Below are 56,934 nucleotides of genomic sequence, written 5' to 3'. Positions count from 1 at the left end.
GCATACAACTCGCGATAGTGAAAATAAAACCCACACTGAAACTCGTCGGGGTTCAGAAACCGTGTCAAGTAATAGTCAAGCGATTCCATTTACTTTGCGAGATAATTCTGGCGAACTTGTGGTTAATCCTGATGGTGGCAATATTGATACTGTGCAAGTATTAAATGAGTTTCGACAAGAGAATTCAAGCGGTTCTTCAATATCTTTTGGCGGGTTTAATTTATCACTCGGTGCGGGTATGGGTGGTAGACGCACGATAGGTTATCGTTATACGGAGTCGATCTTGCCCTGCGATCGCGAAGTGTTAGTCATTGGGACAGCGGCAGATGAGGGTGGTCAAGTCACTCTCCGCAAGCCGATCCAATCTGACAAAAAGTTTATTATTTCTCTCAAAAGTGAAGAGGAACTTGCCAAGTCTACGGCAAATGCTGCCAAATGGTATTTGTATGGCATGGTTGCTTGCTTAGTGATCGGGGCAATTTTATTGATTTTGGGATTAATTTTAAAAAAATAAACATTACAGAACTTTACATCCCTTGCCAAGAGATGAATGCGGAGTAAAGCCCTGAATTCATCTCTTGGTAAGGGACTTGTTAGATTTCTACAAAATATTTAGACTCATTGCTGACAACAGTAACTTCAGGGGGTAGGCTGTTTTAACAAAAATCATGTTATGGGCGTAGAAATGAAGAAAATTCGATTTTGGATAGTAATTTGCCTTAGTTTTTTTCTTGTTCTAATTTCTCATCCACTTGTCGAGAGACTTTCTCCCATTTATGCGCAAACTCCTTTTATTCAAAATATTCCCCTGCCACCTTTCAACATGCAAGGGCAAACCGAACTACAACCATTTGACGATTTAATCAAAGATCATCAAAAACTAGCGGGTTTATTTACGCTTTATCGTCATCAAGAGACAGGTAAGGTTTTTGCCGAAATTAAACCCGAACAAATTAATCGCAACTTTTTGGCGGTGATGACCCTCGAATCTGGTTTAGGTGAGCGAGGCCTCTATCGTGGCGTTCCTCTCCGTGACTTAATGTTCACCCTTCGCCGCTTAAACAATAATTTGCAATTTGTGGTTCCCAACACCAACTTTCGCGCTCAGCTAGGCGATCCCCAAGAGCGATCGCTTAGTCAGTCCTTTAGTGACTCGGTTTTGATATCACTACCAATTCGGAGCATTCATCCTAAGAACAAATCTTTTTTAGTTGATTTAGATCCTTTAATCTTGAGTGATGTTTTACCAAATTTGAGTAAAACCTTAGCCGCACAGCTTGGCGCTCCCTTCACCGCCGACCCCAGCAAATCTTATATCAGTAATGCGGAAGCATTTCCTCAAAATGTTGAATTGGAATCGGTATTTAGCTTCATGGGAGCAGGAATACCAAACTCACAGTTTAGTCCTGACCTCAGTACCTTGTCTGATAGCAGCGCTTTTACGCTCAAAGTCCGTTATAGCCTATCTCAACTCCCGACCCAAAATGGCTATCGCCCTCGATTTGCTGATGAGCGAGTTGGCTATTTTGTCACAGCCTATCAAGACTTTTCTAAAAATTCTGGCAAAACTCCATTTGTCCGCTATATCAACCGTTGGCATTTAGAAAAGCAAAATCCCCATGATTTATTTTCTCCACCCAAACAACCGATCACCTTTTGGATTGAGAATACAGTCCCTTTAGAATATCGCAGTGCTGTGCGTGAAGGCGCGTTAATGTGGAATCGTGCCTTTGAGAAGATTGGGTTTAAAGATGCGATCGCAGTGAAACAAATGCCCGATCGAGCTGATTGGAACCCAGCCGATGTTCGCTATAACACGATTCGTTGGTTTAACTCGATTGATGGTTTCTTTGCGATGGGCCCATCTCGAACTAATCCCTTAACAGGGCAGATTCTTGATGCTGATATCATCATCGATAGTAATTTGATTCGGTCGATCAAGCAGAATTATGGAAGTGTTGCTCAACAAAATAGTTGGCAAAATTTGTCTTTTTTATCGCGGTTGACAGGTAATCCGAATCTATGCAGCTATGGCATGGATGCAAGGCGGATGCGCTATGACAAACAGGCGATCGCATTGCTCAGAAAACAACCGATTAGCAATAATTTCAATAGAAACTTGTTTATGTCTAGTGCTAATGATTTGTGCTATGGCATGGAAGCAGTGGAACAATTTCAGTTAGGTGCAATGTCTCTCTCTCTCTCTGAGAATGTGTTGCCCAGTAGTGATCGCATGAAGGACTATGTTAATCAATTCGTGCGTGAAGTCACAGCCCATGAAGTTGGACATACCTTGGGTTTGCGGCATAACTTTCATGGTAGTGCGATGCTCTCACCTACGGAGTTGAATAATACAGCAATTACCAGTAAACGAGGTTTAGTATCTTCCGTAATGGATTATAACGGCGTAAATCTTGCGCCACAGGGGACAAAGCAAGGTGATTTCTTCACAAGTAAAGTTGGTGCATATGATGAATGGGCGATCGCCTATGGATATACCCCAATAAATGCGATTATTCCTGCGGGAGAACTCAAAGAGCTAGAAAAAATTGCTAAACTTGCACCGCAGCCAGATCTAGCCTATGCCCCCGATGAAGATGCATCGTCTGGACTTGATCCCATGACTCAAACCCATGACTTGAGCAATGATTCCGTTACTTATGCGCAGTGGCAGTTTGATAATTCTCGTGTCATGTGGAATCGCATTGAGAAGCGCTATCCAGGCAAAGGAGAAAGTTTTAATGACACCAAAATTGCCTTCAATCAAGTCTTTGGCCATTATGCTTCTAATTTGTTTACCCTAGTTTCCTACGTTGGTGGACAATCTTTTAATCGTTATCGTTCTGGTGATGCGATCGGCCGATTACCGTTTGAGCCAATCCCTGTCGCGAAGCAACGTGAAGCGATCGCTATGATTCAAAAAAATCTATTTGCGGCTGATGCTCTAAATTTTTCTCCAGATCTGCTGAATAAACTAGCTCCATCCCGTTGGTATCACTGGGGTGCTTCACCTGATTTCTCTTCTCTGGACTATCCAATTCACGAGCGCATTTTATCATTACAAACCTTTGTCCTGAGTGATTTACTATCTTCAGAGCGCTTGCAAAGGCTGCGGGATACCGAATTGAAAACTACTGTTGGTCAAGCCCTGACATTACCAGAACTGTTTGATACTTTACTGCAAGGTATTTGGACAGAAGTTCTGCAACCAACTAATGACTTAACTCAAGTTTCTAGTCTGCGCCGTTCACTTCAGCGTCAACATATGAATCTATTAGTTAATTTGGCTCTCCGCAATCGTCTCTCCTTAGACAAAATCGATAACTTCCTTGATTTTGTAGTTGGAATCCAAACCAGCAATCCGCCCGAAGATGCCAGAACCCTTGCATGGTATCAACTGCGCCAACTGCGCGATCGCCTTGCGAGTGTATTGCGCGATCGAGGCGACAAGCTTGATATCTATACTAAAGCCCATCTTGAAGAGGCAAGCGATCGCATTGCCAAAGCGATCGATGCTAAGTTGCAGTCTCAGTAGTTCAAATCCAGATTTTCCAGAATCGGTGGGGCGGCGAAGCCGCCCCACCGATTCTGGTTTTATATTTGGTACTTTATTAAGTCACAAGTGCCTTACAGTGCATTACGCTCAAAACATGAGTTCGATGGAATCGACAAAAGCAAAAGAAAAGCTGAAACGTCTTACACATATTTATTTATAGCAAACCAAGGTTTGCTTAGGACATAAAACCAGAAGATGAGTGGCTGCGCGAAGCGCAGCCACTCATCTTCTGGTTTTGGTTTGTACTAGATAACTCTTTTTTTGCTATATGTGCGAATTACTAAATTTACAGATATAATTTTGAAAACGATTATCATTTCTTGAGCAACTTATGCTTGAAGTGCAAAACCTGTCAGTGCGATATCGAGATGTTGAGGCTTTGTCGAATGTTTCTTTTTGTCTCAACTTTGGATCGCTAGTGGGACTCATTGGAGCCAATGGTGCAGGCAAAAGCACGTTGCTGAAAGCAATGCTCGATCTGATTCCTGCTCAAAAAGGTCAAGTTTTTTATAAAGAAAGACCACTGAAGCAGCAACGTCAAAAAATTGCTTATCTTCCTCAGCGATCGCAGATTGATTGGGACTACCCTGTGACCGTCTGGAATGTGGTGATGATGTCGCGCACTTTGCATAGTGGCTGGTTCGGGAAAATCAGCCGTCAATCAAAGGAAATTGCGCGTGAAGTATTGGAGCGTGTTGAACTTTATGACTTACGCGATCGCCCTATTAAGCAGCTTTCAGGTGGACAACAGCAGCGTGTGTTTTTAGCGAGAGCTTTAGCGCAACAGGCAGATATTTTGTTGTTGGATGAGCCAATGAACGCAGTGGATAAAAAGACTGAGGCGTTAATGTGGAATATCTTTAATGAGCTAAAGCAGGAGGGTAAGACCCTACTGATTAGTTGCCATGAATGGGGTGATAGTCTTGATCGTTATGATCAGTTATTGCTACTTAATCGTCATTTAGTGGCAAGTGGTACACCTCGCCAAGTACTGACTCCTGCAAATATCCAAGCTGCTTATGGAGCATCGGTTGAGCAAATCGATCATAGCGATCGCGCTGGAGAAGAATTATTATTTTGTTGATGTCCTCTATAACTAAAAAAACTTAAAAAAGGGCAGTCAGCACTTTGATCGCAATCACATTTTGTTCTTTCACTATAAAATAGACACAATAGACAGCTCGATTCGCTTTAGATAATTTCATGCTCCAAATCTCAAAACACAAGTCTATTGCGATCGACGAAATTAGTATTACTGCCATCCGATCTCAAGGTGCAGGCGGTCAAAACGTTAATAAAGTTTCGACAGCGATTCATCTGCGTTTTGATATTAATGCATCTTCCTTATCACCTATCTACAAAGAACGCCTACTCAGCCTAAACGATCGACGTATCACCAAAGATGGCATTCTGATCATTAAGGCACAACAACATCGTACTCAAGAGCAAAATAAAGAAGATGCTCTAAAACGTCTTCAGTTGTTAATCCAAAGCGTTGCGATCGTCCCAACTAAACGTAAACCAACAAAACCATCACGAAGTGCTCAAAATCGACGGATTGATAATAAAACTAAGCGCGGTGAAATTAAGGCTTTAAGAGGTAACATTACCGAGTAGTGATGAAGCAGATGCTTAATCCATCAGAACGGAAGGCTAAACTAGCACAAAAATTAGCTGAATTTCGACAGCGATCGCAGTTAAAAGAAGCTCAGCAATTGCTGATTGAGTTAGGCATTCCCTTAGAGCTTTGCAAAATATTTTTACCAAATACTGACGTATTCAATCACCTTGTGCAGTGGCTGAGTCAATCATTTCCTTGGCAGTATGGACAGATTGATTGGCAAAAAGTGTCTGGGTGTATTTGCGAGAGTCGGCAGAATCAAGCTACTTCTGCTTTTCATGAACTTTGCCAAAAACAGCAACTTGGAGACCCTATTGTAAATCTAGTCTGGTTCTCGGCTGCTCATCCAATTCTAGAAATGCCGTTGGAGTTGGTCAAGCTTTCTCTAGAAGAAATTGTGGCTGAAGATTGGGATACATGGATTTTTGATCCAGTCGCTGGATGGTGTATTGAGTTTCATCACGAAGGGACTATGTGTTACGGCAGAGTGTGAAAAACCGATTTTAGTGTTTCCAGCGCCGAAGGCGCTGGAAACACTAAAATCGGCTCTATAAAATGAGAATTGTTAATTACCAAGTTAATATTGCAAAATATTTACATCAGTTATGCTATATTAAGAAACGCACGGCAGCTTGGCTCAGGTGGTTAGAGCGACGGTCTCATAATCCGTAGGTCCCGGGTTCAAATCCCGGAGCTGCTATATAGACTAAAAAGTATAGGTGAGGCTCTGCTTCACCTATACTTTTGTGGTGTTCGTGATAGTATGTAAACAATTTACTCCCTAACGCAAAGGACAGGATTATGGGATTACTCGATCGCATTGGTATGGTGGTCAAGTCCAATGTAAATGCAATGGTTACGGCTGCTGAAGATCCAGAAAAAATTCTGGAGCAATCAATCATTGATATGCAAGAAGATTTGGTGCAATTGCGCCAAGCTGTCGCTCAATCAATGGCTGCCCTGAAGCGCCAAGAGCAACAATATAATCAAAGTGCTTCTCAGGCACAAGAATGGGAAAAACGGGCAATGCTAGCTCTCCAAAAAGGAGATGAAAACCTAGCAAGGGAAGCGCTTAGCCGCAAGAAAACCCACGGCGATTCGGCTGCAACCTTAAAAACTGGCTTAGATCAGCAGTCAGGTCAAGTAGATCTGCTCAAGAAAAATCTAATTGCGATCGAAGGCAAGATCTCTGAGGCAAAGACCAAGAAAGAGATGCTCAAAGCCCGTATGCAGTCTGCTAAGGCTCAAGAGAACCTTAACAATATGCTTGGTAAAGTTAATACCAACTCCGCTGCTGCTACTTTTGAGCGGATGGAAGAGCGAGTTCTTATGGCTGAGGCAAGGGCTGGTGCTAGCGCCGAACTTGGCATGGACAATCTCGAATCTCAGTTTGCTCAGTTAGAAGCTGGTAGTGGGGTTGATGATGAATTAGCCGCACTCAAAGCGAAAATGATGACTGGTAGCCCCGCATCTCAGGGCGCTTTGCCTCCATCGGATGCAGCTAAGCCAACCGTCGGTGCTGCGATCGATGCTGAGCTAGAAGCCTTGCGTCGTCAAATGGGTTAATTGCTCGAAATTAATTTACAAGATGTTTTTTAATTAACATCAACGAGAGTCACAACTAAAAAATAAGAGTCAGCGCTAAGCGCTGACTCTTATTTTTTAGTTGTGTTTTGGTATTATTGCTATAAAAAGAGAAAAAGCTAAAAACTTGCTCATGATATTATGTAGGCAATTCACTTTTTAGGACAAAGGACAGGATTATGGGATTACCTGAACGCATTATTATGGTGCTCAAGTCCAATCTAAATGCAATTGTCTCTGCTGCCGAAGACCCTGAAAAGATTCTGGAGCAATTGATCTTTGACATGCAAGAAGATTTGGTGCAATTGCGTCAGGCTGTTGCGCAGGCGATCGCATCATTAAAAATCCAAGAGCAGCAATACAACCAGAGTACAACACAAGCTCAAGAATGGGAAAAACGAGCAATGTTGGCTATCCAAAAAGGGGATGATGCCCTAGCTAAGGAAGCGCTCAGCCGTAAAAAGACTCACACTGAAGCAGCGAATGCTCTAAAAGCAGGATTACAACTACAAACAGGGCAAGTGGAGTTGCTTAAGAAAAATCTAACTGCGATCGCAGGTAAGATTGCTGAAGCTAAATCTAAGAAAGAATTGCTTAAAGTCCGTTTACAAACAAGTAAGTCTCAAGAAAAGCTCAACAATATATTGGGCAGTGTAAATACTAATTCGGCAGAAGCTACTTTTGCCCGTATGGAAGAGAAGATTTTAAAAGCGGAAGCTTTGGCAAGTGCTACTGCTGAGCTTAATGCTGATGAACTAGGCTCTAAGTTTGCACAGCTAGAATCAGGTAGTGATATTGATGACGAATTAGCGGCGCTCAAAGCCAGAATAATGATCGTCAGTTCTGCTTCTCAGAGTGCTTTGCCACCATCTGATGCTACTTAGTTGTTAATACAGAACTAGAAGCGCTCCTCACCATTATTTTTGAAAAAAGCAAAAATGATATTGCCAGATCTTAATTTTTTGTTTTTAGTAATTGGACTCTCTCTAAGTCTCGCTTCACTTCAAAACTAAGTTCACGATTTTTAGGATCAGTATTTAGTGCTTTATTGAGATAGATTTCTGCTTCGCGTAATTTGCCAACCAAAATTAATTCACTACTCCATCGATGGTAAGTTACAGCCTTCCAATGGATTACTTCTGGGGAATTGGGAAATCTTTCGCTCATACCTTCTACAACAGCGATCGCAACGACATATTTTTTTTGCTTCAGCAAATCCTGTACACGCCGTAACATATCCAATTTGAGCTTCAGTTCTGGATCGCTATTGATTGGATCAACTTGATTATTGACTTGTTTCACCTCTATCTTGATTTTTGGGTGAGGCTGAGGTGGTTTGTTGGGAGTTTTGGGTGGTGGTGGTGCAGGTTGCGATCGCGTTGCATTAGCAGCTTCTTTTTTAGCAAATAGCTCCTTACTCAAATCCTCTTTGTCTGAATCTTTGAGCATTTTGTAAGCTTCCTGCACTAGCCGAAACTTATCCGTTGTCGTGGGATCATTCTGATTAACATCAGGGTGATACTTCCGTGCCAGACGACGATAGGCAACCTTAATGTCATCTAAGGTGGCATTGCGGGGAACTCCTAAGAGTCGATAGCATTCGGATAAGTGCATGAAGTGAAGTGTGAATATAGGAAGCCGCTCAGAATTTGTAACTATTCTGGCTTTTTGCGAATCGAGTATTTTCCTTTAGGCGTAATCGGAGAACCTTTGTTGCCCTCAACTAGCTTAATGTACTTATCCAAAGCCTCCTCTTTTGTCGCATGTTCGGAAATAACATGCACTTTGCGACTGCCAGCTAGCTCGAGGACAACTTGATGCATAAGTAAATATCTAGGAAATATCTAGGAAATGGCCTTAAAACTTTAAAAAACAGTTTAGCAAATATAAACCCATAAAGTAAAAGAGGGCGCAAAGCGCCCCCTTTTACTTTATGGGAATTGTTAATGTTTAGCGCTTTGCAAATTTCTTGGTGAGCTTGCGTAAACGAATTGACTCTGGTGTGACCTCAAGGATTTCATCGGGACCAATGTATTCCAAGGCGCGTTCCAGACTCATCTCGATTGGTGCTTGCAACTGAACGATGTCATCAGCACCAGCTGCACGCATGTTAGTAAGTTGCTTACTCTTACATACGTTCAACTCCATGTCTTGAGGACGATTGTTCTCACCGATGATCATGCCCTTGTAAACTTTCGTTCCAGGTTTAATAAAGAACACGCCGCGATCTTCAGCGTTCTTTAAGGAGAACTCAGTGGCTACGCCTTCTTCAAAGGAGATTAGTACACCATTACGACGGGCGCTGATTTCTCCAGCCGAAGGACGGTAATCGAGGAAGCTGTGGTTCATGATGCCTGCGCCACGAGTAGCGCGCATGAAGTCACCACGAAAGCCGATCAGTCCACGGGCAGGAACAACAAACTCTAGCTGAGAGCGACCACTGCTGGACATTTGCATATCGACCATTTCAGCGCGACGTTGACCAAGGCGCTCGATACAACCGCCGACAGCATCTTCTGGAACGTCAAGTACCAGACATTCGTATGGTTCGCATTGCTTGCCGTTGAGTTCACGGTAAATAACTTGAGGTTGGGTAACTTGGAACTCGTAACCTTCGCGGCGCATGGTTTCGATCAAAATGCCGAGGTGCAATTCGCCACGTCCTGCTACGGCAAAGCGATCGGGGAATTCAGGATTTTCTTGAACGCGCAAGGCTACGTTAGTTTCGAGTTCGCGCATCAGGCGATCGCGTACTTGACGAGTAGTAACTAGCTTGCCTTCTTGACCAACAAATGGCGAGTCATTAACGCAGAAGGTCATCTGCAAAGTGGGTTCGTCCACCTTGATCATAGGTAAAGCTGAAGGCTCATTGGGGCAGGTAATGGTTTCGCCAATGTTAGCGGTCGCAAACCCTGAAACCGCAACAATGTTGCCTGCGGAAGAGCTTTGCATTTCAACCCGTTTGAGACCATCAAATCCCAACAGCTTGGTGATTTTACCTTTGACGATTGAGCCATCTTCAGAGATTAGCGCGGCTTGTTGACCAGAGGTAATTGTCCCGTTGTGAATCTTGCCGATCACAATCCGACCGAGATACTCGGAATAGTCAAGAGTGGTAACTTGCAACTGTAAAGGCTTTTCGGGATCGCCAACTGGTGGTGAGAAATGATGTAGAATCGCCTCAAACAGAGGCTTCATATCCACGCCTTCATCTTCTAGTTTTTCTTTGGCAAATCCACCCATGCCTGAAGCGAATAGGTAGGGGAAGTCACACTGGTCATCATCTGCGCCAAGTTCGAGGAAAAGATCGAGTACTTTACTGACAGCAACATGGGGATCTGCAAATTCGCGATCGATCTTGTTGATTACGACCATTGGACGCAAGCCCTTTTCTAGCGCTTTTTTTAGTACAAAGCGAGTTTGGGGCATGGGCCCTTCGTTAGCATCAACGATCAGTAGGCAGCCTTCGACCATGCCAAGTACACGCTCAACTTCGCCACCAAAGTCGGCGTGTCCAGGGGTATCAACGATGTTGATTAGAGTGTCTTTGTATTTAACGGCAGTATTTTTTGAAAGGATAGTAATGCCGCGCTCACGCTCTAAGTCGTTGGAGTCCATCACACATTCGACAAGGGCTTCACCTTCACGAAAAGCGCCTGACTGTCTGAGGAGTGCGTCTACTAGAGTGGTTTTGCCGTGATCGACGTGGGCGATGATGGCGACATTGCGTATAGGGAGAGACATGGGTGATGTATCGAGTTGATCGAAAAACTTATTATTTCTTTATCTATTATGCTTGAGTTTGTCAAAAAACTTTGTATTTATGACCACTTGTAGTAATCATCAATACAAAAACAAAGGCAGCTCTTAGAGCTGCCTTTGTTTTTGTATTGATGATGAAAATTATAAAGCCTTTGCTATAGAGGACTTAACCCACTTTGTTGAAGTAAGTTAAATGAGTCTTTGAAAATCATCACTACGCCTAAACCTAGCAGAATTACTAATCCGCCTTGCATGACATTATTTTGTAATTCTTCAGGTAATGGCTTGCCGCCGCGTAAAGCTTCAATTAGCAAAAATACTAATTGACCACCATCAAGAGCTGGCAAAGGCAAGATATTAATAATTGCGAGGTTAATACTAATAATTGCAGTGAAATCAAATAATGCTGAGGCATCAGACTTAACTAGCTCAGAACCCATCGCCACGATCGCAACGGGGCCAGATAACTGAGAAGCCGTATTCTGAAAATTGGTAGCCAGTTGTTTTAGCCCTTGGACAGTCATCACTACTAAACGCTCAAAACTTTGAGTAGCATTGTCAAAGGCTTCGGCAAGGTTATTCACAGCTCGACGGTGAGGCTTGCCAGTGAAGTCAAGCCTTACGCCGATGCGTCCTTTGCCTGATTCGCCATCTGGCAAGATTGGCACTTGCAACAATTTGCCATCGCGCATTACTTGCAAATCAACATTTTGATTGGCATTTTTAGAAATCAAAGTTTGAAAGCGATCGAGCGTGGTGAGGCTAGTATCAAAGTTTGTCCCATTTGCTGAGAGGACGATATCGCCAGCTTGCAAACCAGAAATTGCTGCGGGTGCGTTTGGCTCAAGGATTTTTGTAATTCTTACCCCTGGTTGATCGACAGTGCCGATGCCAACACTTAAGGTCATTACTAATAAGACTAAGTAAGAAAAGACAAAATTGGCAATTACGCCTGCGCTGATGACGATCGCTCGATCCATAATCGGACGATTTTTCATCAAATTGGGATCGTCAGTAGGAATGTCGCTCTCTTCATCGTCATCAGGAAAACCAACATAGCCGCCAAGGGGAATTGCTCGGAGCGCATATTCTGTTTGTTTGCCTTGATATTTCCATAGCACAGGCCCAAACCCAATCGAAAATCGATTGACGTGAATGCCCTGTAAACGAGCCGCCATAAAGTGACCGAGTTCGTGTACCAAAATCAGAATCGCAAGAACGGCAATTGCAGGCAAGGCGGACATAGGCTTCGCTTTAATAGTTGAGAATTTCTTAGATTTTTAATGTTGTAAGTAATACTGACTCAGGAGTTGGACTACTCGCTGCGCGAGCAGCCCAACTTCTGGATGAGCATATTTTAGGCAATATAGTAAAGATTGCTTAGTTTGCGATCGTAGCACAACCAAAAAGTCAAATGTTTGACAAGGATTTTCTCTCGACATTTAACCCAAAGAGTGGCAAGACCCTATACGCCTCAATACTTTTTTAATTATTGGATGAGACGCATTATAAAAACTTATGTTAAGATTGATGTATAAAAGTCATGAATTATTGCAATCTTTTAAGTTTTATTAACTAAATTCTTACCTAATGCGCTGAAATGAACAACACAACTCGCATCGCCGCTTCAATTATTCGTTTAATCCTCGGTTCAGATTCTGCGCCAATCTCGTTAACTCAAGCTTCTCTTCTTTTGCTAAGGGTTGTTCTTGGGACGATGATGATCCACAACGGTTTAGATAAACTATCTGATATTTCTGGTTTTGCTGAAGCCTATGTCGAGGTGATCGGTTTGCCATTCCCGATTTTCTTTGCCTATTGTGCTGCTCTTACTGAAGTAGTTGCCTCGCCTCTACTAATCCTTGGTTTTTTAACTAGACCAGCGGCTTTGGGTTTGTTTGCAACTATGTTGGTAGCTAATTATCATCACATCTTAGTTGGTGGTTTCTCGATTCCATCTATTGAGTTATCTTCGATTTATGCTGTATCTTTTGCATTTTTCGCAGTTTATGGCGCAGGAAACTATGCGATCGATACTCTGATTGTGAAATCATTAGATAAACTTTTGTCAGTTTCTTCAAACGGCGATGCGATCGCTCAATCAGTAAGAGTGACTGTTAATAAGTAGATCCTCTCTAAAACAGAAAAAGGGGCGCTTTGCGCCCCTTTTTCTGTTTTAGAGTTCTCTATAATACAAATTCACAAAAGTGTGACAACATTTTTGTGAATTAAGAATCAAACTCAGTAAAGGTTTTAAAAACACAAAATGGCTACGCCATTTTGTGTTTTGAGATGAAGGCAAAATATGTGATGTAAAACACTTTTCTACTTGTTATTTCATTATGTCAATGTACTTAGGAATGAAAATTAATTAACCTGTGCAATTAAAACCAAAATTTGTTGGGGCGGGCGAAGCCCGCCCCAACAAATTTTGGTTTTAATTAATTTTCATTCCTTAGTAGAAATCATCCAATAGAGAGTGTGGGGCAAATCTCCACACTCTCTATTGGATGAGGTGAATGGAGTAAAGTTGTTTTCGTAAAAGCGATCGCTTTTCGGATTTGAAGGTGATTCTTGAAATTCAGGCTAAACGGTATCACTCATTACGTTTTTATGTAAAAAAAGTAGGCAAAAATATTCTTACATAGGAATTCTGAACAAACTTAAAATCAAAAAACGTAGGTATTACTTCCTACTGTTTCTCATTTGCCATGAGATTGCGTAAATATTTTCAAGATAAGCAACTAATTTAAGATGACTACGCTAGAATATGTGCGGATGAGTATTTCTAGATCGCATGTTTGTTTTCAGTATTGACAGTCGTCTTCTGTTTCATCGTGGCAGGCTTCTTTCCGAAATCTCTATCTCTACACATATCTGATTGTTGAAGCAAGTATTATGTCTATTTATGTTGGTAATCTCTCTTACGAGGTTACAGAAGATGATTTGAAAGCCGTATTTGCAGAATATGGCAAAATCACCCGCGTTCATCTACCGATTGATCGCGAGTCAGGTCGTCCACGCGGTTTCGCTTTCGTTGAAATGACCGATGAAAAGGAAGAAGATGCTGCGATCGAAGCATTAGACGAGGCCGAATGGATGGGTCGTGCCCTCAAGGTGAATAAGGCTAAGCCCCGCGAAAGCTCTGACTCCTTTGGTGGTGGAAGAGGCGGCTTTAAAGGCGGCGGTGGTCGTCCATCTGGCGGCGGCGGCGGTCGTCGTTACTAAATAAAAAGAAGGGGCGCTTAGCACCCCTTCTTTTTTTACCTAAAAGGGGACGCTTTGCGTCCCCTTTTAGGTTTTTAAATTGATAGCACGCCGTAAGGCGGAGCCATCGCCAATAATTCCTAAATTTTGAATAATTTGATGCTTTCGGGCTTCTTCAAGTTTGTTGAGGTCGTTGTAATTGACCCATGCAATACAGTCTACTGGACAGGTATCGATCGCCTCTTGTACTAGATCTTCTTCATCCCCATCTTGGGCGATTACCCTAGCACGTCCATAGTTTTCTTCTAAAAAAAAAGTACTGCTTGCCGTATGAGCACAGTGACCACAACCAATACATACCGTTTCGTCAACAAACACAGCGTTTTGGCGCAATTCTCCACCAAGTTCAGGTTCAAAGCCTGAGCGATCGCTCATCTCAGGCTCTGAACTTGGTGGTGTTGTATGTACCGACAAGTTATCCATTCCAACGCTGTAAAACTAGGCGGACTGAGCCATCTTCACGCACTTGCTTTTCGGATAGTGCAAATCCCTGTTCGCTAGATTCACCCATGACTGTGGCGATCGCATAGCCTTGAGTGACCTTTCTTAAGAAACTCTCTACAGTCCAAGGCTGTTGCCAAAATTGCATGTCAGCAACTAGAGCATATTCGGAGCCATTCCACTGAAAGCCGACATCATAACCATTGTCTTGCTCAATTACTACTTCAGCCGATGTCGTCGTGCCTTCATGTCCGCGCATGGGCGAAGCACCAGATTTCCAGTTGACTCCTAAGTCAGTTAGAGCCTTTTGTAAAGGCTCTAGGCTGCGGATTTGGGTTTTTACTTGGCTAAAATGTGACATAGGTTTATCCTGACTTCGATCTAAATGGCTAATGGGCGAAAACTATAACTTTTTTATTTTATATATCTGCGGAAACTAAGGATTTTATATGTGTTACTACCATTGGCTGAAGCTAGAAGCATCAGGGTCTGTCAGGCGATCAAGTTGCTGAGCCGACTGAGAGTTTAGCTGCTGTTGGGCAAAATTTTCGGAAGTTAACTCTCGATGAGCAACTATGCCTAGCTTTGCTTCGATCGCAGCGGTTACCTCAGCACAACTAGAACCGATGATGCCTGTTACACGCTCTTCGACTCGTCCATCTGGGTAAATAATGAATTCCAGAGTTTCCATGCTGGCTCTAGCTATTAAGTTAATAGACAGTTTGACGCAAAGTTCCTATAAACGTCAAGAAGTTAGATGGCAGAATCAAAATGTTTTTCTTATATTAATTATATAGCGATCGCAATGACTAGTAGGCGATCGCAGGATTTGATGATTTCATTAAATTTATTTTGATTTTTGGGGCTGTACCTTGATTTGCGGTGTTCCTAAAAAGGAAATGATTTATATAGTAAGCATAGGTGCGGCTTCGCGCCGTCTATGTTACCTCTTTAGCACTAATACCAATTCACAAAAGTGTGACAACCCTGCTGTGAATTAAAAACCAAACCCTGTCAGGGTTTTAAAAACACAAATGGCTGCGCCACTTTGTGTTTTGGTATAACCTCTTTGGGGGTTTGCCTAGCTACGATTAAACTACCACCATAAGCCGATTAGGGCGAGATTAACTTCGGTGTAACTTGTGCCTTCAATTGGTTGGACTTGGTGCTGACTAGCGAGAATCTCCCGTAGAGCTTCCAATTCGATATTATTTTGCGCGATCGCCTTATTTAGCTTGTCCTTAATTGGCTTCAGAACTAACCGAATCTGCATGGCGCGAATCGAGTCAGGAGCGCGATCTTCGACGAGGACATGACTTTGTAGCAAATTAATCGATTTGAGATTTTGTTGCATAGCGATCGCGGTGATTTCTTTGCTCACTTCATCCACAAATTGACGATTCACATATTTCAATACCACAGGCTCTAGCAAAAACATCACCTCATCCTGTTCTGAGACTTTCTCAATTAGCGATCGCCAGCGCAATGACTCCAGAGCATTGATTAATTCTGAGCCAGAGGTTTGCAAGTTCATCTCCGATCTCAAGGTTGAGAGTGATATTGGACGATGCTTGATTGCCAGCCAATACAGCACATCTTTTTCTAGTTTTGAGAGCCGCTCAAACTGTTGATAGAGAAGAGTGCGTAACACATCTCCAAGCGCAAGGGCAGTCTGTTTGAGAAACTCCGAAACATTGCCATTAAATAATTCCTGAATCGTCCCTGCCACAATCCTTAAAGCTGAAGGATTGCCACGATATTGTTGTACTAAAGCCTCTAAACCATTCTCAGTTCCTTTAAAACCTCGCGCTCTTAATAATTCAAAAGCATCTTGCCTCTGTAATCCATTCACTTTGAAATAGCGAATCGGCTGATCTTCACCTTGATGCATCGATATTTCTTTCGGCTGTTCCCGCCCAATCAAAATCACCGAGCTTTGATGTCGTTCTGACCCAATACGCTGCAATAATTCCGCATGGGCTTCGCAACCTTGGCGATAGACTCCGACTAATTCTCCATCTTGGAGCGTCGCCTCAAAATCATCTAGCACAACTAAACAACGCTTTTGGCGCAAAATTTCTAACAGATCAGAAATGCCACAACCAGTTTGCTGTGAACTATTGAGAAATTGCAACAGATCGGCGATTAACTGCGTAGTAGGTTGTGCGCCCCGTAGCGATCGCCAAATAAAGCAATCAAACTGCGATTGCACATTTTCAACTAGTTTTACTGCCAGTGCCGTCTTACCGATGCCGCCCATACCGCAAATTGCCAAGAGATGACAGCGATCGCGTACAACACATTGCTCCAGCTTGGCTAACTCCTCTGTGCGCCCATAAAAAGTTTGGATATTTGGAGCCTCGCCCCAATCTGCCAAATTTGCCCCAGCATTATCTGAAGAGTTAGTAGCTGGATTATGCAAGCTTTGGCGTTGTACCTTATAGCCTTTAGCCTCTAACCATTCAGGCACTTTTTCCCAGCGCAGAGTATTGATCGGCTGATCCGCGATCGCCTCAAGCGATCGATACAACCCTTTATTTAACTCAACCCGCAAAGCCCCTGAAGTCCAAGTCAGCTTAAACGCAAGCTGTCCTGGGCGATAACGACATAGCAAACCACGCAAGCAAGCCTTTTCAAATGGCTTAATTTCTTTGCCACTAGAAGCTTGTAAATCCGCATAAAGCCGATTTAAATCCCAGTTTTGGGCGGCTTCGGGGAACAGCCCTTCAATGTGATCATTGTCAGATAACATGACAGGATATGGCGGCGAGCGATCGCATAGATGGTTGTCGAAAATATCGATTATTTATTTATCGATTAATCTGAATCGTAACAAAAAAAGGGCGATCGCTAGAGATAATGCTTGAAGTGGCGGATTGTTTCAGTCGCAGATCCATATAAAATCATGCATATGCAAATGTCGGGTAAAGCCAGTAATGTTAAGTAAGCTACAACAACTAGGAATAAACATAGATGGCCGTTATGCCAGCGATACAGAATTGCAGTTTATGGATACCTATATCAGCTCTTTTGACTCACGGGTTGAGGCTTATCAACGCATCAAAGAAGTAGAGAAAGAGATCGTCGAAACTGTTTTACAAAAACTGCGCACATCCTATCCCAAATTGCTTTTACCGAAGGGTGAGGACTTGCAAGGTAAATGGAAGCAAGACACCTTAAGGGTTTTACGTCATTCAGCAATGACCGTTTTGTTGGATGATCCAGAGCTTTTACGCCAGCAGTTCTTGTATTGGTTCCAGACGATCATGCAAGCCTTTGGAGCGCAGGAAGTTTGTAATATCACTTATTTGATAATGCAAGATGTGGTCAAAGAGATGTTGCCCAAAAATGTTGCCGATTTATTATGTCCAATTTTGGAGATAAATCGTGATTTACTGGGAGTTCAGCCCAAAAATTCATAAAAAAGATGGAGATAAGAATTATCTCCATCTTTTGTGGTTTTTTACATTGCTATACAATAAATTTACAAAAAATTGCAGCCTAAGTGTGAGGAGTTAGAGCTTACCTAGCTCATTAGTAATTATGGGGAAATTTAATTCTGTCTCTTGGCGAGCGCGCCTCCGTTTTCTAGTTTTAATGTTCTTAGGAATAACGATCTCAATGATGATCAATTTTCCTTTTTGGGCTATAGCTCAGACTCCTAACAGTGATACTGCTAGCAACACCATTAATCAATCCCCCGCTCCTGATCAAATTGATAAATCAGCGCCACCGAATCTACCAATAATCAGACCATCTAATGGTCATGAATTACGTGGCATCTGGCTTACTAATGTCGATAGTGATGTTTTATTTTCAGCCCAGAGCCTTGAAAAGGCGATTAAAAGATTAAAGCGTTTAAAATTTAATACCCTATATCCAACGGTTTGGAATCGGGGATATACTCTCTACCCTAGTAAAGTTGCCGAAGCTAGTTTTGGTGTGCCTGTTTATCCAATCCCTGAACTTCAAGAGCGAGATATGCTTGCCGAAGCAATCAAGTTTGGACATGAGCAAGATTTTGCGGTAATTCCTTGGTTTGAATATGGCTTAATGACTGAGGAAGACTCAGAGTTAATGCGCCAACATCCTGACTGGATCACCCAGCGTAAAGATGGTTCCCATCTTTTCTTGCATGGCGAAAGAGATCAACATCGCCTTGCTTGGCTCAACCCCGCACGCCCTGAAGTCCAGAAATTACTTACAGATTTAATCTTGGAAGTTGTTGCCAAATATGATATTGACGGTATTCAGCTTGATGATCATTTTGGGATGCCCATAGAACTTGGCTATGACGATTACACGATCGCTTTGTATAAAAAAGATCACTTCGGGAGATTACCCCCAGAGGATATTAATGATCCTTCATGGATGCAATGGCGGGCTAAATTCGTCAGCAATTTAATGAAAAAGATCTCTAAAGCTGTTAGGGCGATTAAACCTAACTGCTTAATTTCTCTTTCCCCTAATCCTAAAGATTTTTCCTACAAGAAATATTTGCAAGATTGGTATAGCTGGGTTTATCTCAAATATATTGATGAATTAATTGTGCAGGTATATCGTGATGATATTGACAACTTTAAACGGGAATTAGAACGTCCAGAGTTGCAGGAGATTCGCCTAAAAATCCCTGTAGCGGTGGGTATTTTGACGGGTTTAAGAGTCCAAAATATTGATATGAGGCAAATTAAAGGTCAAGTCAAAATCGTGCGTGAACTTACCCTTGATGGCTTCTCATTCTTCTTTTACGAAACATTAGGTAATCGTGATGCTTCCTTTGAGACGCTCCTTTTTTCACCTGCGCCTCGTCCAGATTTAAGAAATATTGCTTTCAGTTAAAAATAAAAGCGGTGCAAAGCACCGCTTTTATTTTTAAGAGAGTTTGATACAGGTGAAAACTATAGAACAAAAAAAGTTTTAATCTTTTCAATAAATAGATTTGGACTCTCGAAATGTATATTGTGACCACAGCTAGGTATAACTTCTAGCTGTGAGAACTTGCATAGCTTTTGCATCTGTCGATTTATTTGCACAAACTTAGGATCTAACTCACCTGCAATTAACAACAACGGAATCTCATTCTCAGAGAGCTTTTCCCATAATGATGGTTGCATTCCTGTACTGAGATTGCGTAAGGATCTACTTAACTGCGCAGGAGAGTTGTTTAACCTTTGCTCTAGCATCTGCGCAAAATGTGGATGCGATCGCAAGTTGGCAAAAATCGACTGCTGATACCAATTTTCCAGAAATAATCGAAAATCACCAGTTTCTAGCTTTGTGGCAATTTGTAGATCCTTGGCTAGGCGATCGCTTCTTACCTCGGCTGATGACAATCCTGCGGATGCAGATTCGAGTACAACCCGATGAAAATATTGCGGGAAATGGATTGTTAAATATAAAGCTAATCTCCCACCCATAGAGTAACCAACTAGAAAACAGCAATCCACACGAAGTAAATCCAAAAATTTGATGACAAAGTATGCGCTGGACTGTATTGTGTAGAAGACATCTTGATCAGTTCTTTGATCTATAGCACTAGTCTGACCATGCCCCAGCAAATCGATCGCCACACAGTGAAATTGTTTCGACAAAACTGCGATCGCTTGTTTAAACTCAAAACGATTTCCCATAAATCCATGCAAAAACAAAATTGTGGGATGGTTGGAGTCGCCCTCTGAGCAGTAGCTAAAACAATAATTATCAATTTGCACCTTGAGTACCATATCCAAATAATGCGATCGAGACCATGAACGAACAGGAAATTCTGAAAGAAATTGAGAACGCCAGAGATGCCGAAGCAACATCTCTTTATCTTAGTGAGCTACAGATGGTGACAGTTCCTGAAGAGATTGGCAAGCTGAAATATCTAGTATGGCTGTATCTCAGCGAGAATGAATTGACCTCTCTACCAGAGGCGATCGCGAATTTGCAAAAACTAACTTGGCTCCATCTCGAATCCAACCAACTGCCGAAAATTCCTGATGCAGTCATGAAGCTAAAAAATCTTACAGTACTAAATTTAGCTGAAAATCGTATTTCCAGTTTGCCATCGGATCTCGGCAAATTATCAAATTTGGCAAGATTAGCTGTTAACGATAATTCTTTAAGAGAGTTGCCCCCTGAGATTGGATTTCTCAAGTTTTTAACATGGCTTGATTTGAGTGAAAATAAGATTGAAAGACTACCTTCAGAAATTGTCAATCTTACCAATTTAACTGAGTTAGATTTACGAAAAAATCATCTAACTACTTTGCCAGAGGAAATTGGCAATCTTACAGCACTTACAGATCTATATCTTGGCAACAATCAACTGACTTGTCTGCCATCTGCCATTGGTAATCTCAGAAAAATTACAGAACTAGATTTGTCTTATAATCAGCTAACGGCGCTACCCCGTGAAATTGCAAATCTTAAGCATCTTGTGCGCCTAGATCTAAGAGGTAACTCTATTGATGCAGCCTCTTTAAATAATTTAAAACATGGCATAGTTTTAATCTGAAACCCCAAAAGCTGTACAGTCTGCGTAGCAGACTGTACAGCTTTTGGGGTTTTTAAATTATGCCGAGGTGCTTAGGCGGTGTAAATCCATGTCTATGATTAATGACAAAAGAAAAGCAGCGCCAAGCGCTGCTTTTCTTTTGTCATTAATGATGTGATATCTGAAGAGAACAAAGAAATACTCGTTTATATCAATGTATTGTCAATAGCTTCGATGATTCTCTCAGATTGATTTTGATAATTCCCTAAACTTATTTCTTACTTTCAATGTTTTGAAATAGTATTTTTAGCTAATACTTCTAGCTAGTGTGAGCAATGTATATAGACTGCCAAGAGAAAAATTACCAGACAATAAGTTAATAAGCCAATTAACTTGCCTATTAATTTACTAAATTAATGAGCGATCGCAGCTTCGCGAACAGGAATGACTGTTACTGACTTGACATCCTTACTCTTGTTGCGAGTGTCGTTAATGCTAACAACTGTATAGGTTTTAGTATTATCTGCACGAAATACATCACCCACAGAGAGCGGCTTGTTGTAGTTCAATGCACCAATAAAGCGTTGGTGAAGATCTGTCATTAAGTACTGCATAAACTCCTCGTTTAATATTGAAAGACTGAAAACGCGATCGCAACATATGTTTTACATATATTGCTGCTGCCATCTGTATACCACTGTTTACGCGATTGGTATATAACATTTCTTATATTTTTTTGTAACTTCGTCACTTTTTATCAAACACTTAGAGGAGTGCTGTAAATAATTAAGTACCTCAGCATAATTAAAAACCAAAAGCCAAAAACTGTACCGCCCGCGCAGCGGGCGGTACAGTTTTTAGGATTTTATATTTAATTGTGCTTAGCTACTTAAGAAGTGCCAATGTCCCAAAGTGTAACTCTTCTATGACTTCATCGCCTGCGACTGAACTTGATCCTGATTATGCATTAAGCGCCTATGACTATGAATTGCCAAGCGATCGCATAGCTCAAGATCCAGTTACGCCAAGGGATACTTCGCGGCTTTTGGTAATTGAAAGCGATCGCAATTTACGGCATCAGCACTTTTATGATTTGCCAGATTTTTTGAAGGCAGGAGATTTGCTTGTTTTTAATAACACCAAAGTCATTCCTGCGAGAATGTATGGGCGTAAGCAATCGGGTGTGCCTGTCGAGATTTTGCTGATGGAACCAGTTGGACCTGATCGATGGTTGGCATTGGTTAAGCCTGGTAAGCGCTTGCCGATTGGTAGCACGATCATCTTTTCGGATAATGTCAAAGCGACGGTCGAAGGGATTGAGACAACCACCAGAGCAAGAGAATTGCAATTTTATATTCCTGCTGGTGCTGACCTTGACAAAATTATCGATCAACTAGGTACAGTGCCTTTGCCGCCCTACGTCACCGATTCCCATGCTGATCCTGATCGCTATCAGACGATTTACGCTGAGATCTCAGGGGCGATCGCTGCACCTACAGCAGGTTTACATTTTACCGAGTCGCTATTTGAAAAGCTGGCGGCTAAGGGTATTGGTAAAGCATTTGTGACTTTACATGTGGGAATCGGTACATTTCGCCCTGTAGAGACGGAGGACATCACTCAGCATGTGATGCATAACGAGTGGTGTGAAGTGCCTGAGGAGACGATCGCTAAAATCAAAGAAACCAAAGCAAACGGCGGGCGTGTGATCGGTGTTGGTAGTACGGTGGCGCGATCGCTGGAAAATTCAAATTTTCAGGCTTTTAGGGGTAAAACGAATTTGATGATTTATTCTGGATATGAGTGGCGAGTTTTAGATGGAATGGTGACTAATTTTCATTTACCCAAGTCAACTTTGCTAATGATGATGTCATCATTTTTGGGTGAAAATGGGCGCGAATTTTTAATGTCGGTATATCAAGAAGCGATCGCTAAAGAATATCGTTTTTATTCCTTTGGTGATGCCATGTTGATGCTGCGATAAAAAGCATAAGGTTGCGCCCCGCAGGGGCGCAACCTTATGCTTTTTACAAGTACGTCGCATAATTAATTTCGGATGGTGCGATCGCGAGTAGCATTTTTTGCGTAATGCTAATTAGTAATAATCGCTTGATCGCAATTTCATGAGGTACTCCAAAAATTCGACAGCGATCGTAAAAATGCAAAAAAGCTTCAGCTAGCGATCGCGATAATTTCTGTTTCTTCTGTCTATTTAAAGGCGAGTCATTCTCATCTGCTAAATAATCTGCGATCGCCAAACTTCGCATTAACAAACTAATTTCCACAGGTTCTAAATCAGCAATTAAATGTAGGGGCAATTCATGAATTGCCCCTACATTTAATTGCTGCGCCAAACGCATAAGTGCACAGCATCGGGTATAGACATATTGTTCAGTTGAATCCCCTATAGGAATTAGAACAATTTCGCATTTTTGCCAGAATCCATCACAGTTCGTAATTCCTTCTATTCGCAAATTCTCCAGAAACAATAAAATTTCAGCGATATATTGCTCACTAAAAACTATATTTAACCAACCTTTGCCAAATGCTCTGATTTGCGATTGAGCAGATATTTCTGGATTTTGTGCGCAAGTTTGCGCGATCGCATCAGCTATCTGTATAGGATTTCTCTGTAAGCGATTGGCGATCGACAACGCGATTGCCGATGTGTAATGGGCATCATATTTTGGATAGCAAATCTCCAGCCCAATTTCTCTAGGATCTAGCAAAAGCTGAAATTCTGAATTAATGGCTATAGCGATCGCAATTTGGATAGTTCGAGATGGAGAAATAAACTTCACAATTAGCTACTTAGTACGCGGCAACCGAAGAACGTTTTGTTTTTTAGAAATGGGACTGAGTAACTGATTGAGTGCTCTTAGTTGCTCAGGCGTTCCCATTGAAATTAAAACATCACCTTGCAAAATCTCAGTATTGCCATCGGGCCCCGCAATTACATCGCCATCAGCCCGACGAATTGCTAATACTAAAGCTCCAGTCTGCGATCTCAAACTTGCCTTTTTCAAAGAGACTCCGACATAGTTAGAGTCATCAATGCGATATTCCTCAATATAAAATGAGCGATTTGCCCCAGCGATAATGCCATCGACAAAATCCATCACCTGCGGACGTAAAGCCACTGCCGCCATACGTTTTCCGCCAGTAATATATGGCGAAATTACTTCATCTGCTCCACCGCGCCGTAACTTTTGCATCGACTCTTCAGTACTGGCTCTAGCGATCGCCCTAATTTCAGGATTTAAGGTTTTTGCCGATAATACCGTATAGAGATTTTCAGCATCCGATGGCAGAGCTGCCACAATACAAACAGATCGTTCAATCCCCGCAAGAAGTAATGTGTTGTCGAGAGCCGCATCTCCCAGTAAAGATGGATATCCAGCTAGCTCGGCTTGCTCGATCGCCATGGGATCGCTATCAATTACCACAAATTGAATACTCCCCTCAGCCGCGAATTCTGCTGTAACCTGTCGCCCCGTTCGACCAAAGCCACAAACTATATAGTGTTTGTCTAATGCATCCATAACCCTTTTCTGTCGCCTCGCTTGAAAAATATTATAGATATGACCATTAGCGATCGCTGCTGTAAATTGAGCGGCGATATAACTAATGCTTAAAACTCCCATTACGATTAGAGTAAGCGTAAAAATTCGTCCCTCGAAATGTAGCGGATTAGTTTCGCCATAACCAATCGTGGCAAGGGTAATAATTGTCATATAGAGGGAATCAAACCAACTCCATCCTTCGATGAATCGATATCCCAATGTGCCAATAGCGGTTAGACCGACTAAAATTCCGACATTAGCAAGTAAAGTACGCTGATATTGAAGCAACTCACGCTGTAGATAAATTGGTTGCAATTGTTGGTAGTTAAGCGAACTTTTAGAAGTCATAAATGTCAGTGCAGTTATAATCTTTCAGTAATTTAACCAAGAACTTCTATAAAAGAATGTTAAGCTGCTTATAGATATAGCTTTAGCTTTTAGGCATTTTTAGTAAGATTGTTCATTGCTTCGGTCTAGTTTTTTGCAAATAAATGCTGTCACTCATGGGACAAGTATGACATCAGAGCCACCTTCAGAAAATACACAAATCAATCGTGTTGTAACTTCTCCCTATCGTTCGGCAGTCGATATTAATGACGATAATTTAGAGAAGTTTCATGCTTGGACTGGGTATAACACCCATACAGACATGAGTAGTAATACGAAATTTCAAATGCGTGACTTTCATATCGATTTAGGTATGGCTGTGATCGGTTTTGGTGTTTTGTGCGGCTGGGAGGTGCGATCGCGCAAAATTGATTTCAAAGGTAAAACTCACATTATTTATGAGTTAAGGGGAGAAAACGAGCCACAAGTTGTACCGATGTTGCGCCAAAACTGTAGTGATGAAATGGCAACATTTCTGCATAGCCGCCTAATTAGAACTTTAGATTTTTTACGCTCCTGCTCAAAATTTTCTGGTGTTCCTCATGTTCACATCATCTCGATCCGTAATCACTATGTCATGAGTGCGGTATGGCGACCATACCAAAATAAAATTTGGATGGTTCCCATTGATCAAATTGAAGGTTTGTCTTTTTCTAATCATTTAATTTAAGTGAAGGCAAATCTTCACGCCGCCTTCACTTAGTGGATTTTAATATGTCTATTCGGATCAACGGCGCAGGTGCGCTCAAAACTTCAACTGATCTATCAATTCGACCAACCGCTAGTAAGGTTAGAGCCGCAGTTTTTAATATTTTGCAAACTCGTATCAAAGGCGCAAATTGGCTAGATATCTGTGCTGGGTCAGGCGCTATGGGGGCAGAGGCTCTAGTAAGGGGTGCAGCTAATATCGTAGGCATTGATTCGTCAGCGATCGCCTGTCAGATTGTGCGCGAAAACTGGCAGAAATTTGCGAAGTCAGAGCAAAAATTTGAAATTATTAAAGGCGATGCGTTCAAGACATTGCGGAAATTACAACCCAAATATTTTAATTTAGTTTATTTTGATCCGCCTTACCAAAGCGAGCTATACCTACCTGTGCTTAAAGCGTTATCGCCATTGCTTGCTGATGGAGCGCTAGTAATTGCCGAATGCGATCGCTTACGTCCGCTTCCTGATGTGATGGGCGATCTCATCTGTTGCGATCGCCGCCAATATGGACAAACTGCCCTAGTCTTTTACGAAAAAGAATAGGGTCAACTCTAGGTATGATGACGCTCTGAATAAATCATCATAAAATAAATTTGGAATCTAGAGCTTGCGCCTCCCGCCTAGCGGGAGGCGCAAGCTCTAGATTCTATGATATTTCCAAAAAAGAGTCACCGCCGTGCTAACCACAGAAAATCCTGAAACTCGCGATCGTCCCCAAGATCTAATGCAAAGTACTTCACAAACTTGGACATGGCGTGGACATCAAATCAAATATTCAGTCACGGGTACAGGTACGCCTCTCGTCCTAATTCATGGTTTTGGCGCATCGATCGGTCATTGGAAAAAGAATATTCCTGCATTTGCTGAGGCTGGCTATCAAGTATTTGCGATCGACTTGCTCGGCTTTGGCGGTTCGGCGAAACCCGCTTTAGGTTACTCGTTAGAGCTTTGGGAAGAACTGCTCAAGGATTTTCATCAAGAATTTGTGCAGCAACCAGCTATATTTATCGGCAATTCCATCGGTGCTTTGCTAGCGTTGATGGTGGTAACTAGTAGTCCTGAAATTGCGATCGGAGCAGTCTTACTCAATGCCGCAGGTGGCTTAAATCATCGTCCTGAAGAGTTGAATTTGCCATTACGATTGGTGATGGGTGCTTTTGCAAAATTGGTAAGCTCTGAGGTGACTGGTAAGTTTGTCTTCAACCAAGTTCGCCAAAAGCGCAATATTCGGAATTCTCTACGTCAGGTTTATCGCAATCATCAAGCGATCGATGATGAGTTGGTGGATATGCTCTATCAACCATCCTGTGATGAAGGTGCACAAAAGGTTTTTGCTTCAATTTTGACGGCTCCTGCTGGCCCCCGCACTGCCGATTTATTGGCTAAGTTAGAGAAGCCTCTATTAGTTCTTTGGGGTGATGCTGATCCTTGGACTCCAATTAATGGAGCGAAGGTTTATGAAGAAGCAGGTAAGAATAAGGATATTCAATTAATTCCCATTCCCAATACGGGGCATTGCCCCCACGATGATCGCCCTGAGATTGTGAATGCTCTGGTCATTCACTGGCTACAAAAGTTGGTTAGATAATCTCTAAATATTAAGGTTGAAGAGAACTAGCTAATGCGATCGCTACAGCACAAGCCTTTAACTCTAGTTGTTTGGAATAGCGATCAGACTGCTTATCGTTTAGGTTAGTTGACCTTACAGGATGGGTGATTTTAGTATTCAAACATCTGTTTACCGACTATCCAGAAGCCTAAATACCTGAATCATGGCTAAATTTAATTGTTGAACATGTTTGCTGCTTAATTTGCCTAGTCGTCTTAAAATCAGCGATCGCTCAATTGTAACAATTCTAGTAACTCTCACTTTGGATACAACTTTTAAGCCTGTATTACTAAATTCCGTATCAGATGGATGGATTATAAATTCGCCTTCACTTAAATTCTCTATACTTTGTGATGAGATAAAACAAAGAGTAACGTCATTGCTCGAAGATGTAGACCATAGGACAACCGCAGGTCTCAGCTTATTTTGACTGAGATCTGTAAATGGGAATGGAACCAAGACAATATCACCCTTATTCACTAGACTGGTTCTCCATCCATAAGGGTATATAAGTCTGGCTCATCATCAAGAAATTTTAATGCGCCACCAGCTTGAGCTAACTGAGCTAGTTCGCGGGTAGATGGCTCAAACAAGGAATAAAACAATCTTTCGGTTAAAAGGTCTTGTTCTTCTTTGGTTAGAGATAAGACTATTTGCACGATTGAATCAACTAGTTTTGTATTCATATTCTCTTTCGATCTAACTTTACTTTAGAATTTATCGTTTTTGGGTGAAGATTCACACATCGCATTGCGTAAAAGCATATAGTTCTTGCTCACTTGTATCGTGCTGGGATGATTAGATCCAAAGGTTTGTTCAAGAATCTGGATCGATCTTACATAGAACTGTTCTGCCTTGCCGTAGTTTCCTTGAAATCTATGACATAGTGCTAAATTGTTCATGCTTATTGCAATTTCAGGGTGATCTCCTTGATATGTAAGTTTTTTAATTTCGAGTGCTCGAACATATAGAGGTTCTGACTCACTATACTTTTTCTGCAAATCGTAAAGTGATGCCAGATTGTTTAGACTATTAGCAAAGGTAAGATGTTTTTCCCCTAGCTGTCGTCTCAAAATCTCAATTGATTGAAAGAAGAGTGGTTCTGCCTCGTTGTACTTCCCTTGATCTTTATAAAGTAATGCCAAATTATTTAGACTAGTAGCGACAAGCAAATTGTCTACTCCTAGTCTCAGTTTCCTGATTGAGAGTGATTTTACAAATAGCGGTTCTGCTTTGCTATATTTCTTTTGAGTTTGATAAAGTTCTGCCAAATTATTAAGAACAATAGCAACATTAAGATGATCTGCACCAAGTTCTTTTTCATAAATTGAAAGAGATTTTACAAAAAGAGGTTGTGCCTCGTTGTACCTTCCTTGCGTATGGTATAGTTCTGCCAAATTATTAAAACTGTCTGCGATAGTTAGATGGTCTACGCCAAATTGTCTTGTATAAATTTCGATTGATCGCAAATAGAACAATTCTGCGTCTCTATACTTCACCTGCGATTCGTACAGTAATCCTAGATTGTTAAGGCTGGTTGCAACATCGGGATGATATGCTCCTAGTCTTTTTTCCCGAATCAATAGAGCATGAACAAAGAGTGGTTCTGCTTCTCCGTACTTACCTTGCGATTGATATAGTCCTGCCAAGCCATTCAAGCAGATAGCAAGTTGCGGATCTTCCTTGTTATTTTGAAGAGAGATGATTTGTTTAAGTTGGGGTTCGAGTCGTTTGAAAATTGCGAGAGTTGTATATAACTCGATAATTTTTGCTACATCGACAAAGACAGCGATAAAAGAAGACAAAATTTGGCTTCGATCACTATGTTTATTTAGTTGTGAAGCAAAATAGTCTCGTAGGAGAGAATGTAGAACGAAAAGACCTGACTCTGTTTTCTTGACTAAATGTAGTTTCAGTAAGGATTTTAACCAGCGATCTTTTAGATTATCAGGATTAAATGCTTCTCCTTGCGACTTAACATATATGCCTTCCACATGACTCCAATCTATCGGAGCCGATGCAAATGCCCCTAATACACAGGCGAGATATTGCGCTTCTGGTTTCAACTCCTCCCAACTCAAGTCAAACGCAGCCATCACACCTCTTTCCGCACTTATCCCCATCGGCATATCTTCAGGCGAAAGAGAAGCGTGATTTACCTTTTCCTGTAACTTGCCCCGCATCGCAGCCAGCGACAATTCAGTATTATCATCATCTATCAGATAATAGCCCACCAGTTCCAACGCCAAAGGCAAATACCCCAAATCCTCACAAAGCAAATCGGCTTGCTCGCGTTCCTGTTCTACCCGCGCCGCCCCAATAATTGAAGCCAAAAATCCCCTTGCAGGATCAGGCAATAACTCCTGTAGTTCTAACTTTTGAATAGCGCTGTCTGGGCTTTCCCGCGAAGTCATCAATAGGCGCAACGATGTCAAATCTGAGGTTGGCAAATAGGGTTTCACATTCTCCGCCAACTTAGACACATCATCTAAAATCAACAATGACTTTACATTTTGACGTTTCCATACATCCCAACAAGCCTTAACTTGCTGCTTCAGTGTCAAATTTTTGGGCAACGGACTCTTAAACCGCCACTCAGTCAAAGTGACAATTTCCGCCGCTAAATTTTGGCGATCTCGCACATCTACATAAAACACCCCACCCGCAAATAACTCGCGACATTCCGCACTACCCGCATAATCCCGTACAAGTTCTGTCTTACCCGCACCGCCCATACCCGCTACCACGCAGACATTTTTTCCACCTTGCAACAACTCATGCAATTGCTTGAGATCGTCCGCTCGTCCAAACAACCCACCATCACGCACATATGGTGGCGCAAAGGGATTAGCTTCTAGTTGTGGTGTGCTACTAGCAACATTCAGGTTGTTAATAGTTACGCTGCTACCCGACTGAGCCAACACTCCTATATTTTCAGCTACTTTATTTGGGTTGTTCTCGATTTCCTGCGTGATGGTTGCATTAATATCACCACCAGCTACAGGATTTTCTAAAGCAGTTTGTATGTTTTGTGCTATTTTGACACCAGATTTTGCAGAATTATGATCTTCTGGAAGAACTACTTTTTTAGGCGACCTACTGCCTCCTTTTTTATCCAACGGCTAAAGGTCGGAAAATATTTCTTAACTGTATTCTCTGTATCCAGTTCTGTCTCAAAGACCAACGATACAAAAGGTGGTAAAAGTGAAATTGCCCCCTTCAACTTTGCCGCTGCCGTTTTATCTTGTTCGTTAATCTTCGTTAGGATTTGTTGTAATAATGCCAAAACTTCTGCTGAAGCATCATCAGGAGGATTAGTCGCTGTTGCCACAAGTTCGGCTACGATGCTCTCAGCTTCATCATTAGCGATCTCTGAATCTGACGTAACCTCAGCAATCAGATTCCACTTTTCCTGATCAAAGTCACGAAGTTCCTCACGTAATTTACTAATTACTTGCTTAATTCTTGGCTTGTCAAGTCTTTCAGCTAGTACCAGCGCTTCCTGCGCCCCCGCTATTTGTTCACTTAACCTATCTATGTTTTTCTCAAGTATCTCAAGCTCTTTAGTAGACATACAAATTCACTAATTTATTTAGTTAAGGTTTAATTAATTATGGCAAATCTCACACAAAAAATTAAGATATTCCAGTTGTAACGTTATTTTGTGAATCGAGGATTTGAGTGATCGCTCATTCACCATCTGCTAGAATCAATGCGATCGCCTGATCATCCAAAACATTCTCATCCATAAACCTCTGTAAATCCTACTTTGGAATCAAAAAATTTGCGGCAAACTTATCAGCATCCTGCTCCATTGGATCATTGGGATCATAATCCTGTTTCTCATCCGTCTCAATAAACACATCGCGTTTTTTCTCCTGAAGCACATGACCCGCCTCATGAAAGAACGTAAACCAAAAGCGATCATCCCGTTTGTAGCGCAAACTGAGTTGAATCATCGCCTTACTAGGAGTCAGCCAACGAGTCACACCACTAGCCCTCACCCCTTTGAGGGATGGGACTAAAGCGATCGCTACGCCAGCCGAGGCGCATAACTGCTGCACCTGAGCAATCACTTCCTTGGGATGCTGCACAGTCAAACTACGGATTTCCTGCAATACCTGCTTAAACTTTTCTGTTTGATAAGGAGCGCACTCAATCTTTTGAGCATCAAGTTCACCCTTTCTCAACCAAGCATTTGTGGCAATGCGGTTATCCTCAAACTTGACAGACTTACGGAAAGCAAGCGATCGTGAATTCCAGTAGGTATCCCACTGCTCAGGGGAAACCACACCAAAAAAATTCAAGACAATCTGTAACTGCTCAACCTTCTCTTTTCGTTTTTCGATCCAATTGAGTTTTACCATTTCATTGACAGGAACGCGATCGAGCCAAGCAATCTGTTCTTGCAAATGCTCCTGCTCCTGCTGACGTGCCAAGAACTCACGATAGTGCTGCTCTCGACTGTTCCAGAAATTAGCAGGAATGCCTAAAACGCGCTCTAACTGCAAAGCTGTATCATGGGTAATCGCAGCTTTCCCATTAATAATTTCATTGATCGTCTTTTTCGGTCTACCAGTGCGATCGGCTAAATCGGCTTGACTCATGCCACGATCTTCTAATAGCTCTATTAATGTTTCACCTGGGGGAGAAACATAATCTGGTAAATATTGATTTTTAGGTTGATTTTTAATCGTGCTAATCATGGGTGTCCTCTATTCCAATAATTGTTACCGATGAAACCTTCGTCCAGTCAAGTCCACCATCAGGCTTTTGAGGCAATGGATCGTGAAATGGCTCAAAGATAAGTCGATAAGGATGATCGAGATCGAGCGACAATTGCCCCGAACGGTCATAAAGTAACTCATGACAACGCCCTGGAAAGCTTCGCATATCTTCCAGTACCGCAACGGCTCGAAGATCATCAAGTCGGCCGCGAATGCGTTTAGCTCTATCTGCACCAAATTCTTTGACTAAAAGTTTTTGGTTATTGCACAACTTATCGATTTTTTTATTTTTGAATGCAATGTCCATTATAACAGGACTTAGTTAATATTATTCACCCATAAGGTTAACATAATTTTTTTAACCAAACTAGATTTAACCAATAAAACCCGTATTATGATCAACTAGGATTAATCCACACTAGCTAAAGCGATCGCTACTGCACAAGCCTTTAACTCTGGTTGCTTCGAGTCGGGATCTGCTTCGGGATGGGTGAGCGCATTCGCCTCGGCATTGTCTGCCCAGAGCGTTCCCCAATGCATGGGTACAAATAAAACGCCTCTGGCGATCGCCTCCGTCACCAGAGCAGGAAATTTAGAAGAGCCACGACGCGATCGCACTTCTACTAGATCGCCGTTATTAATACCAAACTTGTTGGCATCCTTGGGATGGATTTCGATAAATGGATTTGGGTGCATCTGACGGATTTTGTCGATGCGCCCTGTGCGGGTTTGCGTGTGCCAATGTCCGTAGAGTCTGCCTGTGGTAAGGATAAATGGATATTGTTCGTCAGGAGTTTCAAATACACCTTTAGAATGATAAGCGCCAAATCTAGCTTTGCGATCGGGCGTATGGAATTGGAGATCGGTGTAGAGTCGTTTATTGTGAACTTGCTCTTGTTCAGGATGTTGATCAGAAGCTTGCCATTGCATTACGCCTAGTTTCGCCAGTTTTGCGTGACTAATTCCTGTCATATCGCAGGGGCGATCGCGGGTTATCTGCACGAATTCAGAATGCACATCTGCTGAAGATTGGAAATTAAATTTATCGGCAAAACCGAGGCGGCGACCAACTTCAGCAAAAATCGACCAATCATCGCGGGCTTCTCCGAGAGGCGGCTGAAAGGCTTGGCAGAGCGTAACACAGCGTTCGGAATTAGTCATTGTGCCCGTCTTCTCACTCCATTGTGTCGCTGGAAGTAGAACATGAGCAAAAGCAGAGGTTTCGATTGGGTAATATGCGTCTTGATAGACCGTGAAAGGCGATCGCTTTAAAGCCGCTTTAGTCCGCTCCAAATCAGGAAAACTAACGACAGGATTTGTCGCCGCAATCCAGAGAAAGTCCACTTCATCGACTTCTAAGCCGCGAATTATATCCCATGCAGTACGTCCGACTTGACTGGATATTTGACCATCAGGCAATCCCCAAAATGTTTCTAGTTCAGCACGATGTTGAGGATTAGCAACAAATCTATATCCTGGTAATAAATGCGCTAAGCCGCCAGCTTCTCTTCCGCCCATCGCATTGGGCTGTCCAGTCAATGAGAAGGGGCCAGATCCAGCTTTACCAATTTGAGCAGTGAGCAAATGTAGATTAATGATGCATTGGACTTTTGCTGTGCCTTGAGTGGATTGATTGACACCCATTGACCAAATGGATAGAACTCGTGAAGATTCTGCCCAATATTTAGCAGCTAGTTCTAGATCGTTAATAGCAATTCCACAACGTCGCGCTACAAATTCAGGCGTATAGAGTTGCGTGATTTCAGCAAATTCAGCAAAACCTGTGGTGTGCTGCTCAATAAAAGCGCGATCGCATTTTTCCCATTTCAATAACAAATGGGCGATACCATTTAATAAATCGATATCTGTACCTGGTTGAATCGCTAAATGTAAATCAGCGACTGCTGCGGTTTGGGTGCGGCGCGGATCAACGACGATGAGCTTAACATTGGAATCCTTTTTGTGATGTTTCCGAAAGCGATTGAAAATAATCGGATGACATTCAGCCGTGTTTGTCCCGATCGCAAATAGACAATCGGTAATATCTAAATCTTCATAGCAACAAGGGGGCCCATCGGAGCCGAAACTTTTGGCATAGCCTGAAACTGCTGATGACATGCAAAGCCGCGAGTTAGCATCAAAGTTATTAGTTCCTAAACAACCTTTAAATAACTTTTGAGCAGTGTAATAATCCTCGGTTTGGAATTGCCCTGAACCATACATACAGAGTGCATCTGCGCCTTTGGTAGAGAGCACATGCTGCATCCGATTGACGATCGCATCCAGAGCCTCATCCCAACTAACTTGGCGAAATTCATCATCAAGGCGATCGCGCATCATCGGATGCAGTAGCCGATCTTTTTGAATCGATTCAGCAATAGTCGCGCCCTTGACGCAGACCATACCTTGACTCGAAGGATGTGTGCGATCGCCCCGCACTTTAAAGCGATCGGGAAACTTGACTGTGGGTTGATTGGTTGTTTCCACGACTTCTAAGCCGCAACCAACACCACAGTAGGGACATAGGGTTTTGACGATTTGCGGTATAGATTGAGTAGAAGGGCTAGATGCAGACATAGACGGTTATTTAGCTATTGGCGAACAGCTACTTTTTTGCTAGCGAAACCTTTGACAGCATCAAAATAGCTGGTTTCCGTGAATTTAGAGTAGGGCATAGATTGTAAAGCTGCGATCGGATCGTTAGGATCAAACATTGAGCCATCAGCTAAAATAATTGGCGTTTTATCTTCCTCAATGATGGGAATTTCTAGCTCCTTCGCAGCTTGCTGATAGACATCAGTGGCAAGCAAGTTGTAAATCACCTCTGCGTGATTCTCTGGAAAACTAATCAATCCCCAACGAGCCATTTGGGTCAACACCCATAGATGCTCCTTGCGTGACGGCATATTGCCCACACCAAATTGGCAGAAATCTTTCTCATATTTCGCTTCCATAGTGCTGACGCGATAGGGCCCAGCAAAGCCTGGACGAATATAAACGGGATCGATATTGAGGTAATTGGGGCTTGCCAATGTCAGCACTACTTCATCACGATTTTCTAATGGTTCGCAGAACTGTGCTGCTTCCAACAGAGCCTTGACAAGTTCCAAATGTGTATTGGGATACTGCTCAGCCCAATCTTTACGTACACCAAGAACCTTCTCTGGGTGTCCCCGCCAAATATCCAAATCGGTAGCTACCACAAAACCAACGTTACTATTGACAGCTCTCACATTCCAAGGTTCGCCTACACAGTACCCGATAATATTGTTTGCCATCAGGTTGGCAACCATCTGTGGTGGTGGAATCACAATCACATCTACGTCTTGATCGGGCTGAATCCCACCACTAGCTAGCCAATGCCGCAGGAGTAAGTTATGCATGGAAGCATGGTGTACCATGCCGATCGCAGGATTATACGCATCATCAGCAAATTTATCGATATATGCTTTGAGGGAAGCAAGATCATGCACACCTTCCTCATGAAGCTTATTGCTGAGAGTAATCGCATTACCATTACGGCTCAAAGTTAAGGAAGTGACCACAGGTACAGGAATCTTATTCCCCATACCGAGGCTAATGGCGAGAGGCATTCCTGTGACCATTTGTGCTGCATCCAAACGACCTTCACGGATTCCTTCAGCAAGATCGTTCCAACTGTTTTCCTTGGAGAGCGTAACATCTAGACCATATTTGGCAAATAATCCTTTCTCTTGGGCGATCGCAAAAGGAGCGCAATCAGTAAGAGGAATATAGCCAATTGTGAGATTGGTTTTCTCGATATTTCCCATACTGATCGCTGCCGTGCTCTTATTCTTAGCACGTTCAATCTTGATTTGTTTCTGGCGATCGAGGAAGTTGACAACTTCGCCTCGGAGCCGATAATAGTTCGGGTGATTGACTGACTCAAGCCTTTTGCGTGGATGAGGTAAATCAACGGTGAGAACCTGACCAATTTTCGCTTCTGGCCCGTTGGTCATCATGATGATGCGATCGCTTAGTAACAGAGCTTCATCGACATCATGGGTGATCATCACTGCCGAAATTTTGCTTTCGTCGCAAATCTGCATTAGCTTCTCTTGTAAGCGACCTCTAGTCAGGGCATCTAACGCACCAAAAGGTTCATCTAGCAATAAAATCTTTGGTTTAATCGACAGAGCACGAGCGATTCCCACCCGTTGTTTCATACCGCCTGAAATTTCTCTAGGGTACTTATCTGCCGCGTGACTTAACCCTACTAAATCAATATTTTCTTGAATAATCCGACGACGCTCTTCCTTAGGTAAATCTCTCAAGACTCGATTCACCGCCAAACCAATATTCTGCCTCACCGTTAACCAAGGCAATAGCGAATGGTTTTGGAACACCAACATGCGATCGGGCCCAGGCTCATTAATTTCTCTCCCTTCTAAAACAATACCGCCAGTACTAGCCTTATCTAAGCCAGACAAAATATTCAGAACTGTTGACTTACCGCAGCCCGAATGTCCAATAATCGAGACGAATTCGCCTTCTTTCATCTCAAAATAGACATCTTTGACAGCAACATAGGGTTGCCCATTTTGGGTTTTAAAAACACGACTGACGTGATCGATTTCTAGGAATGCAGACATGGTGGTTTTTAGATAAATTACGAATTACAAATTACGAATTACGAATTGGGGATTGAGCGTTACGATTTAGCAATTAAGGAATCATGAACTATTAACTTGATAATTCGTAATTCGTAATTGATAATTCGTAATTTATTCCGCCTCATCCGCAAGGGCAAAACGGCTATATAGAAATTCAAGAATGTAGTTGCGAAGAGTGTAATAGCGGGGATCGTCAGAAATTGCTTTGCGATCGCGAGGACGTGAGAAGGGTATGTCAACTATTTCGGCGATATGGGCGGCGGGGCCGTTGCTCATGAGGACAATGCGATCGGCTAAGAATAAGGCTTCATCGATATCATGGGTGATCATCAGAGCGGTAACTCGATTGGCTCGCCAAATTGATAGTAGTTCTTCTTGTAACTCTTCGCGAGTCATCACATCCAACGCGCCGAAGGGTTCATCAAGGATTAGGACTTCAGGCCGAATTGACAATGCACGGGCGATCGATACCCTTTGACGCATCCCTCCAGAGAGTTCTTTTGGTCTTTTATTCATTGCTTCAGTTAAGCCCACTAAAGCAAGACTATCTTTGGCAATCTTAGTCTTTTCTTCTTTAGATTTGTCGGTATAAACTTGCTTTACGGCAAGATAGACATTCTCAAAAGCACTCATCCAAGGCAATAGCGAATAGTTTTGGAAAACTACCATGCGATCGGGCCCTGGACGTAGGATTGGTTTTGACTTTAAGCAAATCTCTCCAGCAGTTGGTCTATTAAAACCCGCTACCATATTTAGTAATGTCGATTTACCGCAACCAGAGTGACCGATCACACAAATAAATTCGCCTTCATATACCGTTAAGTTAACGTTTTCAAGAACGGTATAGGGACCTCTAGCAGTTTGGTAAACTTTGGAAACTCCATCTATTACTAAAAAAGGGTCTTGATTTTTTTTCTGGTTGTTATCAGTAAGATCTAATGTCTGCATATTGCTATAGCGAGGTTTAATTGAATGTTATACAGACAAGGGGCTTCAGCCCCTTGTTGGATAGGATGAATTTTACGAATCAGACTGAACAGTAAACTTACTAATGTAATAGATCAATTTGTCTAGGAAAAAGCCCACTAGTCCAATGTAAAACAGCGCAAGAATCAATTCACTACTTTTTTGACTATTGTAGCTATCCCAAATAAAGAAGCCAATCCCTACACCACCTGTCAACATTTCGGCAGCTACGATCGCTAGCCAAGATAGACCGACGGCAATACGTAAACCTGTAAAGATGTAAGGAGCTGCTGATGGCATGAGAATGGTGATGAAATAATCGATCTTACTAAGGCGTAGTACCCGCGACACGTTGCGATAATCTTGGGGAACTTGCTGCACGCCAACGGCAGTATTCATCAAGATCGGCCAGATCGAAGTGACAAAAATTACGAATAGAGCGGCGGCTTCGGTAACGTCTAGACCAACTGATTTCAGGGATTCATTGACACCTTGGAAAGCTGACATGGCGATCGGTAGCCATGCGAGGGGAGGAATTGTCCGTAGAACCTGAAAAATCGGGTCGAAGGCTCGATATAAAAAGACATTTGTCCCGATCGCAATACCGAGGGAAATACCAACAATAGCGGAAGCAGTATAGCCGATTGCCACACGACGCAGGCTAACCATAGTTTTGATACCCAAGCCCTTCTCAATAGTTAGCTTTTCCTTGAGTTCCTTACGGGCAGGACTATCAACCTTATCTTTGGCACTAACATCAAAAGCATCACGATCAAAAAATGGATGCCAGATATATTCCTGTGTCTCTTGCCAAACTTTTGATGGGGACGGTAGAGGAGGCTTTGCTCCAGAGCAAAGAATCTGCCAAATACCCAACAAAAAGATCAGTGCGAGCACTGGAGGAATGATATATCTTGCCTGTTGCTGAAACCATTCACCAATCTTACTGGGGGTGAATTTGGAACTTAAGCTCCCTGCCGCCATTTTGTTTATCTCCTAAAACGTTAAAGATGAATATTTGAAATGATGACAAGGGGCTAAAGCCCCTTGTTTTATAACAATCATCAAAATGGCAATGACATTTTGATGATTAAAAAGCTCCACTGGGTTTGGCTGCAAATTTTTGAAGTGTGGCTACACTTCAAAAATTTGGGGTTAAGCCTTCTTAATCTTCAGATTCTTCAAGTACTCGCTAGGATTCTCAGGATCAAATTTAACTCCATCAAAGAAAGTTTCGATACCACGGGAAGTGCTTTTGGGAATAGCCGCCTCTTGTCCGATCGCTTTGGCAGCTTCTTTCCACAGATCTTCACGATTAACTTTATCTACCAACTTCTTGGCATCAGTATCAGCATCAAAATAGCCCCAACGCATATCCTCAGTGATAAACCATAGATCGTGGCTCTTGTATGGATAGGAAGCATTATCTTTCCAGAACTTCATAGCGAGATCGGGATTGTCAATGGTTCTACCATCGCCGTAGTCAACCTTGCCTTGCTGTCTGCCCAGAATTTCGATGGCAGGGACTTTAAACCATTTGTCAGCACCGACAATTTTACACATCTCTTCTTTGTTCTCAGGCTTTTCGCACCACATCTGCGCTTCTAGAACAGCCATCAATAGAGCCTTAGCGGCTTTAGGATTCTTGTCAACCCAATCAGCACGCAATGAGAAAGCTTTTTCAGGATGATCTTTCCAAAGCTCACCTGTGATTAGTGCGCTGTAGCCAGAGTTTTGGGCAATCAAACGGGCATTCCAAGGTTCACCGACACAGAAAGCTTGCATGTTACCAGCTTTCATATTGGCAACCATTTGTGGTGGTGGCACAACAATTGTGTTGACATCGTTATTGGGATCAACGCCATTTGCTGCTAACCAATAGCGCATCCAAAGGTCATGGGTTCCACCTGGAAATGTCACCGCACACTTAACCTCTTTACCACCAGATTTAATTTTGGCAAAGCTTTCCTTGAGAGAGTCACTCTTGAGGGCAATTTTGAGATCTTTAAACTCATTGGCGATCGAAATGGCTTGACCATTGGTGTTTAGCCTAGCCAAGATATACATCGGCACTTTGTTTCCATTAGTGACTTTACCTTCAGAAATTAGATAGGGCATCGGTGTCAAGATGTGAGCACCGTCAATACCACCCGCATCAGAACCAAGTACGATATTGTCGCGAGTAGTTCCCCAAGAAGCTTGTTTCAGAACTTCGACATCCTTCATCCCATACTTCTCAAACAGACCCTTCTCTTTTGCAATAATTAGAGGGGATGCGTCAGTAAGCGCAATAAAACCTAACTTGGCTTTAGTGGTTTCAGGAGTATCAGCCGCACTGACTTTAGGCGTTGTGGTTGCACTAGCTGAAGGACTAGCCTTGGTTGTAGCTGTACTATCTGCCTTAGGAGTTTCACCACCTCCACCACAAGCATTTAAAGCGATCGCGCTAACAGTAGAAAGTCCTGCGGTGGTCAAAAACTTACGACGAGAGAATGTACTCATTGATTTCCTTAATATAAACTGAATTTGAGTGAATTAGATTGAACTTGTAATTGGTTAGCCGACAGAAATAAGTTCTGCCGATGGTGTTGCGATCGCTGCGTTTGCAGAGTTCTCTTTAGGAGTAGCCCCAAAGCGATCAACTAGGAGCTTGCCGACCACTTCGCGCAAGTCCTCACATGGAACTTTTTCCATTACACAGGTTCCAAGATGGGCATCTTTGCCCACCGTGCCACCCATGTATATGTCCACGCCATCGACAACTTTGCCATCTTTACGAGCTTTGCATCCCGTAAAGCCAATATCGGCAACTTGAGGCTGAGCACAGGAATTAGGACAACCACTCCAATGAATCCTCACAACTTTAGGAAGAACATAGTCTTCGGAAAGTTGTTTGGTAAGTGCAAGGGAGCGATTTTTAGTTTCCACGATCGCTACAGGACAAAACTGGTTGCCAGTGCAGGAAACCAGACCGCGCATGAGGTTGTCAGGATCGACAGGGAACTTCTGAAGCAGAGGATCTTGCAGAAGCGCTGGCAATTGCTCATCGCTCACATTAGTAATGAGCAGATTTTGCTCAACCGTGAGTCGCATATCGCTATTGCCATAAGTGTCTGCAACCCTTGCAAATTCATACATGTCGGCGGCATACATCCGCCCAACAGGAATTTGCAGCCCGACATAGTTCATTCCTGCTTGCTTTTGTTTGTGAACCCCAATGTGATCACGCTTTTCCCATTCGATCTCATCTTTAAGGGCGGCTGGAGCAAGTGGTTTACCCATCTGTTTTTCCACTTCAGCACGGAATTTTTCAATTCCCCACTCATCAATTAAAAACATTAAACGCGCTTTGTCTCGCTTTTCTCGGAGTCCATTGTCTCGAAAAACGATGAGTACCGCTTCACAGAGTGTAACCACATCTTCAGGTGGAACCCATGCATTTAAAGGAATTGCCGCAGCAATACGCTTAGCCGAGAAAAATCCACCAACTAATACATTAAATCCAAATACTTCTTTATTCTCTTCATTAAAAGCTGCTACAAACGCTAAATCATTGATTTCGGCATGGGTTGAATTATCACGACAACCTGCGATCGCGATATTAAACTTGCGCGGTAAATTAGTAAAATCTGAGTTCCCTTCACCATTACTTGTCAGCAAGTTCTGCACTTGAATGGCTAACTCGCGAGTATCGTAAAGCTCATTAGAGTCAATACCTGCGACGGGTGAGCCTGTAATATTACGGATGTTGTCCATCGCTGACTGTACACTTGTCAGTCCAACCGCTCTAAACTTCTCGAACATTTCAGGGACATCCTCAATAAGAATGCCACGCATTTGAATATTTTGTCGGGTGGTGATATCTGCAACACCATGTTCACCGCACTTTTCGACCACAGAAGCTAATACCCGCATCTGAGCGCTACTCAGCAAGCCATTGGGAATGCGCATCCTTACCATAAAGCGACCAGGGGTACTTTTGCGAAAGAATACTCCCAACCATTTCAAGCGATGTTGCAAATCGTCGTTATCGATCGCTTCCCAGCCAATTTCGGCGAATCGGTCGATTTCGGCTTTTACAGCAAGACCATCTTTTGCTGCCTTCAGGTCTTCAATTTTATTTGCCATGCTTACTTAATCCTTGGCTGATGCTTGAGATGTCTAGATGTTAGTAATCACCAAATCTAACGAAATTGTAAATTTCCAGTTCTCAAGCGCTATTTCGACTTTGTATAGGATTTACACTACTTAACGTTTCGATCCCGATTCGTATAAGAAACTACATATTTTTAAGCTTTATTTAATAATTGCAACAAACTAATGCATTAATTGCATATTTGTTTGCAATTATCAAAACGCCATTACGAATCACTATTACTGAATTTCAGTTACAATTTTGTTATGCTTGATCGTCTGCAAAAAATTCTGTCTAGACATGGGATTGCTTCACGAAGAGGTTCTGAGCAGATAATTTTGGCAGGGCGAGTTTTTGTAAATGGCAAGCCCATTACGGAGCTAGGGGCAAAAGCCGATCCAGAACGAGATCGCATTGAAGTTGATGGCAAGTTACTCCAAACCAATGCACCAAAATTTGTATATCTATTACTTAATAAGCCCATAGGCGTAATGAGCACCTGTGATGATCCGCAAGGTCGAAAGACAGTTTTAGACATTCTGCCATCACAGTATCGACATGTTTATCCTGTAGGACGGCTAGACTATAACAGTAGTGGGGCGTTGATCTTGACTAATGATGGAGATTTTGCGAATTATCTAATGCATCCCCGTCACCATGTCCCTAAGACCTATGAAGTTTGGGTTAAAGATATACCTAGCGATCGCATCATTAAACATTGGCAAGAAGGAATTAACCTTGACGGTAAACTTACACTTCCTGCGACAGTAAATATTTTGCAAATTGAACACAATAAATATCCAACCCCACGTACTCAATTGCAGATAATTTTGTCAGAAGGTCGCAACCGTCAAATTCGTCGAGTCGCCGAACAGTTAGGTCATCCTGTTCTGGCATTGCATCGCAATGCGATCGCGACTATTTCGCTTGAAACTCTTAAGGTCGGGGCTTATCGACTACTAATCGATCAAGAAATCAAAACATTGTTTCCAATCTAAAAAGAATTTACATAGTAGCTTAGTACAAGATACAGTAGGCCATGTAGCTGTTGATATGTAATGGGCGGTGCAGTAATTTACTGTGAAAACTTTGCAGAATGTTATATTACTTTAGGTTAGGTAATATAATTACATCAGATTACTTAAAATCGCCAACGACGCTCTAAATAGAACTTGTTGCTGTCCAAGTTCGACTGAAAGCCAACTTGAGTCAATCAGTCCCATCTCTTCCTACATGTCTGTGAGTATTGTGAATATTACAACCTCGAAGCAAGCAGAGAAATTAGCAGAAATCGGAGCGCAATTTAAGCGAATTCGAGAAGATAAGGAATTGTCAATTCCACATCTAACTGCAACGACATTAATTTCTGAGCGCTATTTGCGTGCGATCGAAGATGGTCAAATGGAGTCTTTGCCCGAACCTGTCTATGTGCGTGGATTTATCCGCAAGTATGGAGATGCTTTGGGTGTTGGCGATCTTTCGGAAGATTTTCCTTTGAATCCTGTTTTACCTGAGCAAAAGTGGGCAGGTAGTGCGGCAGCTGAACTTCGCCCTTTACACTTATATGCACTGTATGTTGTCGTAATTGCGGGGGCAGTTAGTCTGTTAGCAACATTCCTGAACTCGCCAGATGCAAATAAGATTAATGATAGTCAAACTAATTTTGGGGATGCAGCTCAAATAAGTTCGTCAAAATCTAACAAAGTGGTCGAGCCTACAGAAATTTTGTTGCCTACAATTGGTGGCTTAGCAGTTTTGAAGCAGACAGGTTCATCGTTACTTGGAGCAACGGTAAATCCTGTGGCCAATAAACCAATAGAAATAAAAAATCAGCCTCTTCCCATAGATATTCCGAATAAACCGAAGTCTCAAATTAATCTTGGGCAAACAACTTCTAATATCAATAATATGCTTTTGGCTTGGACAAGCGGCAGTCTTCCCACGACCAATGCATCTCTAAATAATGCGACACTTGCCAATGGTAATTTTGAATTTGTTGGCAATAAGCCTGTTAACGTGGGTATCCTTATGCAAGGTGAATCTTGGATGAGAATTACTGTTGATGGGCAGACAGAGTTTGAGGGTGTCCTCAATGAGGGTAAAAAGTTAGCTTTATCAGGTGATCGTCAAATCTCTATTCGTGTAGGTAATGCTTCGTCGGTGGCTCTTAGCTATAACAATCAACCGATTAAAGTACTTGGTCGGGAAGGCGAAGTCGCAGAAAGACTATTTGGTACTAACCAAGCTAATAGCAATACTAGAGGCAATGATTCACAGCTACGTGGACTTGTAGAAGTGATGTCTAGCAGTAACTCTCGCAATTCTACTAACTAAGTACTATAAAACCTCAATAAATAAAGCGCCCGCGTAGCGGGCGCTTTATTTATTGAGGTTTTAATTACTCTCAAGCCCACTTTTCTTGACTAATTCCTCTGGAGTTAGTTTTGCTAAAAATTCTCGGAATGCTCTTCTTTCCGCTTCATCAGCATCCTGATCTACAGGAATTGAAGCTTCGAGAATCACCTCTTCCATTACCCAGATCGGACATTTGGCTCGTACGGCGATCGCGATCGCATCACTAGGACGTGCATCTATTTCTTTTTTTATATCACCCTGCGAAACCGTAATTACGGCATAAAAAGTACTGTTTTTGAGTGCATGAACGACGATCCGCTCAACAGTTATGCCCCATGCATCCAGAAAATTAAGCATGAGATCATGGGTCATTGGACGCTCTAGAGGTCTACCATCTAATGCCCCAATAATAGCTTTAGCTTCAGTTTCACCGATCCAGATCGGCAAAGCTCTGCGCTCTAAAGTATCTCGTAGCAGTACGATAGGATTACGGCTTACAGCATCGATAGCAATCCCAGCCACATTCATTTCGATCATTGTTGCTAGCCTTCCTCAAGAAATGAGCGAAAGTACTCCTCATCAATCAAAGCTCTTGATGTGATATTGATAATTAAAGACGATCAATATCTAACTAGCAAGGGTTTTAGTTTTTGAGAGGCTTTTGCACGCTATTATATCACCGTCTTGATCTGGAGTCTGGCTTCTAGTCTTGTTTTTGCTAGTGCTTGGATTCTACATAGATGAGTGTAATTACTTTTCTTCTGCACTAATTTTTACAGCAGGTTTCGATCAAACACCCCCTGAGCACAAAGCTCTGTAGATTTAAACATTTTGGCAATTGCTTTCCTAACAACTACCTAAAACATGAAATCAGACTTAAAAAATGTGACTATCATTGGATCTGGTGCATGGGGATCGGCACTAGCAAATCTAGTACAAACCAATCAACATCATGTACAAATTTGGTCACGCCAAAGTCAAGTATCCCTAGCAGAAATGGTCAGTAATAGTGATGCCATCATCTCCGCAGTCTCAATCAAAGGGGTACGCGCGATCGCCGAACAATTACAAACAGCTAAGTTATTGCCCGATGTAGTTTTAGTTAGTGCTACTAAGGGCTTAGAGCCAATTACGAGACAAACACCATCACAAATTTGGCGATCGCTACTCCCCGCTCATCCTCTTGTGGTTTTATCTGGTCCAAATCTCTCTAAAGAAATTATGGCTGGTCAACCTGCGGCGACAGTAGTAGCAAGTAACCATGAAAGTGCTGCCCAGTTTATTCAAAATATTTTTGCATCCAGAAATTTCAGGGTCTATACCAATTCCGATCCTATCGGGGTGGAATTGGGTGGCACGCTCAAAAATGTAATTGCGATCGCTGTTGGTGCTTGTGATGGTTTAAATCTAGGCACAAATGCCAAATCTGCATTGATTACGCGATCGCTGATCGAAATTATTCGGGTCGGAGTTTACTTTGGGGCGCAACCTGAAACTTTTTGGGGCTTATCGGGTTTAGGAGATCTATTAGCAACTTGCAATAGTAATCTCAGTCGCAATTATCAAGTTGGCTATGCGATCGCACAGGGTAAAAGTCTCGAAGAGGCGATCTCAAATGTGCAGGGTACGGCTGAAGGTGTTAATACGGCTAATGTATTGATCGAAATTTGCGATCGCGAAAAAATTAGTGTGCCAGTATCGCGTTATGTTTATCGATTGCTGAAAGGAGAAATTACATTACAGCAGTCAGTTGAAGGACTGATGGAAAGAGATCTGAAACCAGAAAACTTAGAGAATCTTGAATTACCTGTATAAATGCTATGAAATCAACAATATTTAGAAATTGTGATAATCGCCATGTAGTTTCGTCAGCATGGCTCCATACTCATCTTCACGATCCACAACTCGTAATTTTGGACTGTCGATATTCGTTAATGAATCAAGAACTAGGATTTAATCAATATCAAGAGAGTCATATTGAGGGAGCCTATTTTCTAGATCTTAAACGCGATTTGTCTAGCCCCATTCAAAAGCATGGCGGTCGTCACCCTTTGCCAGATATCAATCAGCTTGCCGCTAAGCTATCACAAATCGGCGTAACTTCAGGCGAAACAATGATAGTTGCCTATGATGATTCGCGGTTTGGTTTTGCTGCAAGACTTTGGTGGCTATTGCGCTACATGGGGCATGAGCATGTAGCAGTTCTAGATGGAGGCTTTGCTGGATGGCAAGCTCAGAATTATGAGACTAGTTCCACTGTTCCATCATTTAGAGTTGGGAAGTTTATCCCAAATATTCAAACTGAATTTGTAGTTGATATTGAAACTGTGAAATCACGGAAAGATTTTCCAGAAGTAGTTTTAATCGATTCGCGAGAAAGCGATCGCTATCGGGGTGAACGCGAACCCATCGACCCGATCGCAGGTCATATCGAAGGTGCAGTTAATTATCCTTGGATGGAAGTTACTAATGAGCAAGGTTTTGTAATTGACAATCAAGGCGATCGCTGGCAGGAAGTAAAAAATGCTCAAGAAGCGATCGTCTATTGTGGTTCAGGTGTAACGGCTTGCGTGAATTTGCTATCGCTGAAACTTGCTGGAATTGAGACTGGCAAGCTCTATGCAGGTAGTTGGAGTGACTGGTGTTCGTATTTAGTCTAAATTGAGAATCAGGGCGATCGCTAGCTTCTCAAACTTGCTCTATTGCAATGCTAATATTTGGTGATGTTTGATAATATTTGCAAATTTCTTGCTGAAACTTATTCTGCCGACATTGCCTCATGGCTTTTCGGTGAGCCAATCCCACTTACCCAAGTCCAACCACAAGAGTTAGCGGTTGAGCCAATTCGAGCCGACAGTTTAATTTTGCTAGAAGCGGAAGGATTGCTACTACATTTAGAATTTCAAACCAAAGCCGATCCACAAATTCCGTTTAGGATGTTGGACTATTGGGTACGTGGCAAAAGGCGCTTTCCTGATAAAAAGATGCGTCAAGTTGTGATTTACCTGAAGGAAACAAGTTCAGATGTGGTTTTTCAAGACAAGTTTGAGGAAAGCACAACTCACCATGCATTTGAAGTGATCAGGCTATGGGAACAACCACTTGCTAATTTTTTAGAATTTACGGGTATGTTACCCTTTGCTATACTTGTAAATGATGGTAATAAAGAGCGCTTATTACAAGATATTGCTCAAAAAATTGATGACATCCCTGAGCAAAAAACACGTCAAACTATTGGAGCCGCAACTTTTGTTTTGGCTGGTTTGGTTTTAGAAGAAAATATCATTAAGCAAATTTTGAGGAGAGATATCATGCGCGAGTCTGTAACATATCAAGCAATTCTTCGTGAAGGTCGCCAAGAAGGTCGTCAAGAAGGTCGCCAAGAGGGTCGCAAGGAAGGTTTAGTTGCGATTGTTTTAAGATTGCTAACCCACAAGTTTGGAACTTTGCCGCCAAAGCTGCATACTAGAATTACGCGATTACATATCCCTCGCTTAGAAAGTCTTGCTGAAGCGATTTTGGATTTTCAGAGTCTTGCAGATTTGGAGCTTTGGTTTAGCAAGAAGAAATAGTTCCATGCATTATGACCACTCGTTGTTCCGAATATTGCGTACCCATGTTGTGCAGTCGTCCATATCTTGACGCTCTTGCCACTTACCTATAAAAGGATCGTTTGTCCAGTCAATTTCTGTTTTTTGTGGTTTGATTGCTGGGGCGTATGTTTGTTGCAAGAAGGCGATGAAGTTTAGGGCTTGGCGTTGGGTTTTGGTGGGTAATGACTCGAATGCTTTGAATAGTTCTTGTTGTGTCATATTCATGGGTTAATCTCCTAAATTCTCAGTCAATCTCTATTTCAAACTTTTTCCTTTTTCTTTCTCTAGCCTCCTAGTTCTCTAATCTTATCAAGAGATTTGTTATACCATTCTATATTCCCTTGCTGTTGATAGAGTTCTGATGCTTTCCGAAAATCTGCCAATGCTTCTTGCTGCTCTCCTCGTTTTTTTTTAATTAACCCAAGACCGTAGTAAGGATTAGCATAATCAGGCTTGAGGCGGATGGCTTCGTTGAAGTCGGCGATCGCTCCTTGTTTGTCTCCTAATTCAGACTTCGCAATCCCGCGACCGTAGTAAGGATTAGCATAATCAGGCTTGAGGCGGATGGCTTCGTTGAAGCCGGCGATCGCTCCTTGTTTGTCTCCTAATTCAGACTTCGCATTCCCTCGATTGTAATAAGCATTAGCATGATCAGGCTTGAGGCGGATGGCTTCGTTGTAGTCGGCGATCGCTCCTTGTTTGTCTCCTAATTCAGACTTCACTAACCCGCGATTGTTGTAAGCCTTAGCATAATCAGGCTTGAGGCGGATGGCTTCGTTGTAGTCGGCGATCGCTCCTTGTTTGTCTCCTAATTCAGACTTCGCATTCGCATTCCCGCGATTGTAGTAAGCATCAGCATAATCAGGCTTGAGGCGGATGGCTTCGTTGTAGTCGGCGATCGCTTCTTGTTTGTCTCCTAAATCATCCTTTGCTGCCCCGCGATTGGTGTAAGGCAAATGCAATTCAGGATTTTTTAGGCGAATTGATTCTGTGAAGTCGGCGATCGCTCCTTGTTTGTCTCCTAAATCATACTTCGCTGCCCCGCGAATGTTGTAAGCATAAGCAAAATAAGGCTTGAGGCGGATGAGTTCGTTGTAGTCAGCGATCGCTCCTTGCTTGTCTCCTAAATCATTCTTCGCATTACCGCGACTAAGGTAAGCCACAGCAAAATCAGGCTTGAGGCGGATAGCTTTGTTGTAGTCGGCGATCGCTCCTTTAAAATCTTTCTCAGCGCGTTTTTTCTTTCCATCATCAAAAAAATCTGTCGCAGTCTTACTAGAAACTGTCTCATTTTGAGAAGGTGAGCTAGTTATCGTGGGAATAACTGATGGTGGTTCTGAAGATGGGGTGGAAGTAGGAGATGGCGAACTAATAATGGGCGGTGAGTTTACAGGTTTTGTAATTTGCCAAATGATAAAACCAGCACCAGAAAACAGCCCGATAGTTATAGCCGTCCCCCACAATCCATTAGAACGAGAGGGGCTGGCATGGACAGGTGTAGTTTTTTGTGAACTTGGATTGGGTTGAGGAATAGTCCGTGGTTTATTTTGAAGAGCCGATCCAACCATTGAATCCAATGCCTTCAATACATCCGCCGCCACCCAACGCCGAGCATGATCCTTCACCAAACAACCCTTGATAATATCAATCCATTCACTAGGAACCCCCTGTAAATTAGGATTCTCCCTCTGGATTTTACGCTCCAATTCTTTAATCATCACGTCAGTATTTACATTACCATCTGCTTCAAACGGAAAATGCCCCGTCAACATTTCTACAATCATCACCCCCAATGACCAGACATCCCACTTAGTCGAAACATCGCTATTACGAAACAATTCGGGCGGCATATAAGGCGTACCCGCAATTTTTGAAGCTTGCATCGTACCTCGATCCAACGCCTTCGACAAACCAAAATCAGCAATTTTCCAAATACCACCCACCTGTAAAACATTCAACAACTTGAGATCGCGATGCACATATCTCTTGTCTTGAGAATTACCAACATCAAGCTCATGCAAAAATTTCAAGCCCTGAGCAATATCCCGCACAATTGCCTTAGCCTCCACCGAAGAAATCCGACCACCCCGTTTTTTCACAAAATCTGCCAGAGAGCAATCTGCCAACTCCATGACCAAATAGAACATCGGAAAACCGCGAATCTCCACATTATTACCCGCGAAATGCTGTACCAGATTTTGATGAGACGGCAAATCAAGGGCAAAATTTAGCTCCTCTAGCTGAATCGTGCCAGAAAGCATCAGCTTTACCGCCACCCGCTTATTTAGCCTTTTACCATTAGCAATCTGCACGGCTCGAAACACACCACCAAAAGCCCCACAGCCCAATAACTGTTCAAGTTCGTATGCGTTGGCTATTTGTTCGCCTTCACATTTTTTCCAGAAATTTTCATCAGGCTGCATCTTGAATTTACCATCGCCCTAACCACAAAAATATTGTGACATAAAAACTTTAGGTAGCCTCAAAATGGTCATGTTATTGGCTATCGCATCAACATCAAACACTAGAGACTAGCTAAAATTAAACTAAACCTCAACCTAGCAAATCTACCCAATCGGGTTCACCCCAAAACAGGTATGAAATATCTGAACGTCCAAGAAGTTAACCCTTCCCTTGCTGCAATTGTTAACGAAGTTTCAGTCAACCAATCTGAAATTGTGATCACTCGCAATGGAATTCCCCTCGCCAAAATCGTTCCCTATACTGCCTCTCGGATTAAACATTACCCACTTCGAGGAATGCCAATTAAGATCTCTGCTGACTTTGACGAACCAATGTCCGATCTCTGGGAAGCACTAAGCGAATGATTTTACTCGATACCCATGTTTGGCTATGGTTACTGCACAATCCCAGCCAACTATCAGAAAAAGCACAAGCAGCAATTTCTATCGAAGAAGATCGTGATGGCTTATTGGTTTCAGCTATTTCTGTATGGGAAATTGCTTTTAAAGCCAGTCTTGGCAAATTAGACATACCTCTTCCTATCGATGAATGGTATCAATTAGCCAAAAGCCATTCAGGAATCATTGTTGAACCTTTAGATCCATTAGATGCGATCGCTAGTAGTCTTTTACCAGAGCCATTTCATAAAGATCCTGCTGATAGAATCTTGGTGGCGATCTCTAGACGATATCAAATTCCACTCGTGACCTGTGATGCCAAGATTTTGAATTATCCGCATGTAGAAACAATTTGGTAGCGATCGCACTATAATCAGCAATCGGTTAACCTAAGACTAGCGATCGCTAAAACTTTAAAACAAGCATCATGACTTCAAGCGCACAAAACCATCCCACATTTTTACTCGTTGACGGACATTCCCTTGCCTTCAGAGCCTTTTATGCCTTTGGTAAACAGCCAGAAGGCGGCTTGCGCACCTCGACAGGAATCCCCACTAGTATCTGTTTTGGCTTCTTGAAAGCATTGATCGAAATGCTCGATCGCGAAAAACCTGCGGCTGTTGCGATCGCATTTGATCTTGCCGTACCCACATTTCGCCATGAGATAGACGATACTTACAAAGCAAATCGTTCCGAAACTCCTGAAAGTTTTATTCCTGATATGCAGAACTTACAAAGGGTTTTAGCAGCGATGAATCTGCCTGCAATTACCCAAGCTGGTTTTGAGGCGGATGATGTATTGGGAACTCTCTCACAGGCGGCGAGTGCTGAGGGTTACACAGTTAAGATATTAAGTGGCGATCGCGATTTGTTTCAATTGATTGATATTGATAAACGTATCTCGGTGCTAAATATCGGACAAAAAGATAAGATTGTTGAATATCATGCTGATCAGGTAAAAGAGCGTTTAGGGGTTTTACCTACGCAAGTCGTGGACTATAAAGCACTTTGTGGTGATGCTTCTGATAATATCCCTGGAGTGCGGGGTATTGGCGAGAAAACGGCGATTAAGTTAATCGAGGAATATGGCAGCTTAGAGAACGTTTTAGCAGCTATACCAAAGATGAAGGGAGCAATTAAAACTAAGCTAGAGCAAGGGATTGAAGCTGCTAAACATTCGCAATTTATGGCAACGATCAAAACTGATGTGCCGCTGCCGATGGCGATCGCAGATTGTGAATTAACGGGTTTTGATACTGCCGAAGTAATTCCTTTATTAGAAGAGCTTGAGTTGAAGGCTTTTGTGAATAGAGTCGATCAGATTCATGCCAAGTTGTCGGGCAATTTTGAGAAGAAGCCTTCAATCTCAGCCCCTGTCTCAAAGAGCAAAGAGACAAATACTGATTCCTCTCAAAATCAGGATAACAACGAAGATGAGGAGTTATGGTTTGACTTTGCCAAACAGGAGGCTGATCAGGCGATCGCAGCTTCAGCGTCGTTAAAGTTAGATGTACAGATAATTGATGCGATCGCGAAGTTAGAGCAATTAGTGGAAACTCTTCGCAGTACTAAACAGCCCGTGGCTTGGGATACGGAAACCTCGGCACTAAATCCCTTTGAAGCCGAATTAGTAGGAATTGGTTGTTGTTGGGGCGATTCGATTAGTGAGGTTGCCTATATTCCTTTAAGTCATAGTGAAGGACAAAATCTCAAATGGGAAGAGGTTAGAGAGATTCTTCGACCTATTCTTGAAGATGTTAGTCATCCGAAATATTTACAGAATGCCAAGTTCGATCGCTTGATGTTTAAGGCGGCGGGGATTGAGCTAGCAGGTGTGGTATTCGATACGATGATTGCTAGTTATGTGATCGATCCAGAAGCAAGTCATAAGCTGGATGATATGGCGATGGACTTGCTCCAGATTCGCACTGTTAGTTATAAAACGTTAGTCGGTAAGCGCAAATCGATCGCAGAAATTGCCATCCCTTTGGTTGCTCAATATTGCGGGATGGATACCTATCTTACCTATCACCTTGTGCCTATTTTGCAAGCACAACTAACCGCAATACCTGAGCTTTGGGATTTATTTCAAAATGTGGAAATGGCTTTAGAGCCGATTCTTGCCGAGATGGAATGGCGTGGGATTAGGATCGACAGAGAGTTTTTGAGTGCTTTTTCCTTGGAATTAGAGAAGGATTTGGATGCTCTTGCGATCGCAGCTTATGCCCAAGCTGGCAAAGAATTTAATCTCAATTCACCTAAGCAATTGAGCGAGATTTTATTGGACAAACTTGGCGGCAAATTTGAGAAGGCATCTCGCAAAAGTAAGACTGGATTCTCTACTGATGTTACTGTACTTAATAAATTAGAAGGTGAGCCTCTGATTGATACCATTCTCGAAAATCGCACCCTTGCTAAACTCAAATCCACTTATGTTGACGCTTTACCATCGCTGATTCAACCCAAGACTGGGCGAGTACATACTGATTTTAATCAAACTGTCGCTTCGACTGGACGTTTGAGTAGTTCTAATCCTAACTTACAAAATATTCCCATTCGTACTGCCTTTAGCAAGCGGATTAGAGCAGGCTTTTTGCCAAAAGAAGATTGGATATTAATGGCGGCAGATTATTCGCAAATTGAACTGCGGATTCTTGCTCATTTAAGTCAAGAGCCTGAATTGATGAGAGCATTTAATGCTGGTGAAGATGTACATACTGTTACAGCGCAACTTCTATTAGAGAAAGAAGAAGTAACTAGCGATGAGCGTCGTCTAGCGAAAATCATCAATTATGGCGTGATTTACGGTATGGGAGCACAGAAATTTAGCCGTGATATCGGTGTGCCTGTAAAAGTAGCCAAGCAATTTATTGATAAGTTCAATCAGCGCTACGAAAAGATTTCTAGTTATATGCAAAGTGTCGAAGCAGAGGCAGAACGCGATGGCTATGTGAAAACAATATTAGGTAGGCGGCGCTATTTTCGCGGACTAAGTCAGATCGGTGGCTATCAAAAGGCGGCGCTATTGCGATCGGCTGTTAATGCGCCAATACAAGGAACTAGTGCCGATATTATCAAGGTTGCCATGTTACGGGTGAATGAACTTTTGTCTGGGTATCAGGCAAAGCTACTTTTACAAGTCCATGATGAACTTGTATTTGAAGTTCCACCAGATGAAGTTTCAGAACTGCAACCCAAAATTAAAGCAGCGATGGAATCAGCTTTAGAGCTTTCGGTAAAGCTAGAAGTAGATATTCATACTGGCAAAAACTGGATGGAAGCTAAGTAAATCAATGAGAAGTAGTGCCTTGCACTACTTCTCATTGATTTACTTAGGAACTCATCGTCTTTTCAATGCGGCGATCAGGAATTAGCCACATGATCGCCACTGAAACGTATAACAAGAAAGCTAACCAAGAATTGACTAAGGAAAGTAGAACCGCTACAGCATAAATCACTATGGATATCTTGCCTTTAAAATCTCTGCCGATCGCGATCGCTAGTGTGGATTCTTTACCATGATAAGAAACAAGCACACGACTAAGAATGTAATAGGCGAGCCCTGACATTAGAAGTACGACACCATAGACCGCAACTGGTACAGTCGCAAAGAGGCTCTCGCCTGTCCATGCGGTGACAAAGGGGATTAGCGATAGCCAGAACAAAAGATGCATGTTAGCCCACAAGATATTTCCATTGACTTGTCTAACTGCCTGTAACATGTGGTGGTGATTGTTCCAATAGATTCCTAAATAAATAAAACTGAGTACATAGCTCAGAAATACTGGAATTAATGGACGTAGTGCTGCCAAGTCTACTTCATGGGGAACTTTTAGTTCTAACACCATGATGGTGATAATAATGGCAATCACGCCATCACTAAATGCCTCTAATCTGCCTTTATTCATTGATGTATACGCTCCTTTCGGCTTAGCGCGAATCTAAGATAGACTCAATAATAGATCGAACAAGTTATTAGCGATCGCGTGGAAGGCGATAGTTATGTACCTAGAAGCTTATGGTTATAGCTCCCAAAATGCTTTTTTCTTTTTGGATTTAGTTTTTGGCTGCTCCCAAAATTGAGGGGTGTATGGTTTAGAAAAAACTGGCTCTTCGATTTCTTCTGGATTAAAACATGCCCACCATGACATACTTTCATGGAAATCATCTAATGATTTTCTCGATAGATTTTCTCTGAGCCGAGCAAAACATTTTTCAACATCGTCTTCCTCCAATATCTTCTGAATTGTTTCAAGATCGATCCACATCTCTTCAATTAGTCCCCTGTCAAAAGCTTCCTTAATCTGATCCATCAACTCTTCAGGATAAAGGTCGCAGATATCACAAACTAGTTGACTATGAAAACATGAACCTTCAGGAGCCTCATCACCCGTGAGCAATCCACCAAAGAAAGCCAACGCATCTTCTCTGGTAATTAGACCTTCAACCACAGCATATACCATTGCAGTAAGTGCTGAACCACGACTAAATTCATAGGCATTTTTATTTAGAATAAGACTTTTAATTCCTTCAAGCGAACCTCCACAAGTTCGCAGCAAAATGACTGGCAAATCTTCTGTGGTTGTATCGCCAAACAGATCGTCTGGAAGAGGATCTGGTAAACTAAACAAATCAACAATTACCTGATGAGCTTTAGGTTCCTTAAAATGCCCAAGCAGCATCAAGGCATAGGTATAAGAAAAATAATCAACATCTTCTGCATATTTTTGTGGATCTTCTCTGACTTTTTCAAGAATGCCAATGAGATGAGGAGTGATTTCTTCTTTGTGGCTTAAAGCAGCTTCAACATGTTCGTGCTTATATTCACCATCATAGATTTCAAACCCAGCCAAAATTTCATCTATATTCACTTACACTGCCTCAAATATTTTTTATATAATAAATGAAAATTAATGCCAATCTATCTACAGAACTCCTCAACTACTACCGCCAGATGAGTACGGAGATGTTCACGGTAGTGGACTTAGAGACAACGGGAGGAAAGGGCGATCGCGATCGCATTATTGAAATTTCTGTTCTTCAAGCTACACTCAAAGACGGAATTCAGCAAATATCTACTGATCTAATCAATCCTCAAATCCAGATTCCTGAACAAATCGTCAGATTTACAGGCATCTCGCAGCATATGGTTGCTGGTGTTGATGGCAGTGATCAGATTTTGCCCAAATATTTGCCAATGCTCCAATCTGGCGTTCTTGTTGCTCATAATATTGGCTTTGACTATTCTTTTCTCAAGGCTGAATATCAAAGATTAGGTACAGAATATATCGCTCCTAAACAACTTTGCACCGTCAAGCTGTCAAGGCTCTTATTGCCACACTTGCCTTCGCGATCGCTACCTAAGTTAGTCAAACATTATGACTTTAATGTTGGTAAGTCGCATCGAGCCGAATCTGATGCGATCGCTTGTTGGCTACTTCTAGAAAAGCTATTGACTCAACTACTCAATGCCAATGACGATGAAATTTTGAATCTATTTGGGCAGCAATGGCTCTCTGTAGAAGACATAGCCATAATCTTAAAACTTCCATTAACTCAAGTTGAAGACCTTTTGACAGATCCCACAATTAAATCAAGGTTCTCGCGTCATCGGCAAGTCAACCTGTATCAAAGAAAAGGAATAGAATCTCTATCTGAAAAAATCAGAAAAAATTAAAGACTTATCCAAAGTAATTTTTGGGGTTTGGACTTGAGTGCAACGCTTTGTAAAGATAGATTCGCAAGATCTACTTCTCAGGTTTTAAATTCGCTGCGGTTTGACCAAATAGAATTTTCTTGCTTTCTTCTGTGATTGTTGGTTGACCAGCAAAGGATTTTGCTTTGTCATAGGCGCGAATAACAGCAGGACGCTCACTGATTTTTGCTAACCATGCTTGGAGATTGGGAAAGTCTTCAATGTTCTGTTGTTGATGCTTGTGCAGAAGTACCCAAGGATAGCAAGCCATATCTGCGATCGAGTACTCTCCAGCGATATAGTCTTTTTCCTCTAGTTGATGATCTAGAACTCCATAAAGACGATTGGTTTCTTTGACATAGCGATCGATCGCATAGGGAATCTTCTCAGGTGCGTATTGAGAAAAATGATGGTTTTGTCCTGCCATTGGTCCTAGTCCACCCATTTGCCAAAATAACCATTCCATGACAATTGTGCGATCGCGTAAATTTGTTGGCAAAAACTTGCCTGTTTTCTCGGCTAGATACTGCAAAATTGCTCCCGATTCAAATACCGATATAGCTGACCCATCATCGGCTGGAAGACCGAATGGATGACGATCAATAATTGCAGGCATCCGATTGTTGGGAGAAATCTTGAGAAAGTCTGGCTGAAACTGCTCACCTACGCGAATATCGATGGGATGAATTTCATACTCTAGTTCTGATTCTTCTAAAAAGATCGTAATCTTATGTCCGTTGGGTGTGGGCCAATAGTAAAGTTCAATCATAGATTTGGGATCTGTCTTTTCTTTAATTGTAGTGCGATCGCTAAATTGGTCTTATTGTAGCGAGCGGTTATCTGTTTGGCATGGACAACCTGACAACTCAAAACTCTTACTAAGTATAGTTGCAGTCACTCGTCTTAGAAACCATTTAAGAATTACTTTCTGCGGTCAAAAGCTCTAAGAGATCCCCCTCAATCCCCCTTAAAAAGGGGGAAGAATTAAATTC

At 42.3% G+C, this 56,934-nt stretch carries 56 protein-coding genes and 1 tRNA gene (1 of these 57 only partly in view); 26 read left to right on the top strand and 31 right to left on the bottom strand.

Going from position 1 to position 56,934, the window contains the following annotated elements; genetic code table 11:
* From CQ839_RS08410 to CQ839_RS08375, 8 genes are all read left to right on the top strand, one after another.
* Positions 1-514, top strand: the 3' portion of a protein-coding gene (locus CQ839_RS08410; RefSeq protein WP_103667835.1) for an E3 ubiquitin ligase family protein. It extends 284 nt beyond the left edge of the window; only the last 514 of its 798 coding nucleotides appear in the window; its start codon lies beyond the left edge, outside the window; its stop codon occupies positions 512-514.
* A 309-nt stretch (positions 515-823) separates the two neighbouring features.
* The gene (locus CQ839_RS08405) at positions 824-3,535 is read left to right on the top strand and encodes a zinc-dependent metalloprotease (protein WP_219817748.1); all 2,712 of its coding nucleotides are present in this window, start codon (positions 824-826) and stop codon (positions 3,533-3,535) included.
* A 352-nt stretch (positions 3,536-3,887) separates the two neighbouring features.
* Positions 3,888-4,640, top strand: coding sequence for a metal ABC transporter ATP-binding protein (locus CQ839_RS08400; protein ID WP_103667834.1), 753 nt, complete (start codon positions 3,888-3,890; stop codon positions 4,638-4,640).
* 119 nt (positions 4,641-4,759) lie between these two features.
* Positions 4,760-5,173 (top strand): alternative ribosome rescue aminoacyl-tRNA hydrolase ArfB, encoded by a 414-nt coding sequence (arfB, locus tag CQ839_RS08395; RefSeq protein WP_103667833.1) that lies wholly within the window; start codon positions 4,760-4,762, stop codon positions 5,171-5,173.
* An 11-nt stretch (positions 5,174-5,184) separates the two neighbouring features.
* Complete coding sequence (locus tag CQ839_RS08390; protein WP_146048709.1) at positions 5,185-5,670, top strand: hypothetical protein; 486 nt, start codon at positions 5,185-5,187, stop codon at positions 5,668-5,670.
* A gap of 133 nt (positions 5,671-5,803) precedes the next feature.
* Positions 5,804-5,877 (top strand) — tRNA-Met (locus CQ839_RS08385).
* A 101-nt stretch (positions 5,878-5,978) separates the two neighbouring features.
* Positions 5,979-6,743, top strand: coding sequence for a PspA/IM30 family protein (locus CQ839_RS08380; RefSeq protein ID WP_103667831.1), 765 nt, complete (start codon positions 5,979-5,981; stop codon positions 6,741-6,743).
* 197 nt (positions 6,744-6,940) lie between these two features.
* Positions 6,941-7,645 (top strand): PspA/IM30 family protein, encoded by a 705-nt coding sequence (locus tag CQ839_RS08375; RefSeq protein WP_103667830.1) that lies wholly within the window; start codon positions 6,941-6,943, stop codon positions 7,643-7,645.
* Between the two features lie 70 nt (positions 7,646-7,715).
* Here CQ839_RS08375 and CQ839_RS08370 read toward each other — a convergent pair whose 3' ends face one another.
* The 4 genes from CQ839_RS08370 to rseP form a co-directional block, all read right to left on the bottom strand.
* Entirely contained in the window at positions 7,716-8,375 is a 660-nt protein-coding gene (locus CQ839_RS08370; RefSeq protein ID WP_103667829.1) for a J domain-containing protein, read from the bottom strand.
* A gap of 41 nt (positions 8,376-8,416) precedes the next feature.
* A complete protein-coding gene (locus CQ839_RS25080) occupies positions 8,417-8,584 on the bottom strand; it encodes a hypothetical protein (protein ID WP_181016146.1) in 168 nt (55 codons plus the stop codon).
* 127 nt (positions 8,585-8,711) lie between these two features.
* Positions 8,712-10,505 carry a translational GTPase TypA gene (typA, locus tag CQ839_RS08365; RefSeq protein ID WP_103667828.1) on the bottom strand — a complete coding sequence of 598 codons (1,794 nt, stop codon included), beginning with the start codon at positions 10,503-10,505 and terminating at the stop codon, positions 8,712-8,714.
* Between the two features lie 173 nt (positions 10,506-10,678).
* Positions 10,679-11,767, bottom strand: a complete 1,089-nt coding sequence (rseP, locus tag CQ839_RS08360; RefSeq protein ID WP_103667827.1) for an RIP metalloprotease RseP — start codon at positions 11,765-11,767, stop codon at positions 10,679-10,681.
* A gap of 356 nt (positions 11,768-12,123) precedes the next feature.
* Between rseP and CQ839_RS08355 the strand changes: the two genes are divergently transcribed.
* Both CQ839_RS08355 and CQ839_RS08350 read left to right on the top strand, forming a co-directional pair.
* Positions 12,124-12,651, top strand: coding sequence for a DoxX family protein (locus tag CQ839_RS08355; RefSeq protein ID WP_103667826.1), 528 nt, complete (start codon positions 12,124-12,126; stop codon positions 12,649-12,651).
* A 770-nt stretch (positions 12,652-13,421) separates the two neighbouring features.
* Positions 13,422-13,751 (top strand): RNA-binding protein, encoded by a 330-nt coding sequence (locus CQ839_RS08350; RefSeq protein WP_094528354.1) that lies wholly within the window; start codon positions 13,422-13,424, stop codon positions 13,749-13,751.
* Between the two features lie 66 nt (positions 13,752-13,817).
* Here the strand turns inward: CQ839_RS08350 and CQ839_RS08345 are convergent, their stop codons facing one another.
* From CQ839_RS08345 to CQ839_RS08330, 4 genes are all read right to left on the bottom strand, one after another.
* On the bottom strand, positions 13,818-14,213 hold the full coding sequence (locus tag CQ839_RS08345) for a ferredoxin (RefSeq protein ID WP_103667825.1): 396 nt from the start codon (positions 14,211-14,213) through the stop codon (positions 13,818-13,820).
* Entirely contained in the window at positions 14,206-14,592 is a 387-nt protein-coding gene (locus tag CQ839_RS08340; protein ID WP_103667824.1) for a DUF1257 domain-containing protein, read from the bottom strand. The genes CQ839_RS08345 and CQ839_RS08340 overlap by 8 nt, the downstream gene beginning before the upstream one ends.
* A gap of 96 nt (positions 14,593-14,688) precedes the next feature.
* Complete coding sequence (locus CQ839_RS08335) at positions 14,689-14,922, bottom strand: DUF2997 domain-containing protein (RefSeq protein WP_103667823.1); 234 nt, start codon at positions 14,920-14,922, stop codon at positions 14,689-14,691.
* Between the two features lie 405 nt (positions 14,923-15,327).
* Complete coding sequence (locus CQ839_RS08330) at positions 15,328-16,983, bottom strand: NB-ARC domain-containing protein (RefSeq protein ID WP_103667822.1); 1,656 nt, start codon at positions 16,981-16,983, stop codon at positions 15,328-15,330.
* A 184-nt stretch (positions 16,984-17,167) separates the two neighbouring features.
* Here CQ839_RS08330 and CQ839_RS08325 point away from each other — a divergent pair, with 184 nt between their 5' ends.
* On the top strand, positions 17,168-17,653 hold the full coding sequence (locus tag CQ839_RS08325) for a phycobilisome protein (RefSeq protein ID WP_103667821.1): 486 nt from the start codon (positions 17,168-17,170) through the stop codon (positions 17,651-17,653).
* Positions 17,654-17,852: 199 nt separating this feature from the next.
* Entirely contained in the window at positions 17,853-19,070 is a 1,218-nt protein-coding gene (locus CQ839_RS08320; protein ID WP_258040667.1) for a glycoside hydrolase family 10 protein, read from the top strand.
* A 59-nt stretch (positions 19,071-19,129) separates the two neighbouring features.
* On the opposite strand, the gene menH is transcribed toward CQ839_RS08320, so the two are convergent.
* Positions 19,130-19,954: a 2-succinyl-6-hydroxy-2,4-cyclohexadiene-1-carboxylate synthase gene (gene menH, locus CQ839_RS08315; RefSeq protein WP_181016145.1), complete on the bottom strand. Its 825-nt coding sequence runs from the start codon at positions 19,952-19,954 to the stop codon at positions 19,130-19,132.
* A 23-nt stretch (positions 19,955-19,977) separates the two neighbouring features.
* Between menH and CQ839_RS08310 the strand changes: the two genes are divergently transcribed.
* A complete protein-coding gene (locus CQ839_RS08310) occupies positions 19,978-20,730 on the top strand; it encodes a leucine-rich repeat domain-containing protein (protein ID WP_103667819.1) in 753 nt (250 codons plus the stop codon).
* 392 nt (positions 20,731-21,122) lie between these two features.
* Here the strand turns inward: CQ839_RS08310 and CQ839_RS08305 are convergent, their stop codons facing one another.
* Positions 21,123-21,311 carry a hypothetical protein gene (locus tag CQ839_RS08305; protein ID WP_258040666.1) on the bottom strand — a complete coding sequence of 63 codons (189 nt, stop codon included), beginning with the start codon at positions 21,309-21,311 and terminating at the stop codon, positions 21,123-21,125.
* A 323-nt stretch (positions 21,312-21,634) separates the two neighbouring features.
* On the opposite strand from CQ839_RS08305, the gene queA reads away from it, so the two are divergent.
* A complete protein-coding gene (gene queA / locus CQ839_RS08300) occupies positions 21,635-22,693 on the top strand; it encodes a tRNA preQ1(34) S-adenosylmethionine ribosyltransferase-isomerase QueA (RefSeq protein WP_103667817.1) in 1,059 nt (352 codons plus the stop codon).
* Positions 22,694-22,736: 43 nt separating this feature from the next.
* On the opposite strand, the gene CQ839_RS08295 is transcribed toward queA, so the two are convergent.
* Both CQ839_RS08295 and CQ839_RS08290 read right to left on the bottom strand, forming a co-directional pair.
* Positions 22,737-23,510 (bottom strand): DALR anticodon-binding domain-containing protein, encoded by a 774-nt coding sequence (locus tag CQ839_RS08295; RefSeq protein ID WP_103667816.1) that lies wholly within the window; start codon positions 23,508-23,510, stop codon positions 22,737-22,739.
* 6 nt (positions 23,511-23,516) lie between these two features.
* Positions 23,517-24,620 carry a TrkA family potassium uptake protein gene (locus tag CQ839_RS08290; protein ID WP_103667815.1) on the bottom strand — a complete coding sequence of 368 codons (1,104 nt, stop codon included), beginning with the start codon at positions 24,618-24,620 and terminating at the stop codon, positions 23,517-23,519.
* 166 nt (positions 24,621-24,786) lie between these two features.
* Here CQ839_RS08290 and CQ839_RS08285 point away from each other — a divergent pair, with 166 nt between their 5' ends.
* From CQ839_RS08285 to CQ839_RS08275, 3 genes are all read left to right on the top strand, one after another.
* Complete coding sequence (locus tag CQ839_RS08285; protein WP_103667814.1) at positions 24,787-25,329, top strand: hypothetical protein; 543 nt, start codon at positions 24,787-24,789, stop codon at positions 25,327-25,329.
* A 44-nt stretch (positions 25,330-25,373) separates the two neighbouring features.
* Positions 25,374-25,910, top strand: a complete 537-nt coding sequence (gene rsmD / locus CQ839_RS08280) for a 16S rRNA (guanine(966)-N(2))-methyltransferase RsmD (protein WP_103667813.1) — start codon at positions 25,374-25,376, stop codon at positions 25,908-25,910.
* A gap of 181 nt (positions 25,911-26,091) precedes the next feature.
* A complete protein-coding gene (locus tag CQ839_RS08275) occupies positions 26,092-26,955 on the top strand; it encodes an alpha/beta fold hydrolase (RefSeq protein ID WP_103667941.1) in 864 nt (287 codons plus the stop codon).
* 10 nt (positions 26,956-26,965) lie between these two features.
* Here the strand turns inward: CQ839_RS08275 and CQ839_RS25665 are convergent, their stop codons facing one another.
* From CQ839_RS25665 to CQ839_RS08215, 13 genes are all read right to left on the bottom strand, one after another.
* Entirely contained in the window at positions 26,966-27,097 is a 132-nt protein-coding gene (locus CQ839_RS25665; RefSeq protein WP_258040664.1) for a hypothetical protein, read from the bottom strand.
* Between the two features lie 8 nt (positions 27,098-27,105).
* Positions 27,106-27,456, bottom strand: coding sequence for a type II toxin-antitoxin system PemK/MazF family toxin (locus CQ839_RS08270; RefSeq protein ID WP_103667812.1), 351 nt, complete (start codon positions 27,454-27,456; stop codon positions 27,106-27,108).
* Complete coding sequence (locus CQ839_RS08265) at positions 27,456-27,662, bottom strand: hypothetical protein (protein ID WP_103667811.1); 207 nt, start codon at positions 27,660-27,662, stop codon at positions 27,456-27,458. Before CQ839_RS08265 ends, CQ839_RS08270 begins: the two co-directional genes overlap by 1 nt.
* Before the next feature lie 24 nt (positions 27,663-27,686).
* A complete protein-coding gene (locus CQ839_RS08260; RefSeq protein ID WP_146048708.1) occupies positions 27,687-30,095 on the bottom strand; it encodes a tetratricopeptide repeat protein in 2,409 nt (802 codons plus the stop codon).
* The gene (locus CQ839_RS08255) at positions 30,056-30,550 is read right to left on the bottom strand and encodes a hypothetical protein (protein ID WP_103667809.1); all 495 of its coding nucleotides are present in this window, start codon (positions 30,548-30,550) and stop codon (positions 30,056-30,058) included. Before CQ839_RS08255 ends, CQ839_RS08260 begins: the two co-directional genes overlap by 40 nt.
* A gap of 190 nt (positions 30,551-30,740) precedes the next feature.
* Entirely contained in the window at positions 30,741-31,682 is a 942-nt protein-coding gene (locus CQ839_RS08250) for a helix-turn-helix domain-containing protein (protein WP_219817747.1), read from the bottom strand.
* The gene (locus tag CQ839_RS08245; protein WP_103667808.1) at positions 31,675-32,010 is read right to left on the bottom strand and encodes a type II toxin-antitoxin system RelE/ParE family toxin; all 336 of its coding nucleotides are present in this window, start codon (positions 32,008-32,010) and stop codon (positions 31,675-31,677) included. The genes CQ839_RS08250 and CQ839_RS08245 overlap by 8 nt, the downstream gene beginning before the upstream one ends.
* 101 nt (positions 32,011-32,111) lie before the next feature.
* A complete protein-coding gene (locus CQ839_RS08240) occupies positions 32,112-34,280 on the bottom strand; it encodes a molybdopterin oxidoreductase family protein (protein ID WP_103667807.1) in 2,169 nt (722 codons plus the stop codon).
* A 14-nt stretch (positions 34,281-34,294) separates the two neighbouring features.
* Positions 34,295-36,316, bottom strand: coding sequence for a nitrate ABC transporter ATP-binding protein (locus tag CQ839_RS08235; RefSeq protein ID WP_103667806.1), 2,022 nt, complete (start codon positions 36,314-36,316; stop codon positions 34,295-34,297).
* Between the two features lie 132 nt (positions 36,317-36,448).
* Positions 36,449-37,285: an ABC transporter ATP-binding protein gene (locus CQ839_RS08230; RefSeq protein ID WP_103667805.1), complete on the bottom strand. Its 837-nt coding sequence runs from the start codon at positions 37,283-37,285 to the stop codon at positions 36,449-36,451.
* Positions 37,286-37,357: 72 nt separating this feature from the next.
* A complete protein-coding gene (gene ntrB / locus CQ839_RS08225) occupies positions 37,358-38,287 on the bottom strand; it encodes a nitrate ABC transporter permease (protein ID WP_103667804.1) in 930 nt (309 codons plus the stop codon).
* Between the two features lie 171 nt (positions 38,288-38,458).
* Positions 38,459-39,805, bottom strand: a complete 1,347-nt coding sequence (locus CQ839_RS08220) for a CmpA/NrtA family ABC transporter substrate-binding protein (protein ID WP_103667803.1) — start codon at positions 39,803-39,805, stop codon at positions 38,459-38,461.
* A gap of 54 nt (positions 39,806-39,859) precedes the next feature.
* On the bottom strand, positions 39,860-41,431 hold the full coding sequence (locus tag CQ839_RS08215; RefSeq protein WP_103667802.1) for a ferredoxin--nitrite reductase: 1,572 nt from the start codon (positions 41,429-41,431) through the stop codon (positions 39,860-39,862).
* 273 nt (positions 41,432-41,704) lie between these two features.
* Here CQ839_RS08215 and CQ839_RS08210 point away from each other — a divergent pair, with 273 nt between their 5' ends.
* On the top strand, positions 41,705-42,436 hold the full coding sequence (locus CQ839_RS08210) for a pseudouridine synthase (protein WP_103667801.1): 732 nt from the start codon (positions 41,705-41,707) through the stop codon (positions 42,434-42,436).
* A gap of 250 nt (positions 42,437-42,686) precedes the next feature.
* Positions 42,687-43,772, top strand: a complete 1,086-nt coding sequence (locus tag CQ839_RS08205; RefSeq protein WP_181016144.1) for a helix-turn-helix domain-containing protein — start codon at positions 42,687-42,689, stop codon at positions 43,770-43,772.
* A 60-nt stretch (positions 43,773-43,832) separates the two neighbouring features.
* Here CQ839_RS08205 and CQ839_RS08200 read toward each other — a convergent pair whose 3' ends face one another.
* Positions 43,833-44,330, bottom strand: a complete 498-nt coding sequence (locus CQ839_RS08200; RefSeq protein WP_103667799.1) for a bifunctional nuclease family protein — start codon at positions 44,328-44,330, stop codon at positions 43,833-43,835.
* Positions 44,331-44,657: 327 nt separating this feature from the next.
* On the opposite strand from CQ839_RS08200, the gene CQ839_RS08195 reads away from it, so the two are divergent.
* From CQ839_RS08195 to CQ839_RS08185, 3 genes are all read left to right on the top strand, one after another.
* Positions 44,658-45,608 carry an NAD(P)H-dependent glycerol-3-phosphate dehydrogenase gene (locus tag CQ839_RS08195; protein WP_103667798.1) on the top strand — a complete coding sequence of 317 codons (951 nt, stop codon included), beginning with the start codon at positions 44,658-44,660 and terminating at the stop codon, positions 45,606-45,608.
* Between the two features lie 5 nt (positions 45,609-45,613).
* Positions 45,614-46,453 carry a sulfurtransferase gene (locus CQ839_RS08190; protein WP_103667797.1) on the top strand — a complete coding sequence of 280 codons (840 nt, stop codon included), beginning with the start codon at positions 45,614-45,616 and terminating at the stop codon, positions 46,451-46,453.
* A 63-nt stretch (positions 46,454-46,516) separates the two neighbouring features.
* Entirely contained in the window at positions 46,517-47,365 is an 849-nt protein-coding gene (locus CQ839_RS08185) for an Rpn family recombination-promoting nuclease/putative transposase (protein ID WP_103667796.1), read from the top strand.
* Positions 47,366-47,374: 9 nt separating this feature from the next.
* Here the strand turns inward: CQ839_RS08185 and CQ839_RS08180 are convergent, their stop codons facing one another.
* Together CQ839_RS08180 and CQ839_RS08175 are read right to left on the bottom strand one after the other, a co-directional pair.
* The gene (locus CQ839_RS08180; protein ID WP_219817746.1) at positions 47,375-47,611 is read right to left on the bottom strand and encodes a DUF2281 domain-containing protein; all 237 of its coding nucleotides are present in this window, start codon (positions 47,609-47,611) and stop codon (positions 47,375-47,377) included.
* 59 nt (positions 47,612-47,670) lie between these two features.
* Positions 47,671-49,809, bottom strand: a complete 2,139-nt coding sequence (locus tag CQ839_RS08175; protein WP_103667795.1) for a serine/threonine-protein kinase — start codon at positions 49,807-49,809, stop codon at positions 47,671-47,673.
* 174 nt (positions 49,810-49,983) lie between these two features.
* On the opposite strand from CQ839_RS08175, the gene CQ839_RS08170 reads away from it, so the two are divergent.
* The 3 genes from CQ839_RS08170 to polA all read left to right on the top strand — a co-directional run bounded on the left by CQ839_RS08170 (position 49,984) and on the right by polA (position 53,536).
* Positions 49,984-50,214, top strand: a complete 231-nt coding sequence (locus CQ839_RS08170; protein ID WP_103667794.1) for a type II toxin-antitoxin system Phd/YefM family antitoxin — start codon at positions 49,984-49,986, stop codon at positions 50,212-50,214.
* A complete protein-coding gene (locus CQ839_RS08165; protein ID WP_103667793.1) occupies positions 50,211-50,606 on the top strand; it encodes a type II toxin-antitoxin system VapC family toxin in 396 nt (131 codons plus the stop codon). Before CQ839_RS08170 ends, CQ839_RS08165 begins: the two co-directional genes overlap by 4 nt.
* A gap of 68 nt (positions 50,607-50,674) precedes the next feature.
* On the top strand, positions 50,675-53,536 hold the full coding sequence (polA, locus tag CQ839_RS08160; RefSeq protein ID WP_103667792.1) for a DNA polymerase I: 2,862 nt from the start codon (positions 50,675-50,677) through the stop codon (positions 53,534-53,536).
* A 43-nt stretch (positions 53,537-53,579) separates the two neighbouring features.
* Here the strand turns inward: polA and CQ839_RS08155 are convergent, their stop codons facing one another.
* Both CQ839_RS08155 and CQ839_RS08150 read right to left on the bottom strand, forming a co-directional pair.
* Positions 53,580-54,155 (bottom strand): TMEM175 family protein, encoded by a 576-nt coding sequence (locus tag CQ839_RS08155; RefSeq protein ID WP_103667791.1) that lies wholly within the window; start codon positions 54,153-54,155, stop codon positions 53,580-53,582.
* 114 nt (positions 54,156-54,269) lie between these two features.
* Positions 54,270-55,118: a DUF1186 domain-containing protein gene (locus CQ839_RS08150; RefSeq protein WP_103667790.1), complete on the bottom strand. Its 849-nt coding sequence runs from the start codon at positions 55,116-55,118 to the stop codon at positions 54,270-54,272.
* Between the two features lie 32 nt (positions 55,119-55,150).
* Between CQ839_RS08150 and CQ839_RS08145 the strand changes: the two genes are divergently transcribed.
* Positions 55,151-55,924 (top strand): PolC-type DNA polymerase III, encoded by a 774-nt coding sequence (locus CQ839_RS08145; protein WP_103667789.1) that lies wholly within the window; start codon positions 55,151-55,153, stop codon positions 55,922-55,924.
* A gap of 70 nt (positions 55,925-55,994) precedes the next feature.
* On the opposite strand, the gene CQ839_RS08140 is transcribed toward CQ839_RS08145, so the two are convergent.
* On the bottom strand, positions 55,995-56,711 hold the full coding sequence (locus tag CQ839_RS08140; RefSeq protein WP_103667788.1) for a glutathione binding-like protein: 717 nt from the start codon (positions 56,709-56,711) through the stop codon (positions 55,995-55,997).
* Positions 56,712-56,934 lie beyond the last annotated feature (223 nt).

This window comes from Pseudanabaena sp. BC1403 (assembly GCF_002914585.1).
Classification (GTDB): domain Bacteria; phylum Cyanobacteriota; class Cyanobacteriia; order Pseudanabaenales; family Pseudanabaenaceae; genus Pseudanabaena.
Note: the sequence above shows the minus strand (reverse complement) of the source record. Positions and strands in the feature narration are given on the sequence as shown.

What these genes read in the sequence shown, in the direction of transcription:
- rsmD (WP_103667813.1), top strand. Translation starts at nt 25,374, where the DNA reads ATGTCTATTCGGATCAACGGCGCAGGTGCGCTCAAAACTTCAACTGAT.
- CQ839_RS08215 (WP_103667802.1), bottom strand. Translation starts at nt 41,431, where the DNA reads ATGGCAAATAAAATTGAAGACCTGAAGGCAGCAAAAGATGGTCTTGCT.
- CQ839_RS08285 (WP_103667814.1), top strand. Translation starts at nt 24,787, where the DNA reads ATGACATCAGAGCCACCTTCAGAAAATACACAAATCAATCGTGTTGTA.
- CQ839_RS08200 (WP_103667799.1), bottom strand. Translation starts at nt 44,330, where the DNA reads ATGATCGAAATGAATGTGGCTGGGATTGCTATCGATGCTGTAAGCCGT.
- CQ839_RS08240 (WP_103667807.1), bottom strand. Translation starts at nt 34,280, where the DNA reads ATGTCTGCATCTAGCCCTTCTACTCAATCTATACCGCAAATCGTCAAA.
- arfB (WP_103667833.1), top strand. Translation starts at nt 4,760, where the DNA reads ATGCTCCAAATCTCAAAACACAAGTCTATTGCGATCGACGAAATTAGT.
- CQ839_RS08390 (WP_146048709.1), top strand. Translation starts at nt 5,185, where the DNA reads ATGCTTAATCCATCAGAACGGAAGGCTAAACTAGCACAAAAATTAGCT.
- CQ839_RS08245 (WP_103667808.1), bottom strand. Translation starts at nt 32,010, where the DNA reads ATGGACATTGCATTCAAAAATAAAAAAATCGATAAGTTGTGCAATAAC.
- CQ839_RS08230 (WP_103667805.1), bottom strand. Translation starts at nt 37,285, where the DNA reads ATGCAGACATTAGATCTTACTGATAACAACCAGAAAAAAAATCAAGAC.
- CQ839_RS08355 (WP_103667826.1), top strand. Translation starts at nt 12,124, where the DNA reads ATGAACAACACAACTCGCATCGCCGCTTCAATTATTCGTTTAATCCTC.
- CQ839_RS08195 (WP_103667798.1), top strand. Translation starts at nt 44,658, where the DNA reads ATGAAATCAGACTTAAAAAATGTGACTATCATTGGATCTGGTGCATGG.
- CQ839_RS08170 (WP_103667794.1), top strand. Translation starts at nt 49,984, where the DNA reads ATGAAATATCTGAACGTCCAAGAAGTTAACCCTTCCCTTGCTGCAATT.
- CQ839_RS08220 (WP_103667803.1), bottom strand. Translation starts at nt 39,805, where the DNA reads ATGAGTACATTCTCTCGTCGTAAGTTTTTGACCACCGCAGGACTTTCT.
- CQ839_RS08370 (WP_103667829.1), bottom strand. Translation starts at nt 8,375, where the DNA reads ATGCACTTATCCGAATGCTATCGACTCTTAGGAGTTCCCCGCAATGCC.
- CQ839_RS08265 (WP_103667811.1), bottom strand. Translation starts at nt 27,662, where the DNA reads ATGAATACAAAACTAGTTGATTCAATCGTGCAAATAGTCTTATCTCTA.
- CQ839_RS08350 (WP_094528354.1), top strand. Translation starts at nt 13,422, where the DNA reads ATGTCTATTTATGTTGGTAATCTCTCTTACGAGGTTACAGAAGATGAT.
- CQ839_RS08375 (WP_103667830.1), top strand. Translation starts at nt 6,941, where the DNA reads ATGGGATTACCTGAACGCATTATTATGGTGCTCAAGTCCAATCTAAAT.
- CQ839_RS08405 (WP_219817748.1), top strand. Translation starts at nt 824, where the DNA reads ATGCAAGGGCAAACCGAACTACAACCATTTGACGATTTAATCAAAGAT.
- CQ839_RS08250 (WP_219817747.1), bottom strand. Translation starts at nt 31,682, where the DNA reads ATGATTAGCACGATTAAAAATCAACCTAAAAATCAATATTTACCAGAT.
- CQ839_RS08335 (WP_103667823.1), bottom strand. Translation starts at nt 14,922, where the DNA reads ATGGAAACTCTGGAATTCATTATTTACCCAGATGGACGAGTCGAAGAG.
- CQ839_RS08175 (WP_103667795.1), bottom strand. Translation starts at nt 49,809, where the DNA reads ATGCAGCCTGATGAAAATTTCTGGAAAAAATGTGAAGGCGAACAAATA.
- ntrB (WP_103667804.1), bottom strand. Translation starts at nt 38,287, where the DNA reads ATGGCGGCAGGGAGCTTAAGTTCCAAATTCACCCCCAGTAAGATTGGT.
- CQ839_RS08345 (WP_103667825.1), bottom strand. Translation starts at nt 14,213, where the DNA reads ATGGATAACTTGTCGGTACATACAACACCACCAAGTTCAGAGCCTGAG.
- CQ839_RS08185 (WP_103667796.1), top strand. Translation starts at nt 46,517, where the DNA reads ATGTTTGATAATATTTGCAAATTTCTTGCTGAAACTTATTCTGCCGAC.
- CQ839_RS08330 (WP_103667822.1), bottom strand. Translation starts at nt 16,983, where the DNA reads ATGTTATCTGACAATGATCACATTGAAGGGCTGTTCCCCGAAGCCGCC.
- menH (WP_181016145.1), bottom strand. Translation starts at nt 19,954, where the DNA reads ATGGTACTCAAGGTGCAAATTGATAATTATTGTTTTAGCTACTGCTCA.
- CQ839_RS08305 (WP_258040666.1), bottom strand. Translation starts at nt 21,311, where the DNA reads ATGACAGATCTTCACCAACGCTTTATTGGTGCATTGAACTACAACAAG.
- CQ839_RS08380 (WP_103667831.1), top strand. Translation starts at nt 5,979, where the DNA reads ATGGGATTACTCGATCGCATTGGTATGGTGGTCAAGTCCAATGTAAAT.
- CQ839_RS08165 (WP_103667793.1), top strand. Translation starts at nt 50,211, where the DNA reads ATGATTTTACTCGATACCCATGTTTGGCTATGGTTACTGCACAATCCC.
- typA (WP_103667828.1), bottom strand. Translation starts at nt 10,505, where the DNA reads ATGTCTCTCCCTATACGCAATGTCGCCATCATCGCCCACGTCGATCAC.
- CQ839_RS08140 (WP_103667788.1), bottom strand. Translation starts at nt 56,711, where the DNA reads ATGATTGAACTTTACTATTGGCCCACACCCAACGGACATAAGATTACG.
- CQ839_RS08210 (WP_103667801.1), top strand. Translation starts at nt 41,705, where the DNA reads ATGCTTGATCGTCTGCAAAAAATTCTGTCTAGACATGGGATTGCTTCA.
- queA (WP_103667817.1), top strand. Translation starts at nt 21,635, where the DNA reads ATGACTTCATCGCCTGCGACTGAACTTGATCCTGATTATGCATTAAGC.
- CQ839_RS08400 (WP_103667834.1), top strand. Translation starts at nt 3,888, where the DNA reads ATGCTTGAAGTGCAAAACCTGTCAGTGCGATATCGAGATGTTGAGGCT.
- CQ839_RS08275 (WP_103667941.1), top strand. Translation starts at nt 26,092, where the DNA reads ATGCAAAGTACTTCACAAACTTGGACATGGCGTGGACATCAAATCAAA.
- CQ839_RS25080 (WP_181016146.1), bottom strand. Translation starts at nt 8,584, where the DNA reads ATGCATCAAGTTGTCCTCGAGCTAGCTGGCAGTCGCAAAGTGCATGTT.
- rseP (WP_103667827.1), bottom strand. Translation starts at nt 11,767, where the DNA reads ATGTCCGCCTTGCCTGCAATTGCCGTTCTTGCGATTCTGATTTTGGTA.
- CQ839_RS08235 (WP_103667806.1), bottom strand. Translation starts at nt 36,316, where the DNA reads ATGTCTGCATTCCTAGAAATCGATCACGTCAGTCGTGTTTTTAAAACC.
- CQ839_RS08340 (WP_103667824.1), bottom strand. Translation starts at nt 14,592, where the DNA reads ATGTCACATTTTAGCCAAGTAAAAACCCAAATCCGCAGCCTAGAGCCT.
- CQ839_RS08190 (WP_103667797.1), top strand. Translation starts at nt 45,614, where the DNA reads ATGAAATCAACAATATTTAGAAATTGTGATAATCGCCATGTAGTTTCG.
- CQ839_RS08325 (WP_103667821.1), top strand. Translation starts at nt 17,168, where the DNA reads ATGTTAAGTAAGCTACAACAACTAGGAATAAACATAGATGGCCGTTAT.
- CQ839_RS08290 (WP_103667815.1), bottom strand. Translation starts at nt 24,620, where the DNA reads ATGACTTCTAAAAGTTCGCTTAACTACCAACAATTGCAACCAATTTAT.
- CQ839_RS08155 (WP_103667791.1), bottom strand. Translation starts at nt 54,155, where the DNA reads ATGAATAAAGGCAGATTAGAGGCATTTAGTGATGGCGTGATTGCCATT.
- CQ839_RS08320 (WP_258040667.1), top strand. Translation starts at nt 17,853, where the DNA reads ATGATGATCAATTTTCCTTTTTGGGCTATAGCTCAGACTCCTAACAGT.
- CQ839_RS08145 (WP_103667789.1), top strand. Translation starts at nt 55,151, where the DNA reads ATGAAAATTAATGCCAATCTATCTACAGAACTCCTCAACTACTACCGC.
- CQ839_RS08310 (WP_103667819.1), top strand. Translation starts at nt 19,978, where the DNA reads ATGAACGAACAGGAAATTCTGAAAGAAATTGAGAACGCCAGAGATGCC.
- polA (WP_103667792.1), top strand. Translation starts at nt 50,675, where the DNA reads ATGACTTCAAGCGCACAAAACCATCCCACATTTTTACTCGTTGACGGA.
- CQ839_RS08255 (WP_103667809.1), bottom strand. Translation starts at nt 30,550, where the DNA reads ATGTCTACTAAAGAGCTTGAGATACTTGAGAAAAACATAGATAGGTTA.
- CQ839_RS08180 (WP_219817746.1), bottom strand. Translation starts at nt 47,611, where the DNA reads ATGAATATGACACAACAAGAACTATTCAAAGCATTCGAGTCATTACCC.